The organism is Thiocapsa marina 5811 (assembly GCF_000223985.1).
GTDB lineage: Bacteria > Pseudomonadota > Gammaproteobacteria > Chromatiales > Chromatiaceae > Thiocapsa > Thiocapsa marina.
In genome coordinates, this window is sequence record NZ_AFWV01000001.1 from 284,908 (window position 1) to 339,711 (window position 54,804).

Consider the following 54,804-nt stretch of genomic DNA (forward strand, 5'->3'; position numbering starts at 1 on the left):
AAGCGAAACGACGAGGCCTCTCCCCCGTAGTCGCTCACCGCGATCTTGCATCCCAAATCCAGCAAGGGCGCGAGCGCACGCGCGACCTGCTCCATCTCGGCCGTAATCTGCCGCTCGCTGAGGGTCAGGACGACAGACGGCGCACCGTTCGACGAAGAGGATATGCCGTCGAGCTCGCGCGCCAAGGTCTTCAGGATGTCCGGATGGCGGACGAGGTCTCCCGACAGGTGCACGAAGTCGAACAGGGGCTTTGAAGCCGTGTCGCCGGAGACCTTCAACCGGGCCGCAGTCGCACTCAGGAGCATGCTGTCGATCCGATGCAGCAGGCCCAGTTGCCCGGCGATATCGATGAACGAGGATGCGGCGAGGACCCGACCGTCCGCGGCGACGATGCGGGCCAAAGACTCTTCGGCGACGACACGGCGATCATGCAGATCCACAATCGGCTGAAACGCCGGGAGGATGCGTGCTGTCTGCAGCGCGGACTGCACCAAGACGGCCATCGAGACCGCGTAGACGCCGCTGTCGTGACCGTCGTAACAGATCCGGTTTCGCCCCCCGTTCTTGGCACGATACAGGGCCATATCCGCTCGCGCCAAGACGTCTCTCGGGTCGCCTTCGTCGGAATGACAGGTCGCGAAGCCAATGCTCAGGGTCACGCGAATCTCTTGGCCTTTGATCTCGAGCGGTTGCGCAGCCACACTTTCGCGGATGCGCTCGAGCGCGGTTCGTGCCTGCACCTCGTTCGTTTCGGGCAGCGCGATCACGAATTCTTCGCCACCCCAACGTCCCAGACAGTCGGCTTGCCGCACCTCCCGACGCAGTATCTCCGAAACCCACTTCAACACCTCGTCGCCGACACCGTGACCATAGGCGTCGTTGACGAGCTTGAAGTGATCGAGATCCAAGATCGCCAGACAACAGGGCCGACCCGAACGCAAGCCCTGCACGTGAACCCGCCGAACAGTCTGCCAGACCCCGCGTCGATTCAGCAGGCCCGTCAGCTCGTCGTGATCGACGAGATACTCGAGCTTCAGCTCCGCGACCTTGCGACGCGTCACATCCGTGTGGGTGCCGGCGATCCGCAACGCCCGACCGTCCGAGTCCCGCTCGTAGACGCGCGCCCGGTCCTGGATCCAGACCCAGTGCCCGTCGCGATGGCGCATTCGGTATTCCGCCTCGAAACGATCGCTGTCGCCATGCGTGGCGCGCTCGTACAGACCCTGGACCCGATCCCGGTCATCCGGATGCACCATGTCGATCCACGTCTGCGGATCGACGTCGAGCTCACCCTCCGCATAACCGAGCGTGGACAGATAGCGTGCATCGACCGACATCTGTACCGGCGACAGGGAGGCCGCATACAGACCGATTTCGCCGCCCTCCACGGCAAGCTCGAACTGCCGTGTCGCTGCCGCCAATGCGGCCTCGGCCTCTTTGCGCTCGGTCACGTCCCGACCGACACCGATGATCGCCGAGACCTGTCCGTCGGGATCCAGGACCGCGGTATCGGACCACGCCAGCCACCGCCAGCCGTCAACGGTCAGGGCCCGTTGCTCGATCGTGCAGGTATGCGGGGGCTCCCGAAGTTTCGCCATCGCCTCCGCGGTTGCCGCTCGGTCGTCCTCATGCACCAGCGGCATGAAGGCATGTCCGATCAACTCTTTCTTGGTTCTGCCGAAGGTACGGCAGTAACTCGGGCTGACGAACAGGAAACGACCATCCGGAGCGACCTTGACCACGAGGTCGGTCTGATTCTCGATCAGCAGGCGATAGTCTTCCTCGGGCGTCTCGTCCACGCCCTGCATCAATGTCTGCTCGGCCTTGTCTTGGGTCATGGACCGGATCGCATTGGGATAGGCTCGGGGGCGCGCGTCGGGTGATCGGGCCGCGATCGACCGGAGACGTCCCGCTGCGTGTCGTGTGTGAGCCCGCCGGACGTTTCGAAGGCGATCGCGTCCGGCTCCAGCCAAACGCGAACCGCGCCCGGCACCGAGGCGGGATAACTGAAACGGGAGGTTAGCGCGACGCCGCCGCCAGGTCGAGCCCGAGCATCGGGCAGGCGCCCTAAACCGCGTCCAGAGCGACCTGCGTGATATTCATGTCGTGTCGGGCTCGAGGATGTTCCCGATTTTTTTCGAGACGTAGGTTAAAGTTTAATTTTTTTAATACGTTAAACCGCACCGGCTCCGACGCTCGCCGGAGCCGGCGCGGCCAAGCCACTCCAACAAACGACGCATAGGGTCCCGTGCGCGGCTTAAACCGCGCCCAGCGCGGTATGTGATGTTTTTGAATGATATCGGCCCCGGCGGACTTGACGACCGTCGGAGTCGGCGCGGTTTAAGATATTAAAAAATATTATATTTTAAACCGCGTCCACGCTAAGGGTCGTGGATGCACCAAACGTCGAGTTCACTCGAAAATGCGCATGTCGCTCTGGACGCGGTTTAGGCTCGACGTGAATATTCACACACCCCTACGGCGATCGGCCAAAGTCGGACCCGTCGGGTTCGTTGCGACTCAGCCATGGCATCGAGGGCGGCGGACGCGCGGACTCGGCATCAATCGCGCGGGGCAGCATCCACATAGCGATCGCGGGCCGCCTTGGCGCGCTCGAAGATGGCCAGCAGGCGTTCGCCGTCGGCGCTGCGAATACTCTCGGCGAGATCGGTCATCTCGATCCCGAAGCGCGCCAGCATCGCGCTCAGGGCCTCGCGATTGGCAAGACAGATGTCGCGCCACATCACGGGATTGCTGGAAGCAATCCGGGTGAAGTCCCGGAAACCTCCTGCCGCATAGCGGAAGATCTCGTCGTTCTCGCGCATGCGTGCCAGCGCGTCGACCAGCCCGAAAGCAAGCATATGGGGCAGATGGCTGGTGGCGGCGAGGACCTCGTCGTGATGGGCGACCGACATGCAGGTGACCTCGGCGCCGCAGGTCTCCCACATTGCGGTGACACGTGCGAGTGCATCGCTTTCGGTTTCCGGCAATGGGGTCAGGATCACGCGGCGCTGACGGTAGAGATCGGCAAAGGATGCCTCCACGCCGCTATGCTCCGTACCGGCGATCGGATGACCGGGGACCAGTCGCGGCGGCACCATGCCGAAGACGCCGCTCGCATCCGCAACCACGCTGCCCTTCACGCTACCGCCGTCGGTCACCACTGCATCGGGATCGAGCCGGCCTCGGATTGCCTCGAAAACGCCCCGCATGGCGCCGAGCGGAACCGAGACAAACACCATGTCCGCTCCCGTGACCGCCTCGGCGGGATCCTGCGTGAGCAGGTCCACGACACCGAGATCGCGCGCGCGCTCGAGGTTGGCAAGCCCGCGTCCGCAGCCGATGACCTGCCGCACGGCCCCGGCTTCACGCAGGGCTCGCGCGAGGGATCCGCCGATAAGCCCGACCCCGATGATCGCGAGCCGCTCGATCATGACGCGAGGACGTCCTCGAGTGCGGCGATGCAGCGTGCGTTTTCGGCCTCCAGACCGATGCTGATCCGCAAGTGATCGGGCAAACCGTAGTTGCCGACCGGACGCACGATGACCCCGCGCTTCAACAGCTCGTGATTCACCGGACCGGCCGGGCGGCCGAGGTCGACCGTAATGAAGTTGCCGACCGACGGGATGTACTCGAGCCCCAAACGTTTGAAGGCATCGAGGTACTGCCGCATCCCCGCTCGGTTGAACTCGACCGACGCGCGAACATGCTCGAGATCGCCGATCGCCGCGGCCGCGGCGGCCTGAGCGAAGGCGTTGACGTTGAAAGGCTGACGTACCCGATTGAGCAGATCCGCCACCCGCGGATCGCTGAGTCCGTAACCGACGCGCAGCGCGGCCAGCCCATGGGCCTTGGCGAAGGTCCGGGTCACGATCAGATTCGGAAACTGCTCGAGCCAGTGCGTGGCATCCGGAAAGTCGGGCTCGCCGACGTAATCCGTGTACGCCTCGTCGACCACGACGATGCAGGTCCGCGGCATGGACTCGATGAACGATTTCAGCGGCGCAGCCGCCAACCAGGTCCCGGTCGGATTGTTCGGGTTGGCGATCCAGACGACCCGGGTCTTGTCCGTGACGAGACGGGCCATCGCGTCGAGGTCATTGCCGTAATCGCGCGCCTTGGCGACCCGAGCGGCAGCGCCGACCGCCTGCGTCGAGATGGGATAGACCGCGAAGGCATGTTCGGAAAAGACCGACTCCACACCCGGATACAGGAAGGTCCGGGCGATCAGGTCGAGCACGTCGTTCGATCCGTTCCCGATGGTCACGGCGGTCTGCGGAACACCGTGGTACTCGGCGAGCACGCGCCGCAGCTCGAATCCACCGCCATCGGGATACCGACCGATCTCGCCCATCAGCGCGGCGATCGCCTCGCGCGCACGCGGACCGGGGCCCAACGGATTCTCGTTCGAGGCCAGCTTCACCGAGTCGCGAATACCGAGCTCGCGCTCGAGCTCCGAGACCGGTTTGCCCGGGACGTACGGGGTAAGGCCGGCGATCCCCGGGGCCGTGAGAGGAAGGAAGGGATTGTCTTGGACAGTCATGAGTGGCGATTCAGCTTCAGAGGTTTGATAGTTGGCGTTCCTCGGTCGACGGGTCAACCGAAGGCTCGACGTAGGACGCGGTGTCGATCGACTCCGTGATCGAGACGCCCGTCATACCGATCCGGGATCGACGGCCTTAAACCTAGATCCGGCAGTTGACCGCTTCGCGCTTCATGAAAGGTCCTGACGGCCTTGATGATCACGCTCATCTGACGGCTCACCGGCTGGGTTAAGGGCGCTACGGCCGGATCTAGGTTAAAGCACCGCCAGCGGATAAGATCCGAGCACCTTGAACAAGAGCGATGCCTGCCGGAGGTTCTCCAGCGCAAGCGCAACCTTCGGGTCGTCCCTGTGACCCATGATGTCGATGAAGAAGACATAATCCCAGATGCCGCGGCGGGATGGGCGCGACTCGATGCGGGTCATGCTGATGCCGTGGGCGGCCAGAGGTGTCAGCAGGGTGTGGAGGCCGCCGGCCTGATTGCGGCAGGACAGCAGCAGACTGGTCTTGTCCTGGCCTTGGCCGCTCGGGCGCGAGTCCTGCGGACCGATGACGAGAAAACGGGTGGTATTGCCGGGCTCGTCTTCGATGCGCTCGGCGAGCACCGCGAGTCGGTAGATCTCGGCGGCTTGGAGACCCGCGACGGCCGCGGCATCCTCTTCGGTCGCGGCGGTACGGGCGGCCTCGGCGTTGCTGCCCACGGCGACGCGATCGGCGTTCGGGAGATGTCGATCCAGCCATCCGCGGCACTGCGCCAGAGATTGCTGGTGAGAATAGACGGTGCGGATCGCGCAAAGATCCTCGGTCACGCTCATGAGGTGATGGTGGATCCGCAGACTCACCTCCCCGGTGATCATCAGCGGCGAGGTCATGAACATGTCCAGGGTGTGGCTGACCACGCCCTCGGTCGAGTTCTCGACCGGTACGACGCCGAAATCGCAGGAGCCGGCCTCCACCTCGCGGAAGATCTCGCCGATGGTGGCCAGCGCGAAGGTCTTCACCGAGTGGCCGAAGTGCTTGATGGCCGCGGCTTGCGTGAAGGTCCCGGCCGGACCGAGAAAGGCGACGTTGAGCGGGCGCTCGAGGGCCAGACAGGCGGACATGATCTCGCGAAAGAGTCGCGCGACCTCTTCGCCGTCGAGCGGCCCGGGGTTAGCCGCCTTGATGCGACGCAGGACCGCAACCTCGCGCTCGGGCCGATAGAACTGCACTTGACCGCCGTCGGCCGCCGTCTTGATGTGGGCGACCTGTTGGGCGCAACGGGCGCGCTCGCTGATCAGACCCAGCAGCTCCAGATCGATCGCGTCGATCCGATTCCGCACGTCATCCAAGGCGTCGCCCTTTGCGCTCTTGTCCTCCATCAGTCGATCCGTTCCCGAGCCCCGAGACAACGCACCGAGAGGACACCGCCGATGCCGCGTAATTGCTTCGCCGTGTCTTCCGGGCACCGCTGATCGATATCGATCAGTGTCACCGCAACGTTGCCGCGCGAACGATTGAGCATATCGAGGATATTCAGCCCCGCTGCGGCCAGATCGGTCGAGATCTGCCCGACCATGTTGGGCACATTACTGTTGACGATCGCGATTCGGTAGCCGCCGTTGCGCGGGAGATTGATCTCCGGAAAATTCACCGAGTTGGTCACGTTGCCGTCCTCGAGATAGTCGCGGATCTCGTCGGCGACCATCACCGCGCAGTTCTCCTCCGCCTCTTTGGTCGAGGCGCCGAGATGCGGCAACGTGATCACCCGCGGATGGTCCTTCAACAGGTTGCTCGGGAAATCGCAGCAGTAGGCATAGAGGTGGCCCTGATCCAGCGCCGTGACGACCGCGTCGTCGTCGATGATCCCGTCGCGCGAAAAATTCAGCAGGACAGCGCCCTTGCGCAGTGTGCGCAGCCGCTCGGCGTTGATCATGTGCCGAGTATCGGCCGTCAGCGGGACGTGGAAGGTGACGAAATCCGAGCGCGAGAGCAGATCGTCGATGCTCAGCGCCGGCTGCACGTCGCTCTCGAGCTGCCAGGCGCGCTGGACCGTGATGGTCGGGTCATAACCGACGACGCGCATCCCGAGTGAACGTGCCGCGTTGGCGACCTTCACCCCGATCGCGCCGAGTCCGATGACACCCAGCGTACGCCCCGGCAGCTCGAAGCCGACGAACTGCTTCTTCCCCGCCTCGACCGCCTGGTGGATGGACGTATCGTCGCCCTCGAGCTCACGCGCGAAGCGCCAGGCCTGGCCGATATTGCGCGCCGCGATCAACATGCCCGCGATCACCAGCTCCTTGACGGCGTTCGCATTGGCACCGGGTGCATTGAAGACCGCCACGCCGCGCTCGGTCATTGCCTGAACCGGAACATTGTTGGTCCCGGCGCCGGCGCGCCCGATCGCCTGCACGCTCGACGGGATGTCGGCCGCATCCATCTTGGCCGATCGCACCAGGATGGCATCCGGATGGGCGATCTCCGAAGCGACCTCGTAGCGGTCTCGCGGCAACCGGTCGAGCCCGGCGACGGCGATATTATTGAGCGTTTGAATCTTAAACACTGAATCGCGTCCTGAGTAATAAACGGATGTAGAGTGGATGCACGAGCGTCGAGCACGTCAACTGGCCTTTCAGCCGACGCGATTCAGAAAAAAGAAAAAAAGATCATCCTGAACCGCGTCCGCGCCGAGGGCCGAGGTGACATGCAGCGCAAAACCAAAACCCGGACCGCGCATGTCACGCCGATGACGCGGTTCAGCCGTGCTTGCGCTCGAACTCCTGCATGAAACCGACCAGCGCCTCGACCCCGTCCTGCGGCATTGCATTGTAGATGCTGGCGCGCATGCCGCCGACCGAGCGATGGCCCTTGAGCGTCGTCAGGTTGGCGGCCTTGGCCTCCTTGATGAAGGTGTCGTCAAGCTCGGGATTCGCGAGCGTGAAGGGGACGTTCATCCAGGAGCGCGATGCCGGCTCGACCGGGTTCTTGAAGAAGCCCGAGTCATCGATCGTCTTGTAGAGCAGCTCGGCCTTGCGGGCGTTGATCTTGCCCATCGCCTCCAGCCCGCCGATACCCTTCAACCAGTCGAATACCAGCCCGGCGAGATACCAGGCATAGGTCGGCGGGGTGTTGTACATGGAGTCGTTGTCAGCCTGAACCTTATAGTCGAGCATGGTCGGTGTTCCGGAGAGGGTCTGGCCGAGCAGATCCTCGCGGACGATGACGATGGTGAGCCCCGCCGGGCCGATGTTCTTCTGGGCACCGGCGTAGATGAGTCCAAAGCGCGAGACATCGATCGGGCGCGACAGAATGGTCGAGGACATGTCCGCAACCAGGGGCTTGTCGCCGACATCCGGGACGTAAGGAAACTCGACGCCCTCGATCGTCTCGTTGGGGGTGTAATGGACATAGGCGGCATCGTCGCTCAAGGTCAGCTCGTCCTGACGCGGGGCCCGGGTGAAGCGCTCGGCCTCGGTAGTGGCGGCGACGTGGACTTGACCATAGCGGCGCGCCTCGGCAATCGCCTTCTTGGACCAGGAACCGGTGTTCAGATAGTCCGCACTGGCCGCACCGCGCAGCAGATTCATCGGGATCGCAGCAAACTGGGTGGATGCGCCACCCTGAAGGAACAGGACCTTGTAGTTGGTCGGGACCGCCAGAAGCTCGCGCAGATCCGCCTCGGCTTGAGCCGCGATCGACATGAACTCCTTGCCGCGATGGCTCATCTCGGCGACACACATGCCGCTGCCGCGCCACTCGAGCATCTCGTCGCGCGCCCTGCTCAGGACAGGCTCAGGAAGCATTGCGGGGCCTGCGCTGAAGTTGTAAACCCGAGCCATTCTGTGATCTCCGTTAAACCGCGCCCGGCGCGGCATGCGATGTTTTTGGATGGGAGCGGCCCCGCCAGCCTTGACGAGCGTTGGAGCCGGCACGACTTAAGCGATTAAAACATATATCGATTTAAACCACGCCCCCGCTCAGGGTCGTGGATGCGCCGAAAGGCGAGCTCACTCGAAAATCAGCATCTCGTGCCGGACGCGGTTGAGTCTCGACAGAACGTTCGAGATTCAAACCGCGAAGGTGGAACGGGCGCGACGCGATGCAAGTTCCGATCTGTTGCGCCATCATGCCGATGGATCGCGCGGTTGTCGATTTCCCGGGGTCGTGCGTCGGCAGGCGTGGCCGACGGTACGACTCCGTGCCCTTGCGCAAACCGCACGCCGACAACAAGGGCTGCTATCCCTGCGGATCGCTGTCGGGATCCGGCTCGGCGTCCCCGGAGACATCGTCGCCGGTCGGTCCCTCCGGGTCCTGTGCGTCGTCATTCTCGGCGAGATCCCCGGTCCCCTCCTTCTCGCCCTCCAGCGCGACGATCCGCTCGAGATAGACAAGCCGCTCGCCCTCGCCGAGATTGATCAGCTTCACGCCCTGTGCACTGCGTCCGACGACCGGGATCTGATCGATCGGGGTGCGAATCAGGGTTCCGCCCTCGGTGATCAACATGATCTCGTCGTCGGGACGCACCAGCACGGCACCGACCTGCGCGCCGTTGCGCTCGGAGGTGCTGATCCCGATCACGCCCTTGGTGCCGCGACCCTTGGTCGGGAAGTCCTCCACGCGCGTGCGCTTGCCGAAACCGTTCTCGGTCACGCTCAGCACGGTGCCGGGCTCGGCCACCAACAACGAGATGACCTTCTGGCCGGGCGCGAGCTGCACGCCGCGTACGCCATGCGCCGTCCGCCCCATCGCCCGCACCGCGCCCTCGCTGAAACGCACGGCCTTGCCGGCAGAGGTGAAGAGCATGAGGTCCTGCTTGCCGTCGGTGATGGCAACGCCGATAAGATATTCGTCCTCATGCAGGTCGATCGCGATGATGCCGCGCGAGAGTGGCCGCGAGAAGTCCCCGAGGGGTGTCTTCTTGACCGTGCCGGCACTGGTGGCCATAAAGACGAAATAGCCGGACTCGTAGTCGCGCACCGGCAGGACGGCGTTGATACGCTCGCCGGCCTCGAGCGGCAGCAGGTTGACCATTGGCCGACCGCGTGCGCCGCGTCCGGCCTGCGGCAGCTCGTAGACCTTGAGCCAATAGACCCGGCCACGGCTCGAGAAGCAGAGCACGGTGTCGCGCGAATTGGCGACGAAGATGCGGTCGATGAAGTCCTCTTCCTTGAAGGAGGTGGCACTCTTGCCTTTGCCGCCCCGCCGCTGCGCCTGATAGTCGCTGATCGGCTGGGCCTTGACGTAGCCCTGATGCGACATGGTCACCACGACCTCTTCGGGCGCGATCATGTCCTCCAGGGTGAGGTCGGTATGGTCGACCTGGATCTCGGTGCGCCGATCGTCGCCGAACTGATCGCGGATCGCCGTGAGCTCCTCGCGGATCACGTCCATGAGGCGATCGGATTCGGAGAGGATCAACAGGAGGGCAGCGATCTTGTCGAGGATCTCTTTGAACTCGTCGAGGATCTTGTCCTGCTCCAGCCCGGTCAGGCGTTGAAGCTGAAGATCCAGGATCGCCTTGGCTTGACGCTCGCTCAGCCGATATCCCCCGTCGACCAGACCGAAGGCCGCGTCGAGCTCCTCGGGGCGGGTCTGCTCCGCGCCCGCACGCTCGAGCATGCCGGTCACCGAGCCGGGCGCCCAGGTCCGCGCCATCAGTCCCTCGCGCGCCTCGGCCGGGTTGGCCGATGCCTTGATCAGGGCGATGATCTCGTCGATGTTCGCCAACGCGATCGCATAGCCTTCCAAGACGTGGGCGCGGTCGCGGGCCTTGCGCAGCTCGAAGAGTGTGCGGCGCGTCACCACGTCGCGGCGGTGACGGATGAAGTATTCGAGGATCTGCTTGAGGTTTAGCGTGCGCGGCTGGCCGTCGACCAGGGCGACCATGTTGATGCCGAAGACCTGCTGCATCTGGGTGTGCTGGTAGAGGTTGGCCAGCAGCACCTCGGCGTAAGCGTCGCGCTTGAGCTCGATGACGACACGCATCCCGTCCTTGTCGGACTCGTCGCGCAGCCCGTCCTGGGCGATGCCCTCGATCTTCTTTTCCTTCACCAGCTCGGCGATGCGCTCGAGCAGACGCGCCTTGTTGACCTGGTAGGGCAGCTCGGTGACCACGATCGCCTCGCGTCCGCTGCGCTTCTGGACCTCGATCATGGTGCGGGCACGGATGACCGCTCGGCCGCGCCCCGTCCGGTAGGCCTCGCGGATGCCGCGCACGCCGTTGATGAGGGCCGCGGTGGGAAAATCCGGGCCGGGCACCAGCACCATCAGCTCGTCGATCGTGATCGACGGGTTGTCGATGAGCGCCAGGCACGCGTCGATGACCTCGCGCAGGTTGTGCGGCGGGATGTTGGTGGCCATGCCCACGGCGATACCGGAGGAGCCGTTGACCAGCAGATTCGGGAAGCGCGCCGGGAGCACGACCGGCTCATGCTCGGTGTTGTCGTAATTGGGGATGAAGTCGACCGTGTCCTTGTCCAGATCGTCGAGCAGCGCATCGGCGATGCGCGTCATCCGCACCTCCGTGTAGCGCATGGCCGCCGGCGGATCGCCGTCGACCGAGCCGAAGTTGCCCTGCCCGTCCACCAGCAGGTAGCGCATCGAGAAACGCTGCGCCATGCGGACCATGGTGTCGTAGATGGCCGAGTCGCCGTGAGGGTGGTACTTACCCATGACGTCGCCGACCACGCGCGCCGATTTGCGGTAGGCACGGTTCCAGACGTTGCCCTGCTCGCTCATCGAGAAGAGGACACGCCGGTGGACCGGCTTGAGTCCGTCGCGCACATCGGGAAGCGCGCGTCCCACGATCACGCTCATGGCGTAATCGAGATAGGACTGACGCATCTCGTCCTCGAGATTGATCGGAAGGACTTCTCTTGCGAAATCTGCCATGGGCGTGGTGAACCGACGTTGAGGCGTGCCGCGCGGAGCACCGGTGCGGGCCGCGTTAGTGCTGTTTGGTTAGCCGATGAAGTTTACCACGCGGGGACACCCCTTCCCCATCCAAGAAGGCGCATATTTGGTGTATCGTGGCGCCCATGAACAGGAACTTTGCTGATTTTTTGTTTCCGGACGCGCTTATGCGCGGACTGGAGAAAGAGGGTTTCGCGACCCCGACCCAGGTCCAAGCCCAGGTCATCCCGGCCGCGATGGAGGGTCTCGATCTCCTGGTTTCGGCCGCGACGGGCTCCGGGAAAACCGCCGCCTTTCTGCTGCCGATCATGGAGCGCTTGGTCGGCGCGCCACGCCCCGACAGCGGGACGCGCGCCTTGGTGTTGGTGCCGACTCGCGAGCTGGCCCGCCAGATCCATGTGCACTTCACGCGTCTCGGCAGCTACACGCGCCTGAACAACGGCGTGATCACGGGCGGCGATTCAAAGGCGCATCAGATCGCGACCTTGCGCAAGAACCCGGAGATCCTGGTGGCGACGCCGGGGCGCTTGCTGGAGCTTCTGGAAACCGGCGAGGCCGACCTGAGCGACCTGGAAATCCTGGTTCTCGACGAGGCCGACCGGATGCTCGACATGGGCTTCGTCGACGATGTCCTGACGATCATCGCTCGGACCAACCCGGCGCGCCAGTCGATGTTGTTCTCGGCGACCCTGCACCATCGGGGTCTGAGCCGCATCACAGAACGTATGCTCCGCGAGCCGCGCGTGGTGACCGTCAACCCGGTCCGCGAGCAGCATCCGAACATCACGAATCAGGTCCTCCTCAGCGATGGACCGGAGCACAAGCAGCAACAGCTTCTTTGGCTGCTCCGCAACGAGAACTACGAGAAGGCACTGGTCTTCAGCAATACCCGCGACGGGGCAACGGCGCTCGGGAATTATCTGATCGGCGAGGGTCAACGCGCCGCCGTGCTGCACGGAGAGCTGGAGCAACGCGAACGCAATCGCGTCGTCGGGCTCCTGCATAGCGGGCGCGTCAACGTCCTGATCGCCACCGATGTCGCGGCCCGTGGCCTCGACATCCCGGGTGTGGAGCGGGTCATCAATTTCGACCTGCCGCGCAGCGGTGACGACTACCTGCATCGCACCGGACGGACCGGCCGAGCCGGCGAGCAGGGCGTGGCCATCTCGCTGGTCGGGGCCTCCGAATGGAATCGGCTCGAGAGCATCGAGCGGTATCTGAATCTCGGCCTCGAGCGTCGCAGCATCGACGGGCTCAAGGCGTCCTTCAAGGGGCCGACCAAACGCTCGGGGGGGAAGAAGGGGGCGAAGAAGACAGCGACCAAGACCCTCGGCGCGAAGGCCGCCACGCCCAAGCCCAAGGATCGTCTACGCGACCGCAAGAACATCGGCAAACGGCGTCGGCCCAAGGCAGCCTCGGGAAGCGAGGTCGGGGTCGAGGCCGGTCACGCGCCGCTCGGGAAGAGACGGATCGCTCGCACGGAGCCCGAACAAGGCAGCGGGACCAAGTACTGACCCTCGAGAGTGAGTCGGTCTCGGACGCGGGCATCAAACGTCTCCGGCCTCGGAGACCCGCAACGGCACGAGAACTGATCCGAGGTTTCGTGCCGTTGCCTGTATGCCCGCGGCGAGATCCGATTCGCCGACCTCAGGCGGCAACGCCCATCGATTGGTGGATGTGTTTTACAACCAACGGATGCAGCCCGGTCTTCTCGGCGAACCGGCGCAGATAGTCCTGCTCTTGCGGGGTGTCGAGCTCGACCGCAAGCAGTGAGGCCGCATAGACCTCGGCAGCGACCTCGGGGCTCGGAATCTCGGCCACGAAGGCGTCTAGATTCAGCGGCTCACGCAACTCCGTCATCAACCACTCTTGTGCGCCTGCACCCATGCCGGCGGCCTCGACCTTCCCGACGATACGCTGAATCTCCTCGACGCTCACCTGGCCATCCGATTTGGCGATATTGATCATGCCCTTGATGACCAACTGTGCAGTATTCTCCATCGCCTGCTCCTCCGCTGCGGTCCGGGGCGCCCTGAGGCCCAGCGGCAACTCCGCGGACTCGCTCGCGGCAGATGCTCCGGAGGACTGGGCCGCCTGACCCGATTCGGTGAACGCCTTGTAGGCGATCCCGGCCAGCATCGCCAGCGCACCGCCGGTCATCGCGCCTTTCACGGAATCGCCGCCGCCGCCCAAGACCGAGCCCAGCACGGCCCCGAGACCGCCGGCCTGCATCGGATTTTGGGAGGCATTCCCGATCGTTCCCTTGGCCATCTCGAGAAGCTTACCGAGCATATCGCCCCCGCCCCCGCCACCCTGCGCACCGATCGTCCGACCGAGATTCGCCTGCAGGTCTTGAAGCGCAGTCCCCATCCGTCCCGAGCCGGACTGGGTCATGGTGCTCTGAATGAAGCCGCCGAGTAGATCGCCGAAGTTCGCCATATCGTTCTCCGATGCAGATGGATCGAAAGATGGTCCTCGCGCGGGGCGTGCTTCGGGGGTCCAAACGCTCTCGACCGAGTGGTAGCTCGTCGGAAGAGCGCCATCTCCATGGTCCGCGAAGCCCCGAAATGAAGCACGAAGCGGTGGGCTGCAGAACCTCGGACGAGAAGTCCCGAGCGGCTGGACGCTGCCGTGCGGCCTCTCCCGTACACTTCGCTCTCTACCCCCGGCAAGCGGAATCTAGTGCCTCGACGCCACAAAAACCAGAGCTGTCGGCGACGACGCGTCTACTTCTGCACAATTCAAGCAGAACACGGCCGTCGAGCGACGCTTGGAGTCCGCCGCGCGTAGGACGCGATGCCGGGCGCTCCGCTCAGTTCGGACGCGTGAACGGTCCGACGGCGTCACCGGGCGACAGGGCGAGCAGTCGATCCGCGCGGCCTTGATTCACCGCGATTTCCACGAGGCCGAAGGCGTTCTCGTACCAGAACGCCTCGCCCGGCATCACCTCGCAGAAGGTTCTCGCATGAGGTAGTGCACGGTTGCCGACACGTAGTAATTGCGTAGAGCAATGATTCGCCGCATGCAGTCCCGTCATCAGATTGCCGAAACGATCGACATAGACCACTGCGGCCCGTTCGCTCGGCCAGTCGGACCCAACCATCTCGGAAGGGTCGAGCGGCGTCGCCTGAAGGTCTTTTCCGGCAGACAGCCTGGCCGCGGCGGGGGCGAACCAATCACGTCCGTGAAAACTCGCCGACAGCGCGGCTGGGTACCACCCGATGCGCTGTACGGACGCACCCTCCGTGCAGCGCACAAGCGGGGCCAAGAGTCCGTTGTCGGGCGCAATAAACCAGCAGTCCCGAGCCCTTGCCAGAAGCCCGCCGCGCGGACCGCCGACGCCCGGATCCACAACACAAACATAGATTGCGCCGCCGGGCATGTCGCGAATCAACGCCGGCAAGAGATAGGCAGCCAGATCGACCCGGAACGCAGGAAGGTCATGAACGAGATCCACGACCGGAGCCCCGGGCAGGAGACTGCCGAGCCGAGCCCGCATCTGCCCGACATAGATGCCTTCGCCGAAATCCGTGACGAGCACGATGGGTTGGATCGGCCTCGTCATGATTCAACAAAAAAACCGGGCGCAGGCCCGGTTCTGTTTCACAAAGACATCAAGAGGCAAATCAATCCTCGTCGTCTTCCACTGCCACCGCATTCGCCGGGCGATCGACCAGCTCGACGTACGCCATCGGCGCCGCATCACCGGCTCGAAAGCCACACTTGAGGATACGCAGATAGCCGCCGGGCCGCGCCTGATAGCGCGGACCAAGCTCGACGAACAGCTTGCCGACCGCTTCCTTGTCGCGCAGCCGCGCGAACGCGAGGCGCCGGGTATGTACGGAATCGCTCTTTGCCAGCGTGATCAGCGGCTCGGCGACGCGGCGCAGCTCCTTGGCCTTCGGCAGCGTGGTCTTGATCAGCTCATGACGGAACAACGAGGCAGCCATGTTGCGAAACATGGCCTCGCGATGCGAGCCGGTGCGATTGAGGTGCCTTCCGGCATTGCGATGACGCATGGTCCTAATCCCGAATAGTTCTTGAGTCGAATAGCGTTAGCGAATGCCGAGCTCGGCGATATTGTCCGGCGGCCAGTTCTCGAGACGCATCCCGAGCGAAAGCCCACGCGTTGCAAGCACGTCCTTGATCTCGGTCAGCGACTTCTTACCGAGGTTGGGCGTCTTGAGAAGCTCCACCTCGGTACGTTGAATCAAATCGCCGATCAAGTAGATGTTCTCTGCCTTCAAACAGTTCGCCGAGCGAACGGTCAGCTCGAGATCGTCGACCGGGCGAAGGAGAATCGGATCGTACGGCGACTCGTCGCGGGCCTCCAGCACCTGCGTATCGGACGGGCCGGAGCCTTCCAGGGCTACGAAGCTCGACAACTGATCCCGCAAAATCGTCGCAGCGCGTTGGATGGCCTCGCGCGGATCGATTGTGCCGTTGGTCTCCAGGTCGATCACCAGCCGATCCAAATCGGTACGTTGCTCGACACGGGCGGACTGGACCTCGATCGCAACGCGCCGAACGGGGCTGTAGGATGCGTCGAGCGGCAGCTTGCCGATCGGTCGATCCTCCCCCTCTTCGACCTCGCGTTGCGTCGCAGGCTCGTAGCCTCGGCCGCGACGAATCGTCATCGACATGCTCAACTCGCCCTCGGTCATATTCGCGATGACCAGATGGGGGTTGGCAATCTCCGCCGTGTGATCGATCGCGATGTCCGCAGCCGTCACAACACCCGGGCCGGACTTACTGACCGTAAAGGTCGCCTCGTCCTTACCCTTGAGAGAGATGGCAAGCTGCTTGAGGTTGAGCAGGATCTCTAGAACGTCTTCCTGTACGCCGGGGATCGTGGTGTACTCGTGCAAGACGCCCTGGATTTCGACCTCCGTCACCGCCCAGCCATCCATCGAAGACAAGAGAATACGGCGCAGCGCGTTGCCGAGGGTGTGCCCGAAGCCACGCTCGAGCGGCTCCAGGGAGACCCTGGCATGCGTCGTGCTGCCGTCCACCGCCTCGACACGTACGATTCGCGGCTTAAGAAATTCGCCAATAGCGTCAGTCATTCAGTGCCCCTCACGAAGCTCCTTACTTGGAGTACAACTCGACGATCAGCGATTCGTTGATGTCGGCCGGCAGATCCGAACGATCCGGAATGCGCTTGAAGACGCCCTTTAAGCCTTTGGTATCGACATCGACCCAGTCCGGGAAGCCGTATTGCTCGGCAAGTGCCAACGCGTTTTGCACGCGCACCTGCTTCTTCGCGGCCTCTCGGACCTCGACGTGGTCATCGGCGCCAACTTGGTAGGAAGCGATGTTGACGACTCGGCCGTTGACCAAGATCGCCTTGTGGCTGACCAACTGACGTGCCTCGGAGCGCGTAGCACCGAAACCCATCCGGTACACGACATTGTCGAGCCGCCGCTCGAGGAGCTGCAGCAGATTCTCGCCGGTCGCACCCTTCGCTTGGGCAGCCTTCTTGTAATAATTGCGGAACTGACGCTCCATCAGCCCGTAGATCCGGCGAACTTTCTGCTTCTCGCGAAGCTGGACGCCGTAGTCGGAGAGCCGACGCCGACGGTCCGTCGTCTGACCGGGCTGTTTTTCGAGGTTGCACTTCGTGTCCAGCGAACGCGCGCGGCTCTTCAGGGCGAGATCGGTCCCCTCGCGCCGAGCGAGTTTGCAGGTTGGGCCTGTATAACGTGCCATGTCTCTACCTGTTCCTGTATCAGACGCGCCGCTTCTTGGGCGGGCGGCAGCCGTTGTGCGGGATCGGTGTCACGTCGGTAATGCTCGTGATCTTGAATCCGGCGTTGTTGAGTGCACGCACCGCCGATTCACGACCCGGACCGGGCCCCTTCACGTTGACGTCGAGATTGCGCAGCCCGTAATCCTTGACCGCTTGGCCGGCCTTGTCGGCCGCGACCTGTGCGGCGAAGGGCGTGCTTTTGCGCGATCCCCGGAACCCGGAGCCGCCTGCGGTCGCCCAAGACAAGACGTTGCCTTGGCGGTCCGTAATGGTGATGATGGTGTTGTTGAAGGAGGCGTGGACGTGAGCAATCCCATCCGCAACCTGCTTCTTGATCTTTTTCTTGATCGTACGAGTCGGTTTAGCCATTCGAGGTTATCCAGCCCTTTCGCTGCGCCCAAGCGCCCTTATCGTTTGATGGGACGACGCGGACCCTTGCGGGTACGTGCGTTCGTGCGGGTCCGCTGGCCGCGCAACGGCAAGCCTCGACGGTGGCGGATACCGCGGTTGCAGCCGAGATCCATCAAGCGCTTGATGTTCATCGACACTTCGCGGCGCAAGTCACCTTCGACGGAGAACTTGCCGACCTCGTTGCGCAGTTTGTCGACCTCTTCTTCCGTGAGGTTCTGAACCTTGGCATCGCGCGGAACACCGGCGGCGTCGCAGATCACAGCGGCACGCACGCGGCCGATGCCATAAATCGAAGTCAACGCGATTACTGCGTGCTTCTTGTCCGGGATGTTGACGCCGGCGATACGGGCCATAGCTTAGAAACCCCTGAAATCCAAATTGCCAAGCGGGTAAACCGCGTAGTATATCAAACTGTAGCCTTCAATCAAGCCGGAGATCCTAACCCTGGCGTTGCTTGTGGCGCGGGTCCTTGCAGATGACCCGGACAGTACCGTTGCGACGGATAATCTTGCAGTTCCGGCACAACTTCTTAACGGATGCTCTTACTTTCATTTGTTCTCTCCTTCAGACTCGAGCGCCACTCAGCGCAGCATGCCGGCGCCCGGCGACTTTAGGTTTGCCTTCCGCATCAAGCCTTCATACTGATGTGACATCAAGTGGGCTTGAACCTGGGCCATGAAATCCATTACCACCACCACGACGATCAGCAAGGAGGTGCCGCCGAAGTAGAAAGGCACGTTATAGCCGACGATGAGAAACTCGGGCAGCAGGCACACCGCGGTGATGTAGATCGCACCGGCGGCCGTCAACCGCGTCATCACCGTGTCGATGTACCGTGCCGTCTGCTCGCCGGGTCTGATCCCCGGAATGAAAGCCCCGGAGCGCTTCAGATTGTCGGCCGTATCCTTGGCGTTGAAGACCAAGGCGGTATAGAAAAAGCAAAAGAAGATGATCGCGGCTGCATAAAGCAGCACGTAGATCGGCTCCCCGGGCGACAGCTTCGATGTGATATCCGCCAACCAGCGCATATCCTCGCTGCTCCCGAACCACTGACCCAGGGTTCCGGGGAACAGAATGATGCTCGACGCGAAGATCGGAGGAATCACGCCGGCCATATTCAGCTTCAGAGGCAGATGCGTGCTCTGCGCCTGCATCATCTTTCGCCCTTGCTGGCGCCGCGCATAGTTCACCGTGATCCGCCGCTGGCCTCTCTCGACGAAGACCACGAAGGCCGTCACCGCGAGCGCCATGGCAAACAAGGCCAGGACCGCCAGCGAATTCATCTCGCCTGTCCGCGCCAGCTCGAGCGTCCCGCCCAACGCGGCGGGCAGCCCGGCAACGATTCCGGCAAAGATGATCAACGAGATCCCGTTGCCGATGCCGCGCTCGGTGATCTGCTCGCCGAGCCACATGAGGAACATGGTCCCGGTGACCAGAGACACCGTCGCCGTGAAAACGAAGCCCATCCCCGCGTGACTGACCAACGCCGAACCGCCGGCGGTCTGTCCCTGCAGCGCCATCGAAATCCCGACCGCTTGAAAGGTCGCCAAGACGACGGTGCCGTAGCGCGTGTACTGGGTAATCTTCCGACGCCCGGATTCACCTTCCTTCTTCAACTGCTCGAGCTTCGGAACCACGGAGGTCATCAACTGCATGATGATCGACGCCGAGATGTAAGGCATGATCCCCAGTGCAAAGAGACTCGCACGCTCCAAAGCCCCGCCCGAGAACATGTTGAACATGTCCAGGATCGAGCCTTGATTTTGGTCGAACAGGATGGCCAACGCCTCCGGGTTCACACCCGGAACGGGGATGAAGGTCCCGATGCGATAGACCAGGAGGGCACCGACTACGAACAGCAATCGCGCCCGCAGCTCGGTCAGTCGCCCCATCCCGCCGAGCGACTGCCCCATCGATCCGACATTCTTAGCCATCCGATTCGTGCCTTTAAGCTAGTCTTCGATCTTGCCGCCGGCTGCTTCGATCGCGGCACGGGCACCCTTGGTCACGCCCACGCCACGAACCGCGAAGGCCCGTCCGACCTCACCCGAAGCAATAATCTTCGCACTCTTAATCGACTGACTCAGGACACGCGCCTGAACCAGCGAGAGCAGATCGACCGTGTCGCCCTCGACGCGCGACAGCTCGCTCAGGCGAACCTCGGCACGGGTCGCCGCTGTACGCGAGCGGAAACCGACCTTCGGAAGGCGACGCTGCAACGGCATCTGGCCGCCTTCGAAGCCGACCTTGTGGAAACCGCCTTTACGGGATTTCTGTCCCTTGTGACCACGTCCGCAGGTCTTGCCGAGGCCGCTGCCGATACCGCGACCGACCCGCTTCGCGGTGGGACGGCTACCCGGATCGGGCTTGAGATCATTGAGCCGCATCGCGAGACTCCTCCACGATCGAAACCATGTACGACACGGTGTTGACCATGCCGCGTGTGCAGGGAGTGTCCTCGACCTCGACCACATGATTCATGCGACGCAGCCCGAGTCCACGCACGCATGCCTTGTGGTTGGCGAGACGGCCGTGCACGCTCCGCACCAACTTGACCTTCATCATCTTTTTGTCGGCCATCGTCTACCCCAGGATCTCGGCGACCGTCTTGCCGCGCTTTGCGGCAATGGTCTCGGGATCGTTCATGGTCCGCAGTCCCTGAACGGTTGCGCGCACCACGTTGATCGGGTTGTTGGTTCCGATGCACTTAGCCAACACGTTCTGAACGCCGAGGACCTCGAAGACCGCGCGCATGGCGCCGCCGGCGATGATCCCCGTGCCTTCGGATGCCGGCTTCATGAAGACCTTCGCCGCGCCGTGCCGCCCGTTCAGCGGATACTGCAGGGTGTTGCCGTTGAGCTTCACCTCGATCATGTTCTTGCGCGCGTTTTCCATCGCCTTCTGAATCGCGACCGGCACCTCGCGGGCCTTGCCGCGACCGAACCCGACACGCCCTTTACCGTCTCCGACAACCGTCAACGCGGCAAAACCGAATTGACGTCCGCCCTTGACGACCTTGGCGACCCGGTTGACTGCGATCAGCTTCTCGAGGAGATCGTCACCCTCGTTCTTCGGATTGAAGTTCGCCATGCTCGTACCCCTAGAATTTCAGACCGTTCTCACGCGCGGCATCCGCCAGCGCCTTGAGACGGCCGTGATAGCGAAACCCGGAGCGATCGAAGGCTACGGTCTCGACGCCGGCGGTGAGTGCACGCTCGGCGATCGCCTTGCCGACAGTCGCAGCCGCACCGACGTTGCCCTTGTGACCCGGAATGGCCTCGCGCAACGTCGGCTCCACCGTCGAGGCGCTGGCCACGACACGGTTGCCTTCCGGCGCGATGATTTGGGCGTAGATGTGGCGCGGGGTACGGTGTACGCACAAGCGAAACACACCCAGCTCGCGAATCTTCGCCCGTGCCCGCGTCGCACGACGCAGGCGAGCTTGTTTCTTGTCCATTGTTTCTGAGACCCCTATTTCTTCTTGGCTTCCTTACGCAGAACGTCTTCGTCCGCGTAGCGCACGCCTTTGCCCTTGTAGGGCTCCGGCGGCCGGAATCCTCGGATCTCCGAGGCAACCTGACCGACACGTTGTTTGTCGGCACCCATGACGACGACCTCGGTCTGAGTCGGGGTCTCGATCGTGATTCCCGCAGGGATCGGATAGTCGATCGGATGGGAGAAGCCAAGGCTCAGATTGAGCACATCGCCCTTCGCCTGCGCGCGATAACCGACGCCCACCAGCGAGAGCTTGCGCACGAAACCCGTGCTGCAGCCCACCACCATGTTGTTCAGGAGGGCGCGTGTCGTCCCCGCCATGGCCCAGGCATTCTCATGCCCGCCCGCAGGAGCGAACCGCAGCTCCCCATCGACCTGAGTAATGGTCACCGCAGGGTGGACGGTCCACGCCATGGTGCCCTTTGAGCCCTTGACCGTGACGTCCTGGCCCGATACTTCGACCGTCACACCTTTCGGTACGACAATCGGCGCCTTTGCGACTCGTGACATGATCGGATCCTCTTAAGCGACGTAGGCGATGATCTCGCCACCGTGCCCCGCCTCGCGGGCGGCACGGTCGGTCATCAGGCCTTTGGACGTGGAGACGATCGCGATCCCGAGCCCGGCCCATACCTTGGGCAGGTCGTCCTTGCCGCGGTAGATCCGCAGGCCGGGACGCGAGACACGGGTGAGTTGCTCGATCACGGGTTTGCCCCGGAAATACTTGAGCTTGACCACCAACTCGGGTTTGTTGCCATTCGCCTCGACGGTCGCGTCGGCGATATACCCTTCGGCTTTCAGGAGGTTCGCAATCGCGACCTTCTGCTTGGACGAAGGCATCGCGATCGTGATCTTGCCGCGCTGCTGGCCGTTGCGGATACGCGTCAGCATATCCGCAATCGGATCCGACATACTCATGAGCTTCTCCGGGGGTCAGACCACCTCGTCGGTGCGATACCCATCAGGTTTCAAATAACCGGTACGGCCTGGTTGACCGTATCGGTAGGGATCGAACGGTATTCTACCAACTGGCCTTGACGACACCCGGCGCATCGCCGCGCATCACGGCCTCTCGGATCTTGTTGCGCGAGAGCCCGAATTTGCGATAGACGGCATGCGGCCGCCCGCTGATGCGGCAGCGACGCTGCTGACGTGTCGGACTGGCGTCGCGCGGGAGCTGCTGTAGCTTGGCGAGCGCCTCTTCGATCTGCTCGCCGCTTGCGCTGCGGTCATCGATCACCGCCTTCAACGCGGCCCGTTTCGTCGCAAACCGAGCAGCGACCAAGGTGCGCTTGCGATCTCGCGCGATCATGCTTTTCTTCGCCATCGTTTCGGCCTCAGGTGCGGAATGGAAAGTTGAACGCCTCGAGCAGCGCACGCCCTTCCTCGTCCGTCCGCGCCGTCGTCGTGATGGTGATATCCAGACCCCGCAGCGTATCGATCTTGTCGTAATCGATCTCCGGGAAGATGATCTGCTCGCGCACGCCCATCGAATAGTTGCCGCGACCGTCGAACGCCTTTGCGCTCAGTCCACGGAAGTCCCGGATACGCGGGATGGCGACGCTGACCAGACGATCCAGAAACTCGTACATCCGTTCCCGACGCAGCGTCACCTTACAACCGATCGGCCAGCCCTCGCGGATCTTGAAGCCGGCAACGGACTTGCGCGCGAAGGTCACGATCGGCTGCTGGCCGGCGATGAGCCGCAGATCGGCCAAGGCATTGTCCATGACCTTCTTGTCCGCGATCGCCTCGCCCACACCCATGTTGAGGGTGATTTTCTCGATCCGCGGAACCTGCATCACGCTCTTGAAGCCGAAGCGTTCGCGCAGCTGTTCGACGACGCGCTCCTGATACTCTTTCTGTAGTCTGGTCATCTCGTTTCCTTCGGTCAGACGTCGACGACTTCGCCGTCCGACTTGAATACGCGAACCTTTCGGCCGTCTTCGAGAATCTTGAAACCGACTCGATCCGGACCGCCTTTCTGCGGGTTGTAAAGCGCAACGTTCGACACCTGGATCGGCATCACCTTATCGACGATGCCGCCCGGCTCGCCGGCCTGCGGATTCGCCTTCTGGTGCTTCCGGGCGATGTTGATGTTCTCGACGATCACATGATCCTTGTCGAGCACCTTCAGCACCGTGCCTCGTTTGCCCTTGTCTTTACCGGTGATGACCATGACGTCGTCACCTTTCTTGATCTTCTGCATCTCTCCCGTCCCCTCTACAGAACTTCAGGCGCGAGCGAGATGATCTTCATGAACCGCTCGCCGCGGAGCTCGCGCGTCACGGGCCCGAAGATGCGAGTCCCGATCGGTTGGAGCTGATTGTTCAAGAGAACGGCTGCGTTGCCGTCGAAACGCACGGTCGAGCCGTCCGGACGACGCACGCCCTTGCGGGTACGCACCACGACCGCGTTGTAGACGTCGCCTTTTTTGACCTTGCCGCGCGGAATAGCGTCTTTGACGGTGACCTTGATCACATCTCCGATGCCTGCGTAACGCCGATGCGATCCGCCGAGCACCTTGATGCACTGCACCCGCCGCGCGCCGCTGTTGTCGGCGACACTGAGATCGGTCTGCATCTGAATCATTGTTGTTTACCTGAACCTGTTGTGCTGCCCGGATGACCTGCTTTCTCGGCGTCTATCGCTGCGATGTCTGAAGCGAGACGACGAAGAGGGATCTCAACGGGCCTTTTCGATGATCTCGATCAAGCGCCATGTCTTGGTCTTGGACAACGGACGACACTGCTCCACACGAACCAAATCACCCGCAGAGCACGCGTTCTCCTCGTCGTGGGCATGAATCTTGGTCGAACGGCGCATGAACTTGCCGTACAAGGGATGCTTGACCTTGCGCTCGATGAGCACCGTGACGGTCTTGTCCATCGCACTGCTGGTGACGCGCCCGTCGAGTGTCCGATTGTTGATCGGATTGCTGATCGTCTCTTCGGTCATGACATGGCCCTCGCCTTTTGCTCGCCCATAATCGTCTTTACGCGGGCGATCTCCCGACGCACGGCCTTCATTTGCGAGGGCTTCGACAACTGTCCGGTGCCCCTCTGCATCCGCAGGTTGAACTGCTCGCGCAACAGGTTCATCAGCTCTTTCTCGAGCTCTTCGGGGCTGCGTGTTCTTAGCTCGTTCGCCTTCATCACAAGATCATCCGTCTCTCAAAGGTAGTCTGCACGGGGAGCTTGGCCGCGGCCAGCTCGAACGCCTCCCGAGCCAGCTCTTCGGTCACGCCCTCGATCTCGTAGAGGACCCGACCCGGCTGAATGAGAGCCACCCAGTACTCGACGTTGCCTTTACCTTTACCCATGCGCACTTCGAGCGGTTTCTTCGAGACCGGCTTGTCCGGGAACACACGGATCCAGAGTTTTCCGCCGCGTTTGACCTTTCTCGTGATCGCCCGCCGCGCGGCTTCGATCTGGCGCGCCGTCAGCCGACCCCGACCGACCGCCTTCAAGCCAAAGTCGCCGAAGCTCACCTTGTTGCCGCTTTGCGCGAGACCGCGATTGCGGCCTTTGTGCTGTTTGCGGAATTTCGTACGTTTCGGTTGCAGCATGACCTATCCCCTTCTTGCAGACGCCTTCGGCGCCGGTTCCTCGGGGATCTGATCACCGAACACCTCGCCTTTGAAGATCCAAACCTTCACGCCGATCACGCCGTAGGTGGTACGGGCCTCGGCGAAGCCATAGTCGATGTCGGCACGCAGCGTATGCAGCGGGACTCGGCCCTCGCGCGCCCATTCCGTGCGCGCAATCTCGGCCCCGTTCAAGCGGCCGGCGACGTTGACGCGCACGCCCTCCGCCCCGAGTCGCATGGTGTTTTGAATCGCACGCTTCATGGCGCGGCGAAACATGATGCGGCGCTCGAGCTGTTGGGCGATGCCTTCGGCAACCAGCTGCGCATCCAGCTCGGGCTTGCGGATCTCCTCGATGCTGATGTGGACCGGGATCCCCATCATCTTCGAGACACGGGCGCGCAGCTTATCGATATCTTCGCCCTTCTTGCCGATCACCACGCCCGGACGCGCCGTGTGGATGGTGATATGCGCATTCTTCGCGGGGCGGTCGATCTGAATCCGACTCACCGATGCCTTGGCCAATTCCTTGCGAAGGAAGGAGCGCACCTCGATGTCGGTATTGAGGAAATTCGCATAGTCCTTCGACGTTGCGTACCACTTCGAGGTCCAGTCCTTGACGATGCCAAGGCGGATGCCGGTCGGATGAACTTTCTGTCCCATACTGGTCCCCTTAGCCTTCCGCGACGGTCAGCCGGATGTGGCTGGTGCGTTTCATGATTCGATTCGCACGACCCTTGGCACGGGGGCGAATCCGCTTCATGGTCGGCCCCTCGTCCACCTGGATCGACGCGACCTTCAGCTCGTCGATGTCGGCACCTTCGTTGTGCTCGGCATTGGCAACCGCCGACTCCAGAACCTTCTTGATGATCTGCGCACTTTTTTGGGTGCTGAAGGTCAAGGTGTTCAGGGCCTCTTCGACGTCGCGCCCGCGGATCATGTCCGCGATCAGCCGGGCCTTTTGGGCCGAGACCCGTGCATATTTCAATGTTGCTTCGGCTCGCATCCCCATCTCCGGCTAGCGCTTCTTCGCCTTACGGTCGGCGGCATGTCCCCGGTAGGTCCGGGTCAATGCAAACTCGCCGAGCTTGTGGCCGATCATGTTTTCGTTGACGAGCACCGGCACGTGCAGACGCCCGTTGTGGACCGCAATGGTCAACCCAACCATCTCGGGCAGCACCATGGAACGGCGCGACCAAGTCTTGATGGGGCGTTTGCTGTTTTGCGCGACCGCCTCCTCGACCTTCTTGATCAGATGGTGGTCGACAAAGGGTCCTTTTCGAATCGAACGTGGCACTTGCTCAACCTCGCCTTGTTTACTTGCGTCCGCGACGTCGGACGATCATCGCGTCGGTCCGCTTGTTCTTACGCGTCTTGTGACCCTTGGTCGGTACGCCCCAAGGTGTCACCGGGTGGCGCCCGCCGGAGGTCCGGCCCTCGCCGCCGCCGTGCGGATGATCAACCGGGTTCATGACCACCCCGCGGACGGTCGGCCGTACACCCCGCCAGCGCGACGCACCGGCTTTACCGAGCTTGCGCAGAGAGTTTTCGCTGTTGCCGACCTCGCCGATCACCGCGCGACAGTCGACGTGGATCTTGCGCATCTCCCCGGAGCGCAGGCGCAGCGTCGCGCTCTTGCCGTCGCGCGCCACCAACTGGGCCGAGCTCCCCGCAGCACGTGCGATCTGAGCACCCTTCCCGGGACGCATCTCGATGCAATGCACCTGCGTGCCCACCGGGATATTGCGCAGCGGCATGCAGTTGCCGGCGCTGATCGGTGCGCCTTCGCCGGCCTCCACACGCCCGCCGACCACAAGACCCTTCGGCGCGATGATGTAGGCGCGCTCGCCATCGGCATACTTCAAAAGGGCCAAATGTGCGGTCCGGTTCGGATCGTACTCGAGCCGCTCGACAACCGCCGGAACGCCTTCCTTATTGCGCTTGAAGTCGACAAGGCGATAGTGCTGCTTGTGTCCGCCTCCCTGGTGGCGCACGGTGATGCGCCCGAGGTTGTTGCGTCCGCCATGCTTGGCCTTCTTCTCGAGGAGCGGCGCGTAGGGCGCACCCTTATGCAGCTCGGGGGACTGCACCTTGACGACGAAACGCCGCCCGGCCGAAGTCGGTTTGGTCTTTACGATTGCCATCTTGGTCTATCCGCTGCTGTGGGCCGGCCCGCTCAGGCGCCGCCGCCGAAGTCGATATCCTGGCCGGCTTCGAGACGCACATACGCCTTGCGCCAGTCGTTGCGCTTGCCGAGGCGCTGGCCGTGCCGCTTGTTTTTTCCTTTGACGTTAAGGACTTGGACCGCGTCCACCTTGACGTCGAACAGGAGCTCGACGGCGCGCGCGATCTCTCGCTTGGTGGCATCGGTCGCAACACGGAAACCGTATTGACCGGCCAGGTCGGCGGCCCGGGTCGTCTTCTCGGAGACGAGCGGCGCCAACAGGACGTTCATGAGACGCTCGTTGTTCATGCCAACCGCTCCTCCAGGTGCTTCACTGCCGCCTCGGTGGCGAGCACGGTGTCGAACGCAACCATACTGACCGGGTCGACGTCCTGAACGGCGATCACGTCGACCTTCGGGATGTTGCGCGATGCCAAGTAAAGGTTGTCGTCGAGCCCGTCGGTCAGGATGAGCACGTCCGTAAGCTCATGGCGCTTCAGCAGCGCCAGCAAATCCTTGGTCTTCGGGGCCTCCAAACGCAGATCGTCGACGACGACCAAGCGTTCCTGGCGGACCAGCTCCGAAAGGATCGAGCGCACGGCGCCGCGATACATCTTGCGGTTGACCTTCTGGCTGTAGTCCTGCGGCTTCGCGGCGAAGGTCACGCCGCCCGAGCGCCAGATCGGGCTGCGCGAGCTGCCTGCCCGTGCCCGACCGGTGCCTTTCTGACGCCACGGCTTGGCGCCGCCGCCGGAGACCTCGGCACGGGTCTTCTGGGCCCGAGTCCCGGCGCGCGCGCCGGCCATATAGGCGTTCACGACCTGATGAATCAGACCGGGTTTGTAATCGACGCCGAAGACGGTGTCCGCAACCTGCAGACTGGACCCGCCGGCATCGTTTCGTATCGTGAGCTCCATGAGTGCTTAACCCTTGTTCTTGTGCTTCACGGACGGCAACACGACCAGACGACCGCCGGTCGGACCGGGAACGCCGCCGCGCACCAGCAGAAGCTGACGATCGGCGTCGACACGCACGACCTCGAGGTTCTGCGTGCAGCGATTGGCCGCGCCGAGGTGGCCCGCCATTTTCTTGCCCTTGAAGACGCGACCCGGCGATTGGTTCTGCCCGATCGAACCCGGGGCGCGATGCGAGAGCGAGTTGCCGTGCGTCGCATCCTGGCCGGCGAAGTGATGCCGCTTGATCGCACCCGCGAAGCCGCGACCCTTGGTCACGCCGCGCACGTCGACCTTCTGCCCGGGGGCAAAGATGTCGACCGTAATCTCCGATCCGACGGCGAGATCGGCGCCTTCGCCGTTCTCGAGGCGAAACTCGCGCAGGCACTCGCCGGCTTCGACGCCCGCCTTGGAATAGTGGCCGGCCATCGGCTTGGTGACGCGCGAAGCCCTCCGATTCCCGAAGGCGACCTGAATCGCACTGTAGCCGTCAGTCTCGGCAGACTTGACCTGGCTGACCCGGTTCGGCTGCACCTCGATGACGGTGACAGGGATACTGTCTCCGCCTTCGCTGAACAGCCGGGTCATGCCGGCCTTACGCCCAATCAATCCGATCGCCATGGGTTCGTCCTCAGCTCAACTTAATCTGGACGTCGACGCCCGCGGCCAGATCCAATTTCATCAGTGCGTCGACCGTCTTGTCGGTCGGGTCGACGATATCCATCAGGCGCTTGTGCGTGCGCAGCTCGTACTGGTCGCGCGCGTCCTTGTTGACGTGCGGCGAAACCAGAATGGTGAAGCGCTCCTTCTTCGACGGAAGCGGCACCGGACCCCGCACCTGCGCGCCCGTGCGCTTGGCGGTATCGACGATTTCGCGGGCCGATTGATCGATCAAGCGATGGTCAAACGCCTTCAAGCGAATACGGATTCTCTGGTTATTCATGCCTTTACTCGATGATCTTCGCGACGACGCCGGCACCGACGGTGCGGCCGCCTTCGCGCACTGCAAAGCGCAACCCTTCTTCCATGGCGATCGGCGCAATCAGCTTGATCGTCATCTTCACGTTGTCTCCGGGCATCACCATCTCGATACCCTCGGGCAGCTCGCAGGCGCCGGTCACGTCGGTGGTGCGGAAGTAGAACTGCGGACGGTAGCCGTTGAAGAACGGGGTGTGACGTCCGCCCTCTTCCTTGCTCAGCACGTACACCTCGGCTTCGAAATGGGTGTGCGGGTTGATCGACTTGGGCTTGGCCAACACCTGGCCGCGCTCCACGTCTTCACGCTTGGTGCCGCGCAGCAGCACGCCGACGTTGTCGCCCGCCTGCCCCTGATCGAGCAGCTTGCGGAACATCTCCACACCCGTGCAGGTGGTCTTCACGGTGTCCTTGATGCCGACGATCTCCACCTCTTCGCCGACCTTCACGATGCCGCGCTCGATGCGTCCGGTCACCACGGTGCCGCGACCGGAGATCGAGAAGACGTCCTCGATCGGCATCAGGAACGCACCGTCCACCGCACGCTCGGGCTGCGGGATGTAGCTGTCGAGCGCCTCCATCAGGCGGTCGATCGACTGGGTGCCGATCTCGGAGTCGTCGCCTTCCAGCGCCAGCTTCGCCGAACCGGTCACGATCGGGGTGTCGTCGCCGGGGAAGTCGTAGCTCGAGAGCAGCTCGCGCACTTCCATCTCCACCAGCTCGAGCAGCTCGGCGTCGTCCACCATGTCGGCCTTGTTCAGGTACACCACGATGTAGGGCACGCCGACCTGACGCGACAGCAGGATGTGCTCGCGCGTCTGCGGCATCGGGCCGTCCGCCGCGCTCACCACCAGGATCGCACCGTCCATCTGCGCCGCACCCGTGATCATGTTCTTCACGTAGTCGGCGTGGCCGGGGCAGTCCACGTGGGCGTAGTGACGGTTCTTCGTCTCGTACTCCACGTGCGCCGTGGCGATCGTGATCCCGCGCTCGCGCTCTTCCGGGGCATTGTCGATCTGGTCGTAGGCACGCGCCTCACCGCCGAATTGCTTCGCCTGGTAGGTCGTGATCGCCGCCGTCAAGGTCGTCTTGCCGTGGTCGACGTGACCGATCGTGCCGACGTTCACGTGTGGCTTGCTGCGCTCGAATTTTGCTTTGGACATGAACGGCTCCCCGCATGGTTCAAATCGACAAGTCGCGCCGGACGCTGACGATACGACGATCCAAGACCGACGACTGATTCTCGAAAAACGTAAAGTGGAGCCCATGACCGGAGTCGAACCGGTGACCTCACCCTTACCAAGGGTGTGCTCTACCAACTGAGCTACATGGGCAATCGCAAAGCACACTCAATCAATGGAGCGGGTGATGGGAATCGAACCCACACCATCAGCTTGGAAGGCTGAGGTTCTACCATTGAACTACACCCGCAGGGCTTTCGCACCCGACAAGGACCGTCCCGGCCGAGATCGGCCCCCGAGGCCGCAACCGCCTAGACCTCGCTCTCTGCCGGATCGGAACGCCGGAGGATACCGTCTACGGCCGCCGCAATGCGGCCATGGCGCCGGGCCTCGAAGATACCTTGAACCGCCTTAAATCTGGTGGAGGGGGGAGGATTCGAACCTCCGAAGGCTGAGCCGTCAGATTTACAGTCTGATCCCTTTGACCGCTCGGGAACCCCTCCGTAAAGAGCGACGCAGTATATGGGGGCAAAAGACCAGCGTCAAGCCGATATAGAGGACCCCGGCGACAGGGCGCATCGCGCGGCGGCCCCGAATGACAATCGGGTGCATGCGCCCGGGCCGGGCAGATATACAATAGTCCACCCGGGCGCGGAGCGCGGCGCTGTTCGCCGCGCCCGCGCCCGACAACCCCGATCCCCTTGGATCCGAACGAAAACGCCCGGAGACAAAAAGAATGGACGTTACGATTTTTGGCAGCGGTTACGTTGGACTGGTCACTGGCGTATGCCTTGCGGAGGTCGGCAATCGCGTCCTTTGCATCGATGTCGACCCCGCGAAAATCGCGCTGCTCAACAGCGGAGGCGTGCCCATTTACGAGCCGGGACTCGACGAGCTGATCAAACAGAACCGCGAAGCCGGCCGGCTGACCTTCTCCACCGATCCGGAGGAAGGGGTGCGGCACGGACTTTTCCAATTCATCGCGGTCGGCACACCGCCGGACGAAGACGGCTCGGCCGACCTTCAATACGTCCTCGCAGTCGCACGCAGCATCGGCGAGCACATGGACAGCTACCGCATCCTGGTCAACAAATCGACGGTACCCGTCGGCACTGCGGACAAGGTCGCCGCGGCGGTTCGCGAAGCGCAGTCCGCACGTGACGTTGCGGTGGAATTCGACGTCGTCTCCAATCCCGAGTTCCTGAAGGAGGGCGCGGCGATCGACGACTTCATGCGCCCGGATCGCATCATCGTCGGCACGGACAACCCGCGCACCGGCGAATTGCTGCGTGCGCTCTATGCCCCGTTCAATCGCAACCATGACCGCGTCATGGTGATGGACGTGCGCTCGGCCGAGCTGACCAAATATGCGGCCAACGCCATGCTGGCGACCAAGATCAGCTTCATGAACGAGCTGTCGAACATCGCCGAAGCGGTCGGCGCAGACATCGAAAAGGTCCGCGTCGGCATCGGCTCGGATCCGCGCATCGGCTATCAGTTCATCTACCCCGGCTGCGGCTACGGCGGCTCCTGCTTCCCGAAGGATGTGCGCGCGCTCGAGCGTACCGCGCGCAGCCTAGGATACGACCCGGAGCTGCTGCATGCCGTCGAGGCCGTAAACTTCCGGCAGAAGGACCTCTTGTTCAAAAAGATCTCCGAGTATTTCAAAGGAGATCTCGCGGGCCGAACCATCGCCGTCTGGGGACTTTCGTTCAAACCCAACACCGACGACATGCGCGAGGCATCGAGTCGCGTCTTGATTGAATCACTCTGGGCCGCGGGGGCGAAAGTCCGTGCATTCGACCCTGTCGCCATGCCCGAAACGAACCGCATCTATGGCGAACGCACCGACATGGTCTTGGCCGACGACGCGATGTCGGCGCTCGACGGGGCGGACGCCCTCGCGGTCCTGACCGAGTGGTCGCAGTTCCGAAGCCCCGACTTCCGAACGATCAAGGACAAACTGAAGGCCGGCGTCATCTTCGACGGACGCAATATCTTCGATCCCGGGCAGATCAGCGCCGCGGGCCTGCATTACGTATCAATCGGGAGGGCGCCGGTGCTTGCACGGTAACACCCAGGCGGCGTCTCGCCGCGCCGCCCGGACCTGCGCAGGAACAAATCGCGCGGACCGCCGGGTTGCCGATAGTGCCGCCTGTGAACGGTCGCCCGGTATACCGGGCGACTGTTCGGGGTCGATGTCAGAATCGGTGATTCCAACTGATCTGAATATCCATCTGCTGCATGTAGATCGAACCGGTCTGACCCTGAGTGATGCTGGGGCTCGTGCCGGACACCTCCTCCTCCGGCATATAGGAGAAGGCAAACGCGAACTCATCCGTCTCCGTGACACGGTAAGCCGCGCCAACGGTCAAGTGCCAGCGGATAGTCGCCGGGGTCAGAATATTGAACAGAGCCTGCCGGCCGGGAGCGAATTCGGAGTTGTAGCTCACGCCGCCCAGTAGGGTCAGTTTGTCGTTCGGCTCGTAACGCAATCCGAGCTTGAAGACATCCATGCTATCCCACCCGAAACCGAGCCCATCAGCTCCACCGAGACAGAACGCCGGCTTGGGCGAATCGGTAAAGCAGGGCGACAGATCCTTGTCGCTGGAATTGGCGATCGCCGAAATCTCGTCGTAAAAAATGTGCTGGTAGTCGAAGGCCAGGGTCACATTCGGCTTTACCTTGTAGGCAACCCCGAGATTGAACATGGCCGGAATATCGAACTCCCCACCGTCCGCGAACAATCCTTTGTATTTATCGAACTTGCTCATCCAAGTCTTCGTTCGATAAGACATGCCAAGTGCTAATTGATCGTTAACCTCCCCATACCAGCCGAAATGCAGGCCCGCGCCGTAGGACCAGTCCGTACCATTGTTGCTCACGTCGTCCGGATTCACCGACGCGGCGCGGAAAGGCTCCAAGCCGTTGGCCTTGAAGCTCTGAATCGCGAAGACAGGGGCAACACCGACAGACTGTTTTCCGTTGCCGATCTTGTACGTGTACGGGATCTCAATAAACAACTGTTCAAGGTTGACCCCGGTAGAGGTCGTCGCCGTCAGGTAACCATTGGGATTGGCGTTGTTGCCGTCCGGTGGAGGCGGTACGCTCGCATCCGTTACAGGCATCGGGGGGTTCGTCTGCGTAAAGAGGAGTCCGCCAGGGCTCGCTATGGTGCCGGGCGGCGGCGTCATGCCCGACCCGATCGCCAGTTGATTGGGAGCGGCTGCAAAATTCTCCCAAACCGGGCGATCTTGATAGTCGGAGTTCATTCCTCCGTTGCCGAATACGCTAACACCGATCGTACTTTTTTCATTGATCTCGTAGTTGTAGCCGAAGCTCGGGATCAGGAACCAATCATTGTCGCTCTCGTATCGGCCCGGGGTGATGAAAGGGCCGGAGGGAAACCCCGAGTTGGGGTCGACTGAAATGTCGTTGTTAGCATCGTATCCGCGAGGCGAGGGACTAAAGAACGACACCCCGATATCCATGCTCTTGCCCACGAACGCCATCCCCGCGGGATTGGTCGCCGTGACCATTGTATCCTGAGGCAATGCGGTCGCCACGCCCGCCATGGCCTTGGACTTGGTTCCCCATCCGTGTGAAAAATATCCGTTCGTCGCCAATGCCAATGTCGGCATAGATGCGCAAGCTATGACTGCGACTTTCAGCGGCCAACCGACCTTCGAGACTGTGTGCATACTGCCCTCCCCCTTTGGCGTGCCGAATCCGAGCGGCACGTTTCGTATTGTATTTGTTGCGTTTGGAGCTCGGTGGAAAGTGATCCAAGCCTTCGGCAACAAAGCCTGATCTTCCGACCTTTCGATGCGTTCCGACATTGCTCAAGCGGATACCGGATGCGGGATCCAACCCCGCGCGACGGGATCGCTGTAGAAGGAAAAACCGATCGAAATGTTGCGTGAACACAACATGTATGGAACCTACGAAGATCCAACTGAATCTTCGACCGGGGATTGCGCTTTGTCAATGCTGGATCGGCAACTCGTCACGAAATAACCCGCGAAAATCCTTCGCAGCGCAATCGACGGGCCAGCAAACACCGTGCAGGCCGACAGAGCCTCTTCGCCGGGTTTGCCGAGGTTGGGGAGAAGCGAATGCGGGGCTCGGTCGCGGCGCGATCCGTTGCAGCGCATGCCAATCGCACCGAGAGCGTCGCGAACGGCGATTGACTGCACGCCGCCGGACTTGTCTCGCTAAGGCGCGGAGTGCAAGCGGTTCATCGCCAAATGAAAGTGACCGGCGATCAGTTCCGGCAAGCTGCGCTCGGCGTCGTCCAGCACACTGTTGATCGCCTCGGATTCGTCCTTCGACGGGCGACCCAGAACATAGCCGACGACCTGCGCCTTATGGCCGGGATGCGAGATACCGATCCGCAGACGCCAAAAATCGGCACTTCCAAGCGCCGTGATGGTATCGCGCATCCCGTTGTGGCCGGCATGCCCGCCGCCGCGCTTGAGCTTGACACGCCCGGCGGGGAGATCGAGCTCGTCATAGGCCACCAGGATTTGTTCCGGCGGAATATCGAAATAGCGGGCGACGGCCACGACCGAGCGGCCGCTGTGATTCATGTAGGTCATCGGCTTGAGCAGGCGCAGATCGGAGCCTGCGACGCCGACTCGACAAAGCTGTCCTTGAAATTTCGGCTCGGCTCGGAAGGTCTCGCGAAAATCCGCAGCGATTCGGTCGACGAGCCAAAACCCGACGTTGTGACGTGTCGCCTCGTACTGATCGCCCGGATTACCGAGCCCGACGATCAAACGGATACCGGCGGGCTCGCTCATCGACAACGACCGATCGAAGGCCTGCTATCGCGCGTCGCGGGACGGCCCACACGGAATGTTTGCGCCGAGCATCGAAGGCCGGCAAGCCGGCCCTCGCACATCCGATGATCGTCGTCGGCCCCTCGTTCAGGGCGGCAAATCCGCATGCTCGTCGTTCGCTCAGCGCATCCGCCGATGTCAGGCGCCTTCCTCTTCGCCCTCGCCTTCGGCCTCGTCGCCGCCGCCGCGCGGCCCGTAAATCATGGCCACGGGTTCATCCGAATCCGGCGTATGCGCAAGACTGACACCCTCGGGCATCGGGATATCGGACAGGTGGATGATTTGACCGATCTCCAGATCGCCCATATCCACCGCGATGAACTCGGGAAGATCCTTCGGCAAACAGACGATCTCGAGCTCGGTGATGTTGTGGGACACCTGGCCGCCCATCTTCACGCCCTTGGAGCGTTCCTCGTTGATGAAATGCAGGGGCACACTCATGCGCAGCTTCTCGTCCTGAGTGATGCGTAGAAAGTCCACATGCTGCACGAAAGGCTTCGCGGGATGACGCTGCAGGTCCTTCAAAACGACCTTGACCGAGCGCTCCCCGATCTTCAGGTCAAGGACGTGCGAGTAGAATGCCTCGTGCTCGAGGTGCTTGAGCAGCTCGTTGTGGCCGACCGAGACCATCTCGGGCTCTTGATGACCACCGTAGACGATGGCGGGCACCTGCCCGGTGCGACGCAGGCGGCGGCTCGCACCCGTTCCTGCAAGTGCGCGGGGCTGCGCGTTGATCTCGAAACTGACGCTCATCGGCGTTCTCCGGTTGATGATGACAACAAAAACGCGCCCGATCCCGCGACCAGGACCGTGACGCTGGAATGGATGGATGCTAGTCCACGAACAGCGAGCTGACCGACTCTTCGTTCGAGACCCGCCGCATGGTCTCGGCGAGCAGCTCGCCGATACTCAGCTGCCTGATCTTCGGGCACGCCTTCGCCGCCGGACGCAACGGGATGGTATTGGTGACCACCAGCTCGTCGAGCTGGGAGACCGAGATGTTGTCGACAGCCGGCCCCGAGAGCACCGCGTGGGTGCAATAGGCCACGACCCGACATGCGCCGGCCTCCTTCAGCGCCGCGGCGGCACGACACAGGGTCCCGGCCGTGTCGACCAGGTCGTCGACGATGACGCAGGAGCGATCCCGCACATCGCCGATGATGTTCATGACCTTGGCCTCGTTGGCGCGCGGACGGCGCTTGTCGATGATCGCGAGATCCGCGTCGTCGAGCCGTTTCGCGAGGGCGCGCGCCCGAACCACGCCGCCGACGTCCGGCGACACCACCATGAGATCGTCGTAGCGTTTGCGCCAGACATCACCCAACAAGATCGGCGAGGCATAGACATTGTCGACGGGGATGTCGAAGAAACCCTGGATCTGGTCCGCGTGCAGATCGACCGTCAGAACGCGATCGGCGCCGGACTGACCGATCATCTTCGCAACCAGGCGCGCCGTGATCGGGACGCGCGCGGATCGGGGCCGGCGATCCTGCCGGGCATACCCGAAGTAAGGAATCACTGCCGTGATGCGTTTGGCCGACGCCCAGCGCAAGGCGTCGATCATCACCAGCAGTTCCATCAGGTTGTCGTTCGTCGGAGCACCCGTCGGCTGTACGACGAAGATATCGCGGCCGCGCACGTTCTCCTGGATCTCGGCCATCACCTCGCCGTCGCTGAACTGACCGACGACGGCCTTACCGAGCGGGACACTCAGATAACCGGCAATCTCGACCGAGAGCTCTGGATTGGCATTTCCGGAAAAGACCATCAAATGGCTGGCGGGCACTGGCAACTTCCTGACGTCTCGCTGGAGGGATTGAAACGGAGCCTGAATCAAGACCGACGGCTTATCCGAGGCTCTGCACGGGCAAGCGAGGTCCGGCGCAAGCATCATCGCTGCGGATGCGAAGCAAGCGCTCTCGGACAAGGCTCGCTGTCGACGACTGGTCCGCGACGCACGGCCTCATGTCCATCGCTCCGCTCTCGCGAGGCTCGACAGGGTATGGCTGGGGCGCCAGGATTCGAACCTGGGGATGCCGGGATCAAAACCCGGTGCCTTACCGCTTGGCTACGCCCCAAAAACTGAACTCGACCTCGGAAATCACGCGCGCGCTCGGAATCCGGTCAGGACACTGTGTCCATATGCGCAAGCAGCGGCGAGCGATTCAGCCCACGCGCCACGAAGGGGCGCATCTCCGGAGGGCATTGCTCGAGCGCTCGCAACGCGTCGGCACGGTCTTCGAAGACCGCAAATACACACGCGCCGGTTCCGGTCAACCGCCCCCCGCCCCAGCCCGAGAGCCAATCGAGGGCTGCCGCAACGGGCGCGTATTCCCGTCTCACGACGCTCAAACAATCGTTCACGACGTCGCCGGCAACGAAGTCCGCTAGTGTGGCGGGCGCCGAATCGCGTGTCAACTCGGGATGCATAAACACGTCCCGCGTGGAGACAGAGCATGGCGGAGACAGCACCAGATACCATGGCTCGGGCAACGCAACCGGCACCAGACGTTCGCCGACGCCCTCTCCCCAGGCCGCAAACCCGCGAACGAAGACGGGCACGTCGGCGCCGAGAGGCAGAGCCAGATCCGCGAGGGCGTCCTCGTCGAGACCGGTCGCCCAGAGCCGATTGAGCGCAACCAACGTGGTTGCAGCGTCGGAGCTGCCGCCGCCGAGCCCTCCGCCCATCGGCAGCTGTTTCTCGCAGCGGATGTTCGCCCCGAGTCGACAGCCGGTCGCCTCGCGAAGCCTCAGCGCGGCGCGAACCGTAAGATCATCCTCGGGCGCAACACCGGGCACCTCGGCGAGACGGTTGATCAGCCCGTCCTCGCGCACTTCGAAGCGAAGCCGATCGCAACGATCGATGAATTGAAACACCGTCTGCAGCTCATGATAGCCGTCGGGCCGACGCCCGACGATGCGCAGCATCAAATTGAGCTTGGCGGGCGCAGGCCACGTCGATGCGCCGGACGGCTCGGCCGTGAAGGACCCGCTCATCGGGCCGGCTCGCCGCCGGACGCCCGGTGACGCTCCATCACGTCTTTCAGATAGTCGTGATCCGGATGCTCCTTCGCCGCCGCGTCCCAAACCTCGAGGGCCTCCTCACGGCGATTCATCGCCCACAGCACCTCGCCGAGGTGCGCGGCGATCTCCCCGTCGCTCATCCGCGCGAGCGCGCGCCGCAGATAGTCGACCGCAGTCTCGTAATCGCCGAGCCGGTAATGGATCCATCCCATGCTGTCGAGGATTGCGGGCTCTTCCGGCTTGATGGCATAGGCCTTTTCGATGTAGCCCTTGGCCTCCGCGTAGCGGTCGGTTCGGTCCGCCAAGGTGTAGCCAAGCGCGTTCAGGGCATCGGCATGCTCCGGGTCGATCTCGATGATTCGCCGCAGGTCCTGCTCGGCGAGAGCAATCCGATCGAGCTTGACGGCCGAGAGGGCGCGCGCGTACAGCAGGTTTTCGTCGTCCGGAAAGACCTGTAGGGCGCTGTCGAAGACCGACATCGCCTCGTCGGCCCGACCGACCGACTCGAGGACCTCGGTCTCCACCAGATAGAGGAGCACGGCATTTTCGGGTCCGCGGTCGCGCAACTGCTGGAGAATCTCACGCGCCCGTTGAACGTCGCCGCCCTTCGCGCTCAACAGCGCGGTGCGGATCCGCGCATCGACCGCATTCGCGCCATTCACCTTGGCGTACCACTCCAGAGCGGCTTCGTTGTTCTCGGCACGCTCCTCGACCTGGCCCAGGTAGAAGGCGGCCTCGTCGCGTCGCTCCCCGGTCTCGTAAAGACGGGTGAAGTAGATGCGGGCCGCATCCGTGTCTTCGAGCTGCAACGACAGGACCCCGACGGCAAAGAGGACATCCGGTTCCTTGGGCCGGTTGTCGAGGAGGCGCTGAAAGACATCCCGTGCACCGGAGAACTCTTCCTCCTCGACCAGGAATTGGCCGTACAACATCCGCAGCGCCTGGTCGTCGGGACTGCCGGCGAGATACTCCTCGAGCAACGAGCGCGCCTCCCCCCGCTTGTCCGATGAAATCAACAGCTTGACGAGGAACAACCTCGGCTTGTTCCACTCAGGGCGCAGCTCGAGCGCACGGCGCGCGGCGGCATCGGCGATCTCGAGCCGAGACGCGCTCGCGGCCACCATCGCGAGCGACTGCTGCGCATGCGCGCTGTCGGGGAACTGCTCCGCCAGCGCCTGCATCAGCCCGACACGGGCCTCGGAGGTGGGCGCGCGCGAGATGATGGCCGCGGCATGGCCGAACGCCGCGTCCGGATCCTCGGGAGAGAGCTGCACGAGACGCATCAAGTGCAGGAGCGCGCCGTCGTAGTCGTTCGCCTTGATGCGCGAGAAGGCGCCGACTTGATGTGCGCCGGCGGCTTGCGGATCGAGCTCCAACCATCGCTGCAGGCCCTGCTCGGTTGCCGCGTCGTTGTTCGAGTTGAGGGCCGCACGCACGGCCAGCTCGGCCAAGCGGGGATCCTGCGTCAGAGTCGCAGCCTCCATGTAGGCGGCGAACGCGGAGTCCATGTCGCCGCGACGTGCGGCGATCTCGGCCACCAAAACGGTGTAGACCTGATCGGCCGTCAGACCGTCCGGGACCACCGATGCGCCGGCCTGCGAGGGTTCGGCCGACACCTCGGGGGTGGCCGGGGCGGTGGCCGGGGCGGCGGCAGGGGGTTGCGGAGAGATCGGCACCGGACTCGGCACCGAACCGGTCGCGGGAGCCGGGGCCTGCGCAAACGCCCCGGTGAACGTGAGCACCGAAACAACAAAGCAACCGCCGACAGCGGAGAACAAGAACGAGCGTGGCATGTAATGTGATCCGGCAAGAGCCAATCGGACGAGGATTGTGATCGTGAGAGCCCAGTATAACGAAGCAGTTCCGTCCGCCCACACTCGAAAAACCACAAGATCGACGTCGATGGGTTTTCATCGACCCTGGAAAGTCGGACAATCGCGAGGATCACCACCTGACATCCTCAGAACTATGAAGCTGCTTGTTCTCGGACTCAATCACAAGACGGCGCCGGTCGATGTCCGCGAGCGGCTCGCCTTCGGCCCCGACATCATCGTCGGCGCCTTGCGCGACCTCATCAATTGCGACGGTATCGCCGAGGGTGTCGTGCTCTCCACCTGCAACCGCACCGAGATCTACTGTGCGGTGCAGGATTGCTCCGAGGAGGCGGCACGGCACTGGTTGAGCCGCTTCCACGGCGTCGAGCACGAGCGCGTGGGGCCGTTTCTCTACGCCCACATCGGGCGCGACGCCGTCACCCACCTGCTGCGTGTCTGCAGCGGGCTCGACTCGATGGTCCTGGGCGAGCCGCAGATCCTGGGTCAGGTGAAGAACGCTTACCAGACCGCGACCGACTGCACCGCCACCGGGAAGCTGCTCGGACGTCTTTTCCAGCATGCCTTCTCGGTCGCCAAGACCGTCCGCACCGAGACCGCGATCGGCAGCAGCCCGGTCTCGGTCGCCTTCGCCGCGGTGAATCTCGCGCGCCAGATCTTCAGCGACCTCTCCCAGCAGACAGCGCTCTTGATCGGCGCCGGCGAGACCATCGAGCTGGCCGCCCGCCACCTGCATCGCGCCGGCATCGGCCGCATCATCGTCGCGAACCGCACCGTCGAGCGCGCTCATGAGCTGGCCGCACAGTTCGACGGATTCGCGATCGCCCTGACCGAGATCGGCAATCACCTGGCCGAGGGCGACATCGTCATCGCATCCACCGCCAGCCCCTTGCCCGTGCTCGGCAAGGGCACCGTGGAGCGCGCGCTCAAGAAGCGCAAGCATCGCCCGATGTTTATGGTCGACATCGCCGTGCCGCGCGACATCGAGCCCGAGGTCCGAGAGCTCAGCGACGTCTATCTGTACACGGTCGACGATCTTCAAGACGTGATCGACGAAAGCCTGCGCTCGCGCCAAGCCGCCGCCTCGCAAGCCGAGGACATCATCGCCTTCCACGCCGACGAGTTCATGGCCTGGCTGCGTTCGCTCGATGCCGCCGGCCTCATCCAGGATTATCGCCAACGCGCCGAGGAGCTGCGCGACGATGTCCTTGCACGTGCCCAGCGCCAGCTCGACGCCGGCAAGCCGCCGGCCGAGGTCCTCAACTACCTCGCCCACACCCTGACCAACAAGCTGCTGCATGCGCCCAGCTCGCGTCTGCGCCAAGCCGCCCGCGAGGGCGAGGCCGAGATCCTGGTGGCGGCCAACGAGCTCTTCCAGCTCGACCCCAGCCGAGCCGTCTCCACGCAATGAATCCATCGATCCGGGGCAAGCTGGAGCGTCTCTCGGAGCGCTTCGGCGAGGTTGTCGCCTTGCTGGCGGAATCCGAGACCCAGTCCGATCAGAATCGCTTCCGCGAATTGAGTCGGGAATACGCCCAGCTCGAGCCCCTCATCGCGGCCTACAACCGCTATCGCGAAGCGGAGCTCGACGTGGCTGCTGCCGAGGAGATGCTCGCCGATCCGGAGATGGCCGCGCTTGCACGCGAGGAGATGGCCGACGCCAACGACCGACGCGAGCAGCTCGAGCCCGAGGTCTATCGCCTACTCGTCCCGCCGGATCCCGACGATCAGCGCAACGTCTTTCTCGAGGTCCGTGCCGGCACCGGCGGCGCCGAGGCCGCGCTCTTCGCCGGCGATTTGCTGCGGATGTATCTGCGCTATGCCGAGCTGATGCGCTGGCAGGTCGAGCCCATCGGCGAGAGCCCCGGCGAGCTCGGCGGGTACAAGGAGGTCATCGTGCGCATCATCGGCAACGGCGTTTTCTCGCGCCTTAAATTCGAGCCGGGCGCGCACCGGGTGCAGCGTGTCCCCGAGACCGAGTCACAGGGCCGCGTCCACACCTCCGCCTGTACCGTGGCGGTCATGCCCGAGGCGGACGCGATCGACGCCATCGCGATCAATCCCAGCGAGCTGCGTGTCGACACCTATCGCTCCTCGGGTGCGGGCGGACAGCATGTGAACAAGACCGACTCGGCGATCCGCATCACCCATCTGCCCTCCGGGATCGTCGTGGAGTGCCAGGAGGAACGCTCCCAGCACAAGAACCGGGCGAAGGCCATGTCGTTGCTCCAGGCCAAGCTGCTCGCCGGCGCACGCGAGACCCAGGCCTCCGAGCAGGCGCAGTCGCGCAAGCTCCAGGTCGGCAGCGGCGATCGCTCCGAGCGGATCCGAACCTACAACTTCCCGCAGAACCGACTGACCGACCACCGCATCAACCTGACCCTCTACAAGCTCGACGAGATCATGACGGGCCAGCTCGATCAGGTGATCGACCCGCTGCTTCAGGAGTATCAGGCCGAGGAGCTGACCGCGATGATGCATGGCTGAGACCGGCTCCGACACGGCCGCAGTGGAGCCGGTCGCCTCGAACGCACCCTGCTCGGAAAGCCTTGTCTCGGAGCCGGCGGCAAGACCCGGCAATACAAAGCTCTCGGTCGAGCACCGCATCGACACCCTGCTGCGCGAGGCAACATCCGCGCTCGCAGCCATCCCCGAAGGCACGCCTCGATTGGAGGCCGAGCTGCTCCTGAGCGAAGCGACAGGCTGGTCGCGGACCCGTCTCTTCGCGTGGCCGGACCACCCCGTCGCATCCGACGCCCATGCACGCTTCCACGCACTCCTCGCCCGCCGTTTGGCCGGCGAGCCTATCGCCTACATCCGCGGTCGCCAGGCGTTCTGGAGCCTGGAGCTCCATGTCACGCCCGCGACCCTGATCCCGCGCCCGGAGACCGAGCTCCTGGTCGAAACGGCGCTCGAGACCCTGCTCGCCGAAGCACCGCTGCGCATCGCCGACCTCGGCACCGGCAGCGGCGCCATCGCCGCCGCCTTGGCCACCGAGCGGCCCGTATGGCACCTCCTCGCAACGGATCGCTCGCCCGCCGCGCTCGAGGTCGCCCGCGAGAACCTCGTCCGGCTCGGTCTGCGTAACGCGACCCTGCTCAGGGCACACTGGTCGGAGGCATTCGCGCCCGCCAGCCTGGATGCCGTCGTGAGCAACCCGCCCTACGTCGCCGCCGACGACCCGCATCTCGCCCGCGGCGATCTCCGATACGAGCCACGCGAGGCCCTCACCCCCGGCGGCGACGGCTTGGACGCCTATCGGGCGATCGCGACCGACGCACGCCGCTGCCTGCGACAGGGCGGCTGGTTGATCCTCGAGCACGGCTATGACCAAGGCCGCGATGTCCGCCGAATCCTGATCGATACCGGTCTGAAGGCGCCGACCACCCGAAGCGATCTCGCCGGCCACGATCGCGTGACCCTCGCTCAGGCCTGAGTCCTGCCGCCGTCCGCAAGGCCCCGGCCTCCAGCGATCGGTTAGAGGTATGGGTAGCCGTTTTCCGGACGTTGCTCATAAGGCCGGTGGACGAGCGAGAGCGAAGTCCACCGAGTTTCGCGCGGGCGCTGGTGGACTGCGCTTCACGAGTCCACCCTCGGCTAAGGCGTTTGTCCGACGGCCGGCCACCCTTTTCCCGACCCCTTGACTCAGACTCTCTCCGTCAGTATATTATAATTAAATTATTTTATGATGGAGCAAAGCTCATGAAATCATCATCGATACTCCTGATCGCGACACTCGTTGGCTCGTCCGCCGCGATCGCCGATACACGGCCTCTCTCCGTCGGCCTCGACGCCGGCCTCGAGCGCGAACGCAGTTTCGCGACACAGGCCGGTCACGACTGGTACCAGCAGCAGCGCCGGATCGCGGCCGAGCTGATGGCCGAGCATATGCTGGCACGGCTGCACCAGGCGTCGGACGAGGTCGCGGCGGATGCCTGCATCCAGGGCGACGCCTCGCCGAGCGGTCGGTTCGCGAGCGCCGAGCTGGAGCAGATCGCCCACGCCTTGGCGGATCCGCGTGTGATCGAGCTCTTGGAGACCAGCGCCTACTATGCCGCGGTCGTCGAGGGACGCGTGCCGGTCACGAACTGACCACGTCGCATCTTCGGCAAGAAGAGGCCGGACCGCTTTGCGGCGATCCGGCCTCTTTCAAATGTGCGGCGACTGCGCGCCCCTCACGGGCGTTCGAGCGTCGTGCGAATCCACTCCTCCGCCTTCTCGGTGACGGCCTTCGGGGTCGCGCCCGCGCAATCGATGGGCTCTCCGACCACAACGCGGATCGTGCCGGGGAAGCGCCACAGCGACCGCGCCGGCCAGCAGTCACCGGCGTTGTGGGCAACCGGAACGACCCGTCGCCCGGCACGACAGGCCAACATGGCACCTCCGGCGTTGAATCGAGCCACCTGACCGGGCGGTTGACGGGTGCCCTCGGGGTAGATGACGACACTGATCCCCTGATCGAGCCGCTCCTGTCCCACCCGCAAGATGGTCTTCAATGCCTGCCCCGGCTGGCCTCGGTCGATTGCGATCGGCCGCAGCAGGACGAGCGCCCAACCGAAGAAAGGCACCCACAGCAGCTCGCGCTTGAGCACCGTCGCCTGAGGGGTGAGAAGCAACTGAAGGTAGAAGGTCTCCCACTGACTTTGGTGATTGGCCAAGACCACCACCGGCTCCCCCCGAGGGAGATTCTCGAGCCCGCTGACCTCGATCTCGACACCGTTGATCCGGCGCAGCAACCGCATGGTCGCTTGCGTCCAGAGGTTGACGAACCGGTAGCGCTGCTCGAAGGTCTGAAAGGGAGCCACGGCGACGGATACGAGGCTGTGAACGATCCCCATCAGGTTGTAGAGAACGAAGAAGAGGATACTGCGCAGCCGGATACCGAGGCCGATCGGACGCGAGACGCGAGCGCCTCGGCCGGATGAGTGCGATCGCTCGGAACTCGGCCCCTGCCGGAGAGCGATATCTGCGTCGGGAAGGTCTCTTTCGGTCATGTGCTGTCCCATGACGGGTTACCCTGGTCCGGCAGGATTCTGCTTTGAGAATTGCGATGCCGCGATTAGCATAAGGATACCATGCACATCTCAGACGCCGACCGCATCAAGTCCCGCGAGATCCCCTTCCAGGAGATCCATCCGGATCCGCATCAGGCGGCGACCGCCGCACGGTTCCTGAAGGATGTGGACGGCATCCTCGACACCGAACCCGTCGCACCGATCCTTCTCAGGGTCAGGTACGACGTGCTCGTCACCCGTCTTCAAGAGATCGAAGAGGCGCTGACCGAGCTGGGCCTCCACATCGACAACCGGCTGATTTTCCGTGTCAAACGCGCACTCTACTACTACACGGAAGACACCTTCCGCGCAAACTGCGGCTGTCCGAACGGCGAGAGCAACTGCACCAAGAAGGTCTTCGCCAAGCGCTACGAGCTGATCGAGCACGGATGTCGGGACGATCGGCCGGAGCATTGGCGGCGGTATTTATAGCCTCCAGCCTCCAGCCTCCAGCATGTGGACCGCGGCCAGCACCCCGATATCCGCCCTCGAGCGAGTTGCACCTGATGCGAGCGAGCTGATCGCTCGGCAGCCTGTCACCGAAGCCAGGCCCGTCGGCGGTATGCTCCGAGCAATGACCAGCCGGGTGCCGGGAGCCGGAGGCTCCGCGTGACCGACGCCGAGCTTCTGCGCTACAGCCGCCAGATCCTGCTGCCCGATTTCGGGATCGAGGGTCAGGAGCGGCTGCGGGCTTCCAGCGTCCTGGTGGTCGGGCTCGGCGGACTGGGCTCGCCCGTCGCCATGTATCTCGCCGCGGCCGGTGTCGGGCGGCTCGTGCTGGCGGATTTCGACGCGGTGGACCTGTCCAACCTCCAGCGACAGATCATCCACACCACCGCGCAGATCGGACGGCCGAAAGCCGAGTCGGCACGCAGCGCGCTCGCCGCCCTTAACCCGGATGTGGAGCTGGTCATCGTTAAACGCAGCCTCGTCGACGAGACGCTGCCGGACATCGTCTCCGACGTCGACCTGGTGCTCGACTGCTGCGACAACTTCCCGACACGCTTTGCCGTCAACGCGGCCTGCGTGGCTGCCGGTGTTCCGCTGGTGAGCGGCGCGGCGATCCGTCTCGAGGGTCAGGTCACAGCCTTCTCCGGCCGACCCGGCGGACCCTGCTACCAGTGTCTCTATCCGCAGGACGGCGGCATCGAAGAAACCTGCTCCGCCAACGGCGTGCTCGCCCCCGTCGTCGGTATTATCGGGAGCATTCAGGCGACCGAGGCGATCAAGATCCTGACCGCGGTGGGCGACCCCCTGTTCGGGCGTCTCCTGCTGCTCGATGCAGCCCTCATGCAATGGCGCAGCCTGCGCTTGCCGTCCGATCCGCAGTGCCCGATTTGTTCCGTCAAGTGCGCCTGAGGAGTTGCCGATGATGCATCCTTCGATGCAGGAATCGGCACCGAAACCGCGTCCCCGCGAAGGGTCATGGACGCATCAAGCCTCGCGCTCACGCGAGCGCGAGCATCTCGCTCTGGACGCGGGTTAAGGTACGGACAGGCGTGCGCCGCTCAGGCAGCCCGAGACCGGCGGAACATCCGAGAACCTCGGTACGCGTCTTCACGGTTCGACGCACCCGATCCTTATAACCAAGCAGTCGAACAGGTCACCCGTCTCATGCGCTTCGATATCAGCCCCGATCAAATCAAAAAGGCCAACATCCCCCACGAGCTGTTTCTGACCAACCTGATCGCCAACCACATCCTGCTCGCGGTCGCGATGGGCGGATTGGCCGGGAGCTTTCCCTGGGTGATGGCCATCATCCCGGCGATCTCCTTCAGCATCCTCGGCTTCACGCTTTGGCGCGCCAAGCGCGGCATCGGCCGCGACGCCTGGTATGTCATGTGTCACTGGCAGGTCTGCGCGAAACGCAGCCGGATCTTTCTGGCGATGCTCAGCCTGCTGCTGACCGCGGTCGTGCTCGGGTGGGTCGGATACACTTACGGAGGGATGATGAAGGAGGCGGTGTGGGCGCTGGTGATCGGCGTCGGTATCCTCCCGGTGATGGCCACCGTGCTCGTCTTGATCATCGTGGAGTCCGATGCCCTGTATCACGCCAACCAGGCCAAGCTGCCGGATTGGGTCGTCGCGCGCTTCCCGAACGCGGAGGCACGGGTGCTCGAGGACGAGCCGCATCTCACCCATCCCGCACCCTGAGCGGCGCGGACGACGCAGAACACTCGCCGCGGATCAGACCACGCCGGCAAAGGCGTAATCGAGCACGATCCCGACGAAGATCGCCATGCCGAAGTAGTTGTTGTTCAGGAAGGCCTTGAAACACGGCGCCGGAGCCCGCTCTCGAATCAGCACCTGTTGATAGAGCGCGAGCCCGGACGCGACCGCCAGAGCGCCGAAGAAGAAAAGCCCGCGTTCGGCGATGAGCCCGATCCAGGCCAACAGGCCCAGCATCAGTACCTGCAGCAGCCCGATGACCAGACGATCCCGCTCGCCGAAGAGGATCGCGGTCGACTTGATCCCGATCTTCAGATCGTCGTCGCGATCGACCATCGCGTACTGGGTGTCGTAGATCAGTGCCCAGATCAGGGTCGCGACAAACAACATCCAAGCGTACCCGGGGATGCCGCCGGTCACGGCCGTGAAGGCCATCGGGATCGCCCACCCGAAGGCCGCACCGAGAAACAACTGGGGCACGTGGGTGAAGCGCTTCATGAAGGGATAGATCAGGGTCAGCAGGGCCGCGACCACCGACAGGGCCACCGTCTGCCAGTTCATGAAAAGCACCAGCCCGAACGCGACGAGAGACAGGATCACGAAGATCGCCACCGCCTCGTGCGGCGAGACCGCCCCGGTCGCCAAAGGCCGTTCGCGGGTGCGCGCAACATGCCCGTCGAAATCCCGGTCGGCGAAATCGTTGATCGCGCATCCGGCGGAGCGCATCAACACGACCCCGAGCACGAAGACCGTGACCACCTGCCAAGGCGGCTGACCGTCACCGGCCAGCCATAAGGCCCAAAGCGCCGGCCACATCAGAAGAAAGATGCCGATCGGCCGGTGCAGACGCACCAGCAACAGGTAGGCATGCAGACGCTCGCGCCAGGACGGCGAACGCCGGCTGCCGGTCTTGACCTCGGGAAAGCTCATATCGCCAATCGTCATCCGGACTGATGTGAAGAACGGTCATCCTAGATCCGGCAGTTGACCGCTTCGTGCCGCATGCAAGGGCTTAACGTCGCTGAGGATTCTGGTCATCCGACGCCTCACCCGCCGGGCCATGGTCGCTACGGCCGGATCTAGGATAATCGCGCCGGATTATCGCACAGGCACAGACGCGAGAAGACGCGCGGTTTAGAATCCGTCCGTCGTGATGCCGCGCAGTCCGGTTCGCCGGCGGTCCACCACCGTGATCAATCCCCCCAACCCGAACACGAGGGATCCATCCCGTGCGCTACTCAACGATCCTGCTCTTGGGCGTGGCTGCGCTCTTGCCCGTACCCGGTGCGACACGCGCCGCGGAGACGACCGGCGCGGTGCGTCTCTTCACCATTCCGGGCGACGCGCAGCTGTTTGTCGACGGCGAGCGCAAAGGCACCTCGCCGAGCACGGCGCAAGAGACCTTCCTGATCCATCTGCCCCCGGGCGAGTACCGCATCGAGGCCCGTCGAGACGGTTTCGACCCCGCCGAGGAAGATGTCTTCGTCGCCGCCGGGACCGAGCAGACCCTGCAGCTCAGCCTCGCCCCGGAGATCGCCATGGTCTCGATCCCCGCCGGCTGCTTCCTGATGGGCAGTCCGCCCGACGAGCCCGAGCGCGACGCCGACGAGGGCCCGCAGCACGAGGTCTGCGTCCCCGCTTTCGAGATCGGTCAGCGCGAAGTCACCTTCGCCGATTGGGACGCCTGCGTCCTTGATCAGGGCTGCACCGAGCATCCATCCGACGAGGGCTGGGGCCGCGGCGATCGCCCCGTGATCAACGTCTCTTGGGACGACATCCAAGAATACCTGCGCTGGCTGAATCGCCTGACCGGCAAGGGCTACCGACTGCCCACCGAGGCGGAATGGGAATACGCCGCACGCGCGGGCACGACAACGCCCTTCAGCACCGGCGCCTGCATCACGACCGATCAGGCGAACTACGACGGCACCTTCGAATACGCCGGCTGCGGTCGTCCCACCGACGTCAATCTGGGCCGCACGGCGCCGACCGGCAGCTATCCAGCCAACCCCTGGGGTCTGCTCGACATGCACGGCAACGTCAACGAGCTGACTCAAGACTGCTGGAACGGCGGATTCGAAGGCGCGCCCGCCGACGGAAGCGCCTGGCTCGACGGGGATTGCACGAAACGGGTCATGCGCAGCGGCTCCTGGTACGGCTATGCCGGCTATATGCGCTCGGCGTACCGGTGCCGCGTCGCTCCCGGCTTCAACCATCGCAGCATCGGATTCCGCATCGCGCGTTCGCCGAGCTCCTGACGGCGACCCGAAACCCGTCTCCCGGACACGAAGCTGCACCCTGTCGTCCTTGCGCTCGAGGACGACATCGCCCGGCAGCGTGGCGGATGCGGTGGCGCCCCCACCCGATCAGCCCCAACCCCGCACGCGTGGCGGTTAAGCGCCCGCGCCAAGGACGGTTGATCCGGTGAGCCCGTTTGCCCCGAAGCGCTCGCCCGTGGTGCTATAGACACAACCTGTAGCTCTGAATCGGATCATTCCAGTGACGTCGGACCAACCGAACGAGAAGGCGGATGTCGTCCGCACCCAGATCGATCTCCTGCGCGAAGCCGTGACGCGTGACAAGCTCAAGCGGACCCGCCGCCTGCTCAAGGCGATGCACCCTGCAAAGATCGCAAGCCTCTTCGAGACGCTGACGCCGGAGCAGCGGGTCATCGCCTGGCATCAGATCGACGAACGGGCCGAGCCGAAGGTGCTGGCCTATCTTCCGGCACGGCTGCGTGCCCGACTCCTGCGAGATCTCGATGCCGAGACGCGGCCGAGCATCGATCTGCCGGCGGACGCCGCGCCCGCCGAGGACGCGGGTCCGGATGACGAGCCGCAAACCCAGCTGCGGGAGGTGCTCGACGCCCTCGCCGAGCACAAGCTCAAGCGCATCGCTCGACTGTTTCGAAAGTTGCATCCGGCGCGCATCGCCGGTCTGCTAGAGTCTTTACCGGCCGCGGAGCGAGCGACGGCCTGGGACATGGTCGACAACGACCGCACCGGAAAGGTGTTGCGCCATCTCCAAGAGGAGGTGCGTCGGCGACTCGCCGCCGAGATGGATCTGGATGATCTGGTCGACGCCGCACGCACCCTCGAGCCCGACGATCTGGTCGATCTCATCCAGGACCTACCCGCGTCGACCGGGCGGCAGATCCTCCAGACCCTGAGCCAACGCGAACGCGAGCGGCTCGAGTCGATGCTGTCCTATCCCGAAGACAGCGCCGGCGGGCTCATGAACATGGACCAGATCGCGGTGCGGGCCAACATCAAGATCGGCACCTTGCTGCGCTATCTGCGTCTGTTCGAGGACCTGCCCCCGAACACGGACAAGATCTTCGTGGTCGACCGCAAGAACATCTATCAGGGGATCCTGAGGGTGCGTCGTGTCCTCACCGCACTGCCCGAGGCGTCGGTCGCCGACCTGATGGAAACGGACTTCGAGCCGGTCCCGGTCGACCAGCCAAGCGGCACGGTCGCCCACCGCTTCGAAGAGCAGGACTTGGTCTCCGCACCCGTGATCGACGAGCATGGCGTTTTACTCGGGCGCATCACCATCGACGATGTGGTCGACGTCATCCGCGAGCAGGCCGAGCACTCGATGATGGGCATGGCCGGACTGAACGAAGAGACCGACATGTTCGCCCCCGTGTGGGCCAGCAGCCGGCGGCGCGCGGTCTGGCTCGGCATCAATCTGGTCACAGCCTTCCTCGCCGCTTGGGTGATCGGAAGGTTCGAGGCCACCTTGGAGCAGGTGGTCGCGCTCGCCGTGCTGATGCCCATCGTCGCCAGCATGGGCGGCATCGCCGGCAGTCAGACCTTGACGCTCGTCATCCGCGGCCTCGCAACCGGGCAGCTCGGCAGCGGGAACACCCGCATCCTCTTGCTGAAGGAGGCCGGCATCGGCTTGCTGAACGGGTTACTCTGGGCCGTGGTCGTGGCGGCCCTGGCGATCCTCTGGTTCGGCAACTGGGCCATCGGCGGCATCATCGGCGTCGCCATTCTTCTGAATCTAATGTGCGCGGCCCTATCCGGCGTCGCCATCCCGCTGCTGATGCGCCGCCTCGGCATCGACCCGGCGCTCGCGGGCGGCGTGGTGCTCACCACGGTGACCGATATCGTCGGCTTCTTCGCCTTTCTGGGGCTTGCAACCTTGATTCTCATTTAACCTCAAAGCCTGTCGGACTTATCCGAGATGATGGCGCACCCCCCGGGGCGACTGGCGCCGCCCACAAGAGACTCCTGCCCGATAAGCCGCTTTCGCGCGATCGGGTTTCCGGTCCCGCCCGATCGATGAGGACCGACCCCTCGATCGGGTCGAGGGTCGAGACTTCGTCGTGACCGCCTATCGGGATCACGACGCGTAACGACTCGCTCTCCCGCTCCGGACATCGCCCGACAGCCCGTTCAGTGACCGCTGAGAACGTCGAAATACCCCTTCAACACCAGCCCTGCCAAGATCAGTCCGATGATGATCATCCAGCCGGTGACCTTGCGCCCGGCCCGGCGAGCCCGTTCGGTCGGCGGCTTGATCAGGAATTTCTCCAGCTCGCCGCTCGCCTCGAGTCGCTCGTACTCGAGCGCATGCTCGTGCTTGAACTCCTCGAGCGGCACGGCGCCGGTCGCCATGACGATGTCCATCGGCCACTTCTCGGGGCGGAAATGGACGTTGAAATAATGCACAGTGAAGAGGAAGACCGCGGCGAGGATCGCCTCCTCGGCATGCACGATGGTCGCGATGTTGAACACCCAGCCCGGCAGGAAGGACGCCGTCACGGTCGGGAACCAGAGCATCAAACCGCTCAAACCGATGATCATCATGCCCCAGAAGGGCGCCCAGTAATCGAACTTCTCCCAATAGGACCAGCGGTCGAACTTGGGCCGCGGGGCCATCCCCAGGAACCATTTGAACATGGCACCGATATCGCGGATGTCCTGCCAATTGGGCACCATCGAGGTCGGACCGAACCACCGGAAGCCCTTGCCGGCCCGCACGATGTTGATGATCACGACGATCAGATGACCGAAGAAGACGGTTGCGAAGGTCACAGCCGCGACACGGTGGATCACTGCGGCGACCTTGGGACCGCCGAGCAGATTCATCACGTACTGCGCCCATGCCTGCTCGGCGAAGAGCACCGCCGTGCCGGTGAGCACCAGGACCATGACGGCAATCGCCAGCACGCCGTGGGCGAGCCGCCAGCCTCCCCCGAAGCGTCTGAAATAGACCTGCGGCGGGTTGTCCGGGTCGGGACGATACCCTTTGCCCTCGCGGCGCTCGCGCCATTCGCGATAGATCCACAACAGCATGTGGGTCCAGAAGAAGAGGAAGACCGCGACGATCAGGAATTCCATGAACCGCGCGGCGATCCACATCTCCGGGTAGTTCTCGAAGTCGTTGGCGTCGCCGTGTGCGTGAAAGCCGAGGAACCCCTCCGGCGCGTCCTCGTGGCACTGGCGGCAGGTCTCCAATCGATTGTTCGGATGCACCTTCGACGCCGGGTCATCGACATCCATGATCCCGTGGCTGCCGTGGCAGTCATAGCACTTCGCGGTGTGCGTATAGCCGAGACGCACCACCTGACCGTGATAGGACTTCTCGTAGGTCTCGACCTGCTTTTGATGGCAGCTCCCGCAGTTCTCGGTGATGGCGAGCTTGACCTTGGTCTGTTCGGGTGAGTCGATGTTGTGCGGGGTATGGCAGTCCGAGCAGATCGCGGAGCCGGCGTTCTGTTTCTCGATGACGGCGGTGCCGTGGACGGACGTCGCGTACGTCTCCTTCTGCTCCTCGTGACAGCGACCGCAGACCTCGTGGATTCGGCCGCGATGCTCGGCGCGTGCCGCGCTCCCCACGGTCCCGATGTTGTGGCCGTCGTGACAGTCGTAGCAGGTCGCGTTGGTCTTGGACTGATCCAGCAGATTGGGCCGCGCATGCACCGAGGCCATGTAGCCGTCGATCTGAGACAGCACCACGTCGAGCCGCCGATACTCGGGATCCGTGCTGCCGTATTGAAGCTCGGCCGACTTGAGATGACAGGCGATACAGCCGATGCTCTTGGGCAACGGCGTCTCGTGAATCGCCTTCTTGACCGTGTTGTGGCAGCCCACGCAGGGTTGCTTGCCGTGCACGCTGTGCTCGAAGCGCTCGCGATCGACAAAGATGTCGATCACGGTGCCGTCGTCGCGCTCCGAGGTCTTCTCGTCCTCGTCGTTGTGGCACTTCAGGCAGCGCGCGTTGGGGATCGACGGAAGATCCAGCGCCTCGGCGAGGGTCGGGGGCTTTTCGGCCGGCGGCGAATCCGACCCGCCGTTGTCGTCGCTCGCAGCCCCGGCGCGTCCGGCCGAGAGCAACAGGCCGAGCACAAGCACGATGGAGAACCAAATGTGACGGTTGCGCGATCTAGGGGACATCGATGTCCTCGCCGAAACAGGTTGAGATCAAGTGACCGCGATGCGTGAAAACGCTGCGGTCCTCCTGCTGCGGGGCGCGGTGCTGCATTGGCCCGGTCGATGCCGCCGGGATCAGGAATCGACAGGCGCGTTTATACCACCGCCCGCGCCGCTCCGACAGAGGCGCATGCCTTGATTCATGAGGCAGACACCAGGTTCGGCGGCAGCCGTCGAGCCCCTGCACGCTTCTCGATCCGGTCACATTCCCGGCGCGATTCGCGGCCAATCAAGCGCCACTCGCCGGGCGCTGCACTGTACAATCGCACCCACCGCGAGTTGCATCGTGCGGCCGTTCGAGGCCGCGACTCAGGGAGCGCCATGATCGATCGCAATGCCGTCGCCGTGCCGAAGGATCGACCGTTTCGGACGTGTCTTGCTCGCGATCCGGTATCGGATAACCCTCCCTATCGCCTTTTCCCGAATCCGCCGCCACGTCTCCTCGACGAGGATGCCGGCGCATACCCCCCGTGCCCCGAGGAGAGACCTCGCCCCATGACAACGCCCCACGCACCTAAACCCTCTCGGCTTGCCGCCTCGTTGGCCGGCAGCCTGTTGGCCCTCGCGCTCGGAGCACCGGCCTTGGCCGAGAAGGCACCGGCCGGGGACAAGACCCCTCCCCCGCCGGCGGTCGTCGTCGCCGCGGTGGAGTCCCGGCTCGTCGACCACCAGGGGCGATTCATCGGGACGATCCAGGCCATCCAGCAGGTCAATGTGCAAGCCCGCGTGGAGGGCTTTCTGGATCAGGTCGCGTTCGATCAAGGCTTTATGGTGAAGGCGGGGCAACTTCTGTATCAGATCGACCAGGCACCCTTCCAAGCCAAGCTGGACGCGGCAAAGGCCCAGCTGGCCTCGGCGGTCGCGGACTCGGCCAGTGCAAAGGCAGACCTGCTGGACGCCCAGGCGCAGTTCGAGCGCTTCGCCGCCCTGGTCAAGAAAGGCGATACCTCCCAGGCCCAGTTCGACCGATCCCGGGCGCAGCGCGACATGGCGCAGGCGAACGTGGACAAGGCCCAAGCCGCCGAGCTTCAGGCAAAAGCCGACATCCAAACCGCCCAGATCAACCTCGGCTACACGACCATTACCAGCCCGATCCAGGGGCGCATCGGGGCGACCAACTACACCGTCGGCAATCTGGTCGGACCGAGCAGCAAGACCCTCTCGACCGTCGTTCAGCTCGATCCGATCCGTGCCGTCTTCTCCATCCCGAGCGCGGACTTCGTGCGCGTGACGGAGCAGGCCGGCAAGCCCGGTGCAAGCCTCCAGGACTACGTGCCCGAGCTGCTCCTTCCGACCGGCGCGACCTATGCCGAGAAGGGCCGGCTCGCCTTCGTCGACAACCAAGTCAATGCCAGCACGGGTTCGGTCGCGATCTATGCGGATTTCCCCAACCCGAACGGGGTGCTGCTCCCCGGACAGTTCATCACGGCGATCATCCACACCGCCGAGCAGAAGCGCCAACCGGTGATTCCGGCCGGTGCGGTCA

At 63.6% G+C, this 54,804-nt stretch carries 59 protein-coding genes and 4 tRNA genes (2 of these 63 cut by a window edge); 12 read left to right on the forward strand and 51 right to left on the reverse strand.

All coding sequences use genetic code 11. The annotated features are described in order from the left end of the window. The 7 genes from THIMADRAFT_RS01220 to gyrA all read right to left on the reverse strand — a co-directional run. Window positions 1-1,838, reverse strand: partial view of a sensor domain-containing protein gene (locus tag THIMADRAFT_RS01220; RefSeq protein WP_007191123.1) — the 5' portion only. 235 nt of this gene lie to the left of the window's left edge; 1,838 of the gene's 2,073 nt are visible here — the first part of the coding sequence; the start codon lies at window positions 1,836-1,838; the stop codon falls past the left edge of the window. A 723-nt stretch (window positions 1,839-2,561) separates the two neighbouring features. Further along, entirely contained in the window at window positions 2,562-3,434 is an 873-nt protein-coding gene (locus THIMADRAFT_RS01225) for a prephenate dehydrogenase (RefSeq protein WP_007191124.1), read from the reverse strand. Then, window positions 3,431-4,543 carry a histidinol-phosphate transaminase gene (gene hisC, locus THIMADRAFT_RS01230; RefSeq protein WP_007191125.1) on the reverse strand — a complete coding sequence of 371 codons (1,113 nt, stop codon included), beginning with the start codon at window positions 4,541-4,543 and terminating at the stop codon, window positions 3,431-3,433. The genes THIMADRAFT_RS01225 and hisC overlap by 4 nt, the downstream gene beginning before the upstream one ends. Before the next feature lie 255 nt (window positions 4,544-4,798). Then, window positions 4,799-5,905, reverse strand: coding sequence for a prephenate dehydratase (gene pheA / locus THIMADRAFT_RS01235; RefSeq protein WP_007191126.1), 1,107 nt, complete (start codon window positions 5,903-5,905; stop codon window positions 4,799-4,801). After that, window positions 5,905-7,089 (reverse strand): phosphoglycerate dehydrogenase, encoded by a 1,185-nt coding sequence (locus THIMADRAFT_RS01240; RefSeq protein WP_007191127.1) that lies wholly within the window; start codon window positions 7,087-7,089, stop codon window positions 5,905-5,907. Before THIMADRAFT_RS01240 ends, pheA begins: the two co-directional genes overlap by 1 nt. 193 nt (window positions 7,090-7,282) lie before the next feature. Then, on the reverse strand, window positions 7,283-8,365 hold the full coding sequence (gene serC / locus THIMADRAFT_RS01245; RefSeq protein ID WP_007191128.1) for a 3-phosphoserine/phosphohydroxythreonine transaminase: 1,083 nt from the start codon (window positions 8,363-8,365) through the stop codon (window positions 7,283-7,285). Between the two features lie 397 nt (window positions 8,366-8,762). Beyond that, window positions 8,763-11,417 carry a DNA gyrase subunit A gene (gene gyrA / locus THIMADRAFT_RS01250; protein ID WP_040729197.1) on the reverse strand — a complete coding sequence of 885 codons (2,655 nt, stop codon included), beginning with the start codon at window positions 11,415-11,417 and terminating at the stop codon, window positions 8,763-8,765. Between the two features lie 146 nt (window positions 11,418-11,563). Between gyrA and THIMADRAFT_RS01255 the strand changes: the two genes are divergently transcribed. Next, complete coding sequence (locus tag THIMADRAFT_RS01255) at window positions 11,564-12,952, forward strand: DEAD/DEAH box helicase (RefSeq protein WP_007191130.1); 1,389 nt, start codon at window positions 11,564-11,566, stop codon at window positions 12,950-12,952. A 133-nt stretch (window positions 12,953-13,085) separates the two neighbouring features. On the opposite strand, the gene THIMADRAFT_RS01260 is transcribed toward THIMADRAFT_RS01255, so the two are convergent. From THIMADRAFT_RS01260 to THIMADRAFT_RS01420, 34 genes are all read right to left on the reverse strand, one after another. Then, window positions 13,086-13,877, reverse strand: coding sequence for a tellurite resistance TerB family protein (locus THIMADRAFT_RS01260; protein WP_007191131.1), 792 nt, complete (start codon window positions 13,875-13,877; stop codon window positions 13,086-13,088). Window positions 13,878-14,250: 373 nt separating this feature from the next. Next, a complete protein-coding gene (locus THIMADRAFT_RS01265) occupies window positions 14,251-15,003 on the reverse strand; it encodes an SAM hydrolase/SAM-dependent halogenase family protein (protein WP_007191132.1) in 753 nt (250 codons plus the stop codon). Window positions 15,004-15,064: 61 nt separating this feature from the next. Then, window positions 15,065-15,457 carry a 50S ribosomal protein L17 gene (gene rplQ / locus THIMADRAFT_RS01270; RefSeq protein ID WP_007191133.1) on the reverse strand — a complete coding sequence of 131 codons (393 nt, stop codon included), beginning with the start codon at window positions 15,455-15,457 and terminating at the stop codon, window positions 15,065-15,067. Between the two features lie 36 nt (window positions 15,458-15,493). Beyond that, complete coding sequence (locus THIMADRAFT_RS01275; RefSeq protein WP_007191134.1) at window positions 15,494-16,504, reverse strand: DNA-directed RNA polymerase subunit alpha; 1,011 nt, start codon at window positions 16,502-16,504, stop codon at window positions 15,494-15,496. 22 nt (window positions 16,505-16,526) lie between these two features. Beyond that, on the reverse strand, window positions 16,527-17,147 hold the full coding sequence (gene rpsD, locus THIMADRAFT_RS01280) for a 30S ribosomal protein S4 (RefSeq protein WP_007191135.1): 621 nt from the start codon (window positions 17,145-17,147) through the stop codon (window positions 16,527-16,529). A 19-nt stretch (window positions 17,148-17,166) separates the two neighbouring features. Beyond that, window positions 17,167-17,556, reverse strand: coding sequence for a 30S ribosomal protein S11 (rpsK, locus tag THIMADRAFT_RS01285; protein WP_007191136.1), 390 nt, complete (start codon window positions 17,554-17,556; stop codon window positions 17,167-17,169). Window positions 17,557-17,594: 38 nt separating this feature from the next. Then, window positions 17,595-17,951, reverse strand: coding sequence for a 30S ribosomal protein S13 (rpsM, locus tag THIMADRAFT_RS01290; RefSeq protein ID WP_007191137.1), 357 nt, complete (start codon window positions 17,949-17,951; stop codon window positions 17,595-17,597). An 85-nt stretch (window positions 17,952-18,036) separates the two neighbouring features. After that, window positions 18,037-18,150 (reverse strand): 50S ribosomal protein L36, encoded by a 114-nt coding sequence (gene rpmJ, locus THIMADRAFT_RS25230; protein WP_083829165.1) that lies wholly within the window; start codon window positions 18,148-18,150, stop codon window positions 18,037-18,039. Window positions 18,151-18,179: 29 nt separating this feature from the next. Beyond that, a complete protein-coding gene (gene secY, locus THIMADRAFT_RS01295; protein WP_007191138.1) occupies window positions 18,180-19,532 on the reverse strand; it encodes a preprotein translocase subunit SecY in 1,353 nt (450 codons plus the stop codon). A gap of 18 nt (window positions 19,533-19,550) precedes the next feature. Beyond that, entirely contained in the window at window positions 19,551-19,985 is a 435-nt protein-coding gene (gene rplO, locus THIMADRAFT_RS01300) for a 50S ribosomal protein L15 (protein WP_007191139.1), read from the reverse strand. Next, window positions 19,972-20,178, reverse strand: coding sequence for a 50S ribosomal protein L30 (gene rpmD / locus THIMADRAFT_RS01305; RefSeq protein ID WP_007191140.1), 207 nt, complete (start codon window positions 20,176-20,178; stop codon window positions 19,972-19,974). The genes rplO and rpmD overlap by 14 nt, the downstream gene beginning before the upstream one ends. A gap of 3 nt (window positions 20,179-20,181) precedes the next feature. Then, entirely contained in the window at window positions 20,182-20,688 is a 507-nt protein-coding gene (gene rpsE / locus THIMADRAFT_RS01310) for a 30S ribosomal protein S5 (protein WP_007191141.1), read from the reverse strand. 10 nt (window positions 20,689-20,698) lie between these two features. Continuing rightward, window positions 20,699-21,055, reverse strand: a complete 357-nt coding sequence (rplR, locus tag THIMADRAFT_RS01315) for a 50S ribosomal protein L18 (protein WP_007191142.1) — start codon at window positions 21,053-21,055, stop codon at window positions 20,699-20,701. A gap of 14 nt (window positions 21,056-21,069) precedes the next feature. Next, entirely contained in the window at window positions 21,070-21,603 is a 534-nt protein-coding gene (gene rplF / locus THIMADRAFT_RS01320; protein ID WP_007191143.1) for a 50S ribosomal protein L6, read from the reverse strand. A gap of 12 nt (window positions 21,604-21,615) precedes the next feature. Continuing rightward, entirely contained in the window at window positions 21,616-22,011 is a 396-nt protein-coding gene (rpsH, locus tag THIMADRAFT_RS01325; protein ID WP_007191144.1) for a 30S ribosomal protein S8, read from the reverse strand. 103 nt (window positions 22,012-22,114) lie between these two features. Beyond that, a complete protein-coding gene (gene rpsN, locus THIMADRAFT_RS01330) occupies window positions 22,115-22,420 on the reverse strand; it encodes a 30S ribosomal protein S14 (protein WP_007191145.1) in 306 nt (101 codons plus the stop codon). 10 nt (window positions 22,421-22,430) lie between these two features. Continuing rightward, window positions 22,431-22,970 carry a 50S ribosomal protein L5 gene (gene rplE, locus THIMADRAFT_RS01335; protein WP_007191146.1) on the reverse strand — a complete coding sequence of 180 codons (540 nt, stop codon included), beginning with the start codon at window positions 22,968-22,970 and terminating at the stop codon, window positions 22,431-22,433. 14 nt (window positions 22,971-22,984) lie between these two features. Then, window positions 22,985-23,302 (reverse strand): 50S ribosomal protein L24, encoded by a 318-nt coding sequence (gene rplX / locus THIMADRAFT_RS01340; RefSeq protein WP_007191147.1) that lies wholly within the window; start codon window positions 23,300-23,302, stop codon window positions 22,985-22,987. A 14-nt stretch (window positions 23,303-23,316) separates the two neighbouring features. Further along, window positions 23,317-23,685 (reverse strand): 50S ribosomal protein L14, encoded by a 369-nt coding sequence (gene rplN, locus THIMADRAFT_RS01345; RefSeq protein WP_007191148.1) that lies wholly within the window; start codon window positions 23,683-23,685, stop codon window positions 23,317-23,319. A 93-nt stretch (window positions 23,686-23,778) separates the two neighbouring features. Next, window positions 23,779-24,051, reverse strand: a complete 273-nt coding sequence (gene rpsQ, locus THIMADRAFT_RS01350; RefSeq protein WP_007191149.1) for a 30S ribosomal protein S17 — start codon at window positions 24,049-24,051, stop codon at window positions 23,779-23,781. Further along, the gene (gene rpmC, locus THIMADRAFT_RS01355; RefSeq protein WP_007191150.1) at window positions 24,048-24,248 is read right to left on the reverse strand and encodes a 50S ribosomal protein L29; all 201 of its coding nucleotides are present in this window, start codon (window positions 24,246-24,248) and stop codon (window positions 24,048-24,050) included. The genes rpsQ and rpmC overlap by 4 nt, the downstream gene beginning before the upstream one ends. Further along, on the reverse strand, window positions 24,248-24,661 hold the full coding sequence (rplP, locus tag THIMADRAFT_RS01360; protein WP_007191151.1) for a 50S ribosomal protein L16: 414 nt from the start codon (window positions 24,659-24,661) through the stop codon (window positions 24,248-24,250). Before rplP ends, rpmC begins: the two co-directional genes overlap by 1 nt. A 3-nt stretch (window positions 24,662-24,664) precedes the next feature. Next, the gene (gene rpsC / locus THIMADRAFT_RS01365) at window positions 24,665-25,342 is read right to left on the reverse strand and encodes a 30S ribosomal protein S3 (RefSeq protein WP_007191152.1); all 678 of its coding nucleotides are present in this window, start codon (window positions 25,340-25,342) and stop codon (window positions 24,665-24,667) included. A gap of 10 nt (window positions 25,343-25,352) precedes the next feature. Beyond that, the gene (rplV, locus tag THIMADRAFT_RS01370) at window positions 25,353-25,685 is read right to left on the reverse strand and encodes a 50S ribosomal protein L22 (RefSeq protein WP_007191153.1); all 333 of its coding nucleotides are present in this window, start codon (window positions 25,683-25,685) and stop codon (window positions 25,353-25,355) included. Between the two features lie 12 nt (window positions 25,686-25,697). Continuing rightward, window positions 25,698-25,976 carry a 30S ribosomal protein S19 gene (rpsS, locus tag THIMADRAFT_RS01375; protein ID WP_007191154.1) on the reverse strand — a complete coding sequence of 93 codons (279 nt, stop codon included), beginning with the start codon at window positions 25,974-25,976 and terminating at the stop codon, window positions 25,698-25,700. Window positions 25,977-25,995: 19 nt separating this feature from the next. Next, window positions 25,996-26,823 (reverse strand): 50S ribosomal protein L2, encoded by an 828-nt coding sequence (gene rplB / locus THIMADRAFT_RS01380; RefSeq protein WP_007191155.1) that lies wholly within the window; start codon window positions 26,821-26,823, stop codon window positions 25,996-25,998. 32 nt (window positions 26,824-26,855) lie between these two features. Next, on the reverse strand, window positions 26,856-27,152 hold the full coding sequence (rplW, locus tag THIMADRAFT_RS01385) for a 50S ribosomal protein L23 (protein ID WP_007191156.1): 297 nt from the start codon (window positions 27,150-27,152) through the stop codon (window positions 26,856-26,858). Next, window positions 27,149-27,760, reverse strand: a complete 612-nt coding sequence (rplD, locus tag THIMADRAFT_RS01390) for a 50S ribosomal protein L4 (protein WP_007191157.1) — start codon at window positions 27,758-27,760, stop codon at window positions 27,149-27,151. Before rplD ends, rplW begins: the two co-directional genes overlap by 4 nt. 6 nt (window positions 27,761-27,766) lie before the next feature. After that, window positions 27,767-28,417, reverse strand: coding sequence for a 50S ribosomal protein L3 (rplC, locus tag THIMADRAFT_RS01395; RefSeq protein WP_007191158.1), 651 nt, complete (start codon window positions 28,415-28,417; stop codon window positions 27,767-27,769). A 10-nt stretch (window positions 28,418-28,427) separates the two neighbouring features. Further along, window positions 28,428-28,739 (reverse strand): 30S ribosomal protein S10, encoded by a 312-nt coding sequence (gene rpsJ / locus THIMADRAFT_RS01400; protein WP_007191159.1) that lies wholly within the window; start codon window positions 28,737-28,739, stop codon window positions 28,428-28,430. Between the two features lie 4 nt (window positions 28,740-28,743). After that, window positions 28,744-29,934, reverse strand: coding sequence for an elongation factor Tu (gene tuf / locus THIMADRAFT_RS01405; RefSeq protein WP_007191160.1), 1,191 nt, complete (start codon window positions 29,932-29,934; stop codon window positions 28,744-28,746). A gap of 95 nt (window positions 29,935-30,029) precedes the next feature. After that, a tRNA-Thr gene (locus tag THIMADRAFT_RS01410) sits at window positions 30,030-30,105 on the reverse strand. 23 nt (window positions 30,106-30,128) lie between these two features. Further along, window positions 30,129-30,202 (reverse strand) — tRNA-Gly (locus THIMADRAFT_RS01415). A gap of 168 nt (window positions 30,203-30,370) precedes the next feature. Further along, window positions 30,371-30,455 (reverse strand) — tRNA-Tyr (locus tag THIMADRAFT_RS01420). 233 nt (window positions 30,456-30,688) lie between these two features. Between THIMADRAFT_RS01420 and THIMADRAFT_RS01425 the strand changes: the two genes are divergently transcribed. Next, window positions 30,689-32,026, forward strand: coding sequence for a UDP-glucose dehydrogenase family protein (locus tag THIMADRAFT_RS01425; RefSeq protein ID WP_007191161.1), 1,338 nt, complete (start codon window positions 30,689-30,691; stop codon window positions 32,024-32,026). A gap of 127 nt (window positions 32,027-32,153) precedes the next feature. Here THIMADRAFT_RS01425 and THIMADRAFT_RS01430 read toward each other — a convergent pair whose 3' ends face one another. The 7 genes from THIMADRAFT_RS01430 to THIMADRAFT_RS01460 form a co-directional block, all read right to left on the reverse strand. Beyond that, the gene (locus THIMADRAFT_RS01430) at window positions 32,154-33,653 is read right to left on the reverse strand and encodes an OmpP1/FadL family transporter (protein ID WP_007191162.1); all 1,500 of its coding nucleotides are present in this window, start codon (window positions 33,651-33,653) and stop codon (window positions 32,154-32,156) included. A gap of 513 nt (window positions 33,654-34,166) precedes the next feature. Further along, window positions 34,167-34,754: an aminoacyl-tRNA hydrolase gene (gene pth, locus THIMADRAFT_RS01435; protein WP_007191163.1), complete on the reverse strand. Its 588-nt coding sequence runs from the start codon at window positions 34,752-34,754 to the stop codon at window positions 34,167-34,169. Window positions 34,755-34,931: 177 nt separating this feature from the next. After that, window positions 34,932-35,546, reverse strand: coding sequence for a 50S ribosomal protein L25/general stress protein Ctc (locus THIMADRAFT_RS01440; protein WP_007191164.1), 615 nt, complete (start codon window positions 35,544-35,546; stop codon window positions 34,932-34,934). 79 nt (window positions 35,547-35,625) lie between these two features. Beyond that, entirely contained in the window at window positions 35,626-36,579 is a 954-nt protein-coding gene (locus tag THIMADRAFT_RS01445) for a ribose-phosphate diphosphokinase (protein ID WP_007191165.1), read from the reverse strand. 217 nt (window positions 36,580-36,796) lie between these two features. After that, window positions 36,797-36,871 (reverse strand) — tRNA-Gln (locus THIMADRAFT_RS01450). A 46-nt stretch (window positions 36,872-36,917) separates the two neighbouring features. Continuing rightward, on the reverse strand, window positions 36,918-37,790 hold the full coding sequence (gene ispE, locus THIMADRAFT_RS01455) for a 4-(cytidine 5'-diphospho)-2-C-methyl-D-erythritol kinase (RefSeq protein ID WP_007191166.1): 873 nt from the start codon (window positions 37,788-37,790) through the stop codon (window positions 36,918-36,920). Continuing rightward, window positions 37,787-39,610 (reverse strand): tetratricopeptide repeat protein, encoded by a 1,824-nt coding sequence (locus tag THIMADRAFT_RS01460; protein ID WP_007191167.1) that lies wholly within the window; start codon window positions 39,608-39,610, stop codon window positions 37,787-37,789. The genes ispE and THIMADRAFT_RS01460 overlap by 4 nt, the downstream gene beginning before the upstream one ends. Window positions 39,611-39,785: 175 nt before the next feature. Here THIMADRAFT_RS01460 and hemA point away from each other — a divergent pair, with 175 nt between their 5' ends. The 4 genes from hemA (at window position 39,786) to THIMADRAFT_RS01480 (ending at window position 43,741) form a co-directional block, all read left to right on the forward strand. After that, window positions 39,786-41,060, forward strand: a complete 1,275-nt coding sequence (gene hemA, locus THIMADRAFT_RS01465) for a glutamyl-tRNA reductase (RefSeq protein WP_007191168.1) — start codon at window positions 39,786-39,788, stop codon at window positions 41,058-41,060. Then, on the forward strand, window positions 41,057-42,136 hold the full coding sequence (prfA, locus tag THIMADRAFT_RS01470; protein WP_007191169.1) for a peptide chain release factor 1: 1,080 nt from the start codon (window positions 41,057-41,059) through the stop codon (window positions 42,134-42,136). The genes hemA and prfA overlap by 4 nt, the downstream gene beginning before the upstream one ends. Next, window positions 42,129-43,085 carry a peptide chain release factor N(5)-glutamine methyltransferase gene (prmC, locus tag THIMADRAFT_RS01475; RefSeq protein ID WP_007191170.1) on the forward strand — a complete coding sequence of 319 codons (957 nt, stop codon included), beginning with the start codon at window positions 42,129-42,131 and terminating at the stop codon, window positions 43,083-43,085. Before prfA ends, prmC begins: the two co-directional genes overlap by 8 nt. Window positions 43,086-43,351: 266 nt before the next feature. Beyond that, window positions 43,352-43,741 (forward strand): hypothetical protein, encoded by a 390-nt coding sequence (locus tag THIMADRAFT_RS01480; RefSeq protein WP_007191171.1) that lies wholly within the window; start codon window positions 43,352-43,354, stop codon window positions 43,739-43,741. Between the two features lie 83 nt (window positions 43,742-43,824). Here the strand turns inward: THIMADRAFT_RS01480 and THIMADRAFT_RS01485 are convergent, their stop codons facing one another. Beyond that, window positions 43,825-44,643, reverse strand: a complete 819-nt coding sequence (locus THIMADRAFT_RS01485; RefSeq protein ID WP_139052648.1) for a lysophospholipid acyltransferase family protein — start codon at window positions 44,641-44,643, stop codon at window positions 43,825-43,827. 81 nt (window positions 44,644-44,724) lie between these two features. Between THIMADRAFT_RS01485 and THIMADRAFT_RS01490 the strand changes: the two genes are divergently transcribed. The 3 genes from THIMADRAFT_RS01490 (at window position 44,725) to THIMADRAFT_RS01500 (ending at window position 46,857) form a co-directional block, all read left to right on the forward strand. Continuing rightward, window positions 44,725-45,135, forward strand: a complete 411-nt coding sequence (locus THIMADRAFT_RS01490; RefSeq protein WP_007191173.1) for a hypothetical protein — start codon at window positions 44,725-44,727, stop codon at window positions 45,133-45,135. A gap of 177 nt (window positions 45,136-45,312) precedes the next feature. Further along, window positions 45,313-46,062, forward strand: coding sequence for a HesA/MoeB/ThiF family protein (locus THIMADRAFT_RS01495; protein ID WP_007191174.1), 750 nt, complete (start codon window positions 45,313-45,315; stop codon window positions 46,060-46,062). 255 nt (window positions 46,063-46,317) lie between these two features. Further along, window positions 46,318-46,857, forward strand: a complete 540-nt coding sequence (locus THIMADRAFT_RS01500; protein ID WP_007191175.1) for a hypothetical protein — start codon at window positions 46,318-46,320, stop codon at window positions 46,855-46,857. A gap of 33 nt (window positions 46,858-46,890) precedes the next feature. Here the strand turns inward: THIMADRAFT_RS01500 and ubiA are convergent, their stop codons facing one another. Beyond that, window positions 46,891-47,802, reverse strand: coding sequence for a 4-hydroxybenzoate octaprenyltransferase (gene ubiA, locus THIMADRAFT_RS01505; RefSeq protein WP_007191176.1), 912 nt, complete (start codon window positions 47,800-47,802; stop codon window positions 46,891-46,893). Between the two features lie 299 nt (window positions 47,803-48,101). Between ubiA and THIMADRAFT_RS01510 the strand changes: the two genes are divergently transcribed. Together THIMADRAFT_RS01510 and mgtE are read left to right on the forward strand one after the other, a co-directional pair. Then, window positions 48,102-49,130 (forward strand): SUMF1/EgtB/PvdO family nonheme iron enzyme, encoded by a 1,029-nt coding sequence (locus THIMADRAFT_RS01510; RefSeq protein ID WP_007191177.1) that lies wholly within the window; start codon window positions 48,102-48,104, stop codon window positions 49,128-49,130. A 241-nt stretch (window positions 49,131-49,371) separates the two neighbouring features. Continuing rightward, entirely contained in the window at window positions 49,372-51,039 is a 1,668-nt protein-coding gene (gene mgtE, locus THIMADRAFT_RS01515; RefSeq protein ID WP_007191178.1) for a magnesium transporter, read from the forward strand. Between the two features lie 239 nt (window positions 51,040-51,278). Here mgtE and THIMADRAFT_RS01520 read toward each other — a convergent pair whose 3' ends face one another. Then, window positions 51,279-53,282, reverse strand: coding sequence for a cytochrome c3 family protein (locus THIMADRAFT_RS01520; protein WP_007191179.1), 2,004 nt, complete (start codon window positions 53,280-53,282; stop codon window positions 51,279-51,281). 531 nt (window positions 53,283-53,813) lie between these two features. Between THIMADRAFT_RS01520 and THIMADRAFT_RS01525 the strand changes: the two genes are divergently transcribed. Continuing rightward, on the forward strand, window positions 53,814-54,804 hold the 5' portion of the coding sequence (locus THIMADRAFT_RS01525; protein ID WP_007191180.1) for an efflux RND transporter periplasmic adaptor subunit. Its footprint extends 398 nt past the window's final position; the window shows 991 of its 1,389 coding nt (coding positions 1-991); the start codon lies at window positions 53,814-53,816; the stop codon falls past the right edge of the window.

Bases quoted from the DNA above. Each gene is read 5' to 3' on its own strand.
- THIMADRAFT_RS01225 (WP_007191124.1), bottom strand. From the start codon at position 3,434: ATGATCGAGCGGCTCGCGATCATCGGGGTCGGGCTTATCGGCGGATCC.
- hisC (WP_007191125.1), bottom strand. From the start codon at position 4,543: ATGACTGTCCAAGACAATCCCTTCCTTCCTCTCACGGCCCCGGGGATC.
- pheA (WP_007191126.1), bottom strand. From the start codon at position 5,905: ATGGAGGACAAGAGCGCAAAGGGCGACGCCTTGGATGACGTGCGGAAT.
- serC (WP_007191128.1), bottom strand. From the start codon at position 8,365: ATGGCTCGGGTTTACAACTTCAGCGCAGGCCCCGCAATGCTTCCTGAG.
- gyrA (WP_040729197.1), bottom strand. From the start codon at position 11,417: ATGGCAGATTTCGCAAGAGAAGTCCTTCCGATCAATCTCGAGGACGAG.
- THIMADRAFT_RS01255 (WP_007191130.1), top strand. From the start codon at position 11,564: ATGAACAGGAACTTTGCTGATTTTTTGTTTCCGGACGCGCTTATGCGC.
- THIMADRAFT_RS01260 (WP_007191131.1), bottom strand. From the start codon at position 13,877: ATGGCGAACTTCGGCGATCTACTCGGCGGCTTCATTCAGAGCACCATG.
- THIMADRAFT_RS01265 (WP_007191132.1), bottom strand. From the start codon at position 15,003: ATGACGAGGCCGATCCAACCCATCGTGCTCGTCACGGATTTCGGCGAA.
- rplQ (WP_007191133.1), bottom strand. From the start codon at position 15,457: ATGCGTCATCGCAATGCCGGAAGGCACCTCAATCGCACCGGCTCGCAT.
- THIMADRAFT_RS01275 (WP_007191134.1), bottom strand. From the start codon at position 16,504: ATGACTGACGCTATTGGCGAATTTCTTAAGCCGCGAATCGTACGTGTC.
- rpsD (WP_007191135.1), bottom strand. From the start codon at position 17,147: ATGGCACGTTATACAGGCCCAACCTGCAAACTCGCTCGGCGCGAGGGG.
- rpsK (WP_007191136.1), bottom strand. From the start codon at position 17,556: ATGGCTAAACCGACTCGTACGATCAAGAAAAAGATCAAGAAGCAGGTT.
- rpsM (WP_007191137.1), bottom strand. From the start codon at position 17,951: ATGGCCCGTATCGCCGGCGTCAACATCCCGGACAAGAAGCACGCAGTA.
- rpmJ (WP_083829165.1), bottom strand. From the start codon at position 18,150: ATGAAAGTAAGAGCATCCGTTAAGAAGTTGTGCCGGAACTGCAAGATT.
- secY (WP_007191138.1), bottom strand. From the start codon at position 19,532: ATGGCTAAGAATGTCGGATCGATGGGGCAGTCGCTCGGCGGGATGGGG.
- rplO (WP_007191139.1), bottom strand. From the start codon at position 19,985: ATGCGGCTCAATGATCTCAAGCCCGATCCGGGTAGCCGTCCCACCGCG.
- rpmD (WP_007191140.1), bottom strand. From the start codon at position 20,178: ATGGCCGACAAAAAGATGATGAAGGTCAAGTTGGTGCGGAGCGTGCAC.
- rpsE (WP_007191141.1), bottom strand. From the start codon at position 20,688: ATGGCGAACTTCAATCCGAAGAACGAGGGTGACGATCTCCTCGAGAAG.
- rplR (WP_007191142.1), bottom strand. From the start codon at position 21,055: ATGGACAAGAAACAAGCTCGCCTGCGTCGTGCGACGCGGGCACGGGCG.
- rplF (WP_007191143.1), bottom strand. From the start codon at position 21,603: ATGTCACGAGTCGCAAAGGCGCCGATTGTCGTACCGAAAGGTGTGACG.
- rpsH (WP_007191144.1), bottom strand. From the start codon at position 22,011: ATGAGTATGTCGGATCCGATTGCGGATATGCTGACGCGTATCCGCAAC.
- rpsN (WP_007191145.1), bottom strand. From the start codon at position 22,420: ATGGCGAAGAAAAGCATGATCGCGCGAGATCGCAAGCGCACCTTGGTC.
- rplE (WP_007191146.1), bottom strand. From the start codon at position 22,970: ATGACCAGACTACAGAAAGAGTATCAGGAGCGCGTCGTCGAACAGCTG.
- rplX (WP_007191147.1), bottom strand. From the start codon at position 23,302: ATGCAGAAGATCAAGAAAGGTGACGACGTCATGGTCATCACCGGTAAA.
- rplN (WP_007191148.1), bottom strand. From the start codon at position 23,685: ATGATTCAGATGCAGACCGATCTCAGTGTCGCCGACAACAGCGGCGCG.
- rpsQ (WP_007191149.1), bottom strand. From the start codon at position 24,051: ATGACCGAAGAGACGATCAGCAATCCGATCAACAATCGGACACTCGAC.
- rpmC (WP_007191150.1), bottom strand. From the start codon at position 24,248: ATGAAGGCGAACGAGCTAAGAACACGCAGCCCCGAAGAGCTCGAGAAA.
- rplP (WP_007191151.1), bottom strand. From the start codon at position 24,661: ATGCTGCAACCGAAACGTACGAAATTCCGCAAACAGCACAAAGGCCGC.
- rpsC (WP_007191152.1), bottom strand. From the start codon at position 25,342: ATGGGACAGAAAGTTCATCCGACCGGCATCCGCCTTGGCATCGTCAAG.
- rplV (WP_007191153.1), bottom strand. From the start codon at position 25,685: ATGCGAGCCGAAGCAACATTGAAATATGCACGGGTCTCGGCCCAAAAG.
- rplB (WP_007191155.1), bottom strand. From the start codon at position 26,823: ATGGCAATCGTAAAGACCAAACCGACTTCGGCCGGGCGGCGTTTCGTC.
- rplW (WP_007191156.1), bottom strand. From the start codon at position 27,152: ATGAACAACGAGCGTCTCATGAACGTCCTGTTGGCGCCGCTCGTCTCC.
- rplD (WP_007191157.1), bottom strand. From the start codon at position 27,760: ATGGAGCTCACGATACGAAACGATGCCGGCGGGTCCAGTCTGCAGGTT.
- rplC (WP_007191158.1), bottom strand. From the start codon at position 28,417: ATGGCGATCGGATTGATTGGGCGTAAGGCCGGCATGACCCGGCTGTTC.
- rpsJ (WP_007191159.1), bottom strand. From the start codon at position 28,739: ATGAATAACCAGAGAATCCGTATTCGCTTGAAGGCGTTTGACCATCGC.
- tuf (WP_007191160.1), bottom strand. From the start codon at position 29,934: ATGTCCAAAGCAAAATTCGAGCGCAGCAAGCCACACGTGAACGTCGGC.
- THIMADRAFT_RS01425 (WP_007191161.1), top strand. From the start codon at position 30,689: ATGGACGTTACGATTTTTGGCAGCGGTTACGTTGGACTGGTCACTGGC.
- THIMADRAFT_RS01430 (WP_007191162.1), bottom strand. From the start codon at position 33,653: ATGCACACAGTCTCGAAGGTCGGTTGGCCGCTGAAAGTCGCAGTCATA.
- pth (WP_007191163.1), bottom strand. From the start codon at position 34,754: ATGAGCGAGCCCGCCGGTATCCGTTTGATCGTCGGGCTCGGTAATCCG.
- THIMADRAFT_RS01440 (WP_007191164.1), bottom strand. From the start codon at position 35,546: ATGAGCGTCAGTTTCGAGATCAACGCGCAGCCCCGCGCACTTGCAGGA.
- ispE (WP_007191166.1), bottom strand. From the start codon at position 37,790: ATGAGCGGGTCCTTCACGGCCGAGCCGTCCGGCGCATCGACGTGGCCT.
- THIMADRAFT_RS01460 (WP_007191167.1), bottom strand. From the start codon at position 39,610: ATGCCACGCTCGTTCTTGTTCTCCGCTGTCGGCGGTTGCTTTGTTGTT.
- hemA (WP_007191168.1), top strand. From the start codon at position 39,786: ATGAAGCTGCTTGTTCTCGGACTCAATCACAAGACGGCGCCGGTCGAT.
- prfA (WP_007191169.1), top strand. From the start codon at position 41,057: ATGAATCCATCGATCCGGGGCAAGCTGGAGCGTCTCTCGGAGCGCTTC.
- prmC (WP_007191170.1), top strand. From the start codon at position 42,129: ATGGCTGAGACCGGCTCCGACACGGCCGCAGTGGAGCCGGTCGCCTCG.
- THIMADRAFT_RS01480 (WP_007191171.1), top strand. From the start codon at position 43,352: ATGAAATCATCATCGATACTCCTGATCGCGACACTCGTTGGCTCGTCC.
- THIMADRAFT_RS01485 (WP_139052648.1), bottom strand. From the start codon at position 44,643: ATGACCGAAAGAGACCTTCCCGACGCAGATATCGCTCTCCGGCAGGGG.
- THIMADRAFT_RS01490 (WP_007191173.1), top strand. From the start codon at position 44,725: ATGCACATCTCAGACGCCGACCGCATCAAGTCCCGCGAGATCCCCTTC.
- THIMADRAFT_RS01500 (WP_007191175.1), top strand. From the start codon at position 46,318: ATGCGCTTCGATATCAGCCCCGATCAAATCAAAAAGGCCAACATCCCC.
- ubiA (WP_007191176.1), bottom strand. From the start codon at position 47,802: ATGAGCTTTCCCGAGGTCAAGACCGGCAGCCGGCGTTCGCCGTCCTGG.
- THIMADRAFT_RS01520 (WP_007191179.1), bottom strand. From the start codon at position 53,282: ATGTCCCCTAGATCGCGCAACCGTCACATTTGGTTCTCCATCGTGCTT.